At 50.3% G+C, this 42,430-nt stretch carries 33 protein-coding genes, 4 pseudogenes and 1 riboswitch; of the genes and pseudogenes, 13 read left to right on the top strand and 24 right to left on the bottom strand.

The genetic code is table 11. From position 1 onward, the window contains the following. Positions 1 to 423: pseudogene (locus JCM10914_RS25685) on the bottom strand (hypothetical protein); the annotation flags it as partial. A gap of 67 nt (positions 424 to 490) precedes the next feature. Next, positions 491 to 3,593: pseudogene (locus tag JCM10914_RS25680) on the bottom strand (DEAD/DEAH box helicase). A 299-nt stretch (positions 3,594 to 3,892) separates the two neighbouring features. On the opposite strand from JCM10914_RS25680, the gene JCM10914_RS25675 reads away from it, so the two are divergent. Then, a complete protein-coding gene (locus JCM10914_RS25675) occupies positions 3,893 to 4,105 on the top strand; it encodes a hypothetical protein (protein WP_023966481.1) in 213 nt (70 codons plus the stop codon). A 71-nt stretch (positions 4,106 to 4,176) separates the two neighbouring features. Here the strand turns inward: JCM10914_RS25675 and JCM10914_RS25670 are convergent, their stop codons facing one another. From JCM10914_RS25670 to JCM10914_RS25660, 3 genes are all read right to left on the bottom strand, one after another. Further along, positions 4,177 to 5,454: an ABC transporter substrate-binding protein gene (locus JCM10914_RS25670; protein WP_023966479.1), complete on the bottom strand. Its 1,278-nt coding sequence runs from the start codon at positions 5,452 to 5,454 to the stop codon at positions 4,177 to 4,179. Between the two features lie 154 nt (positions 5,455 to 5,608). Beyond that, positions 5,609 to 6,445, bottom strand: a complete 837-nt coding sequence (locus tag JCM10914_RS25665) for a carbohydrate ABC transporter permease (protein WP_023966477.1) — start codon at positions 6,443 to 6,445, stop codon at positions 5,609 to 5,611. Further along, positions 6,445 to 7,326: a carbohydrate ABC transporter permease gene (locus JCM10914_RS25660; RefSeq protein WP_023966475.1), complete on the bottom strand. Its 882-nt coding sequence runs from the start codon at positions 7,324 to 7,326 to the stop codon at positions 6,445 to 6,447. The genes JCM10914_RS25665 and JCM10914_RS25660 overlap by 1 nt, the downstream gene beginning before the upstream one ends. A 149-nt stretch (positions 7,327 to 7,475) precedes the next feature. Between JCM10914_RS25660 and JCM10914_RS25655 the strand changes: the two genes are divergently transcribed. From JCM10914_RS25655 to JCM10914_RS25645, 3 genes are all read left to right on the top strand, one after another. Beyond that, entirely contained in the window at positions 7,476 to 9,257 is a 1,782-nt protein-coding gene (locus JCM10914_RS25655; RefSeq protein WP_023966473.1) for a sensor histidine kinase, read from the top strand. Positions 9,258 to 9,263: 6 nt separating this feature from the next. After that, on the top strand, positions 9,264 to 10,883 hold the full coding sequence (locus JCM10914_RS25650; protein ID WP_023966471.1) for a response regulator: 1,620 nt from the start codon (positions 9,264 to 9,266) through the stop codon (positions 10,881 to 10,883). Positions 10,884 to 10,991: 108 nt separating this feature from the next. Further along, positions 10,992 to 11,756, top strand: coding sequence for a tryptophan-rich sensory protein (locus tag JCM10914_RS25645; RefSeq protein ID WP_023966469.1), 765 nt, complete (start codon positions 10,992 to 10,994; stop codon positions 11,754 to 11,756). Between the two features lie 292 nt (positions 11,757 to 12,048). On the opposite strand, the gene JCM10914_RS25640 is transcribed toward JCM10914_RS25645, so the two are convergent. The 8 genes from JCM10914_RS25640 to JCM10914_RS25605 all read right to left on the bottom strand — a co-directional run bounded on the left by JCM10914_RS25640 (position 12,049) and on the right by JCM10914_RS25605 (position 16,945). Beyond that, a complete protein-coding gene (locus JCM10914_RS25640) occupies positions 12,049 to 12,372 on the bottom strand; it encodes a hypothetical protein (RefSeq protein ID WP_023966467.1) in 324 nt (107 codons plus the stop codon). A 114-nt stretch (positions 12,373 to 12,486) separates the two neighbouring features. Next, positions 12,487 to 12,867 (bottom strand): RidA family protein, encoded by a 381-nt coding sequence (locus tag JCM10914_RS25635; protein ID WP_023966465.1) that lies wholly within the window; start codon positions 12,865 to 12,867, stop codon positions 12,487 to 12,489. A gap of 104 nt (positions 12,868 to 12,971) precedes the next feature. Beyond that, a complete protein-coding gene (locus tag JCM10914_RS25630; RefSeq protein ID WP_023966463.1) occupies positions 12,972 to 13,712 on the bottom strand; it encodes an oxidoreductase in 741 nt (246 codons plus the stop codon). 118 nt (positions 13,713 to 13,830) lie between these two features. Continuing rightward, on the bottom strand, positions 13,831 to 14,112 hold the full coding sequence (locus tag JCM10914_RS25625) for a hypothetical protein (protein WP_023966461.1): 282 nt from the start codon (positions 14,110 to 14,112) through the stop codon (positions 13,831 to 13,833). A gap of 29 nt (positions 14,113 to 14,141) precedes the next feature. Further along, the gene (locus tag JCM10914_RS25620) at positions 14,142 to 14,345 is read right to left on the bottom strand and encodes a CsbD family protein (RefSeq protein WP_023966459.1); all 204 of its coding nucleotides are present in this window, start codon (positions 14,343 to 14,345) and stop codon (positions 14,142 to 14,144) included. Between the two features lie 157 nt (positions 14,346 to 14,502). Further along, positions 14,503 to 14,712: a twin-arginine translocase TatA/TatE family subunit gene (locus tag JCM10914_RS25615; RefSeq protein WP_023966457.1), complete on the bottom strand. Its 210-nt coding sequence runs from the start codon at positions 14,710 to 14,712 to the stop codon at positions 14,503 to 14,505. 123 nt (positions 14,713 to 14,835) lie between these two features. Then, positions 14,836 to 15,303 carry a Rid family hydrolase gene (locus JCM10914_RS25610; RefSeq protein ID WP_023966455.1) on the bottom strand — a complete coding sequence of 156 codons (468 nt, stop codon included), beginning with the start codon at positions 15,301 to 15,303 and terminating at the stop codon, positions 14,836 to 14,838. A 37-nt stretch (positions 15,304 to 15,340) separates the two neighbouring features. Then, positions 15,341 to 16,945 carry a flavin monoamine oxidase family protein gene (locus tag JCM10914_RS25605; protein WP_023966453.1) on the bottom strand — a complete coding sequence of 535 codons (1,605 nt, stop codon included), beginning with the start codon at positions 16,943 to 16,945 and terminating at the stop codon, positions 15,341 to 15,343. A gap of 280 nt (positions 16,946 to 17,225) precedes the next feature. On the opposite strand from JCM10914_RS25605, the gene JCM10914_RS25600 reads away from it, so the two are divergent. Both JCM10914_RS25600 and tatC read left to right on the top strand, forming a co-directional pair. Further along, complete coding sequence (locus JCM10914_RS25600) at positions 17,226 to 17,477, top strand: MerR family transcriptional regulator (RefSeq protein ID WP_023966450.1); 252 nt, start codon at positions 17,226 to 17,228, stop codon at positions 17,475 to 17,477. Positions 17,478 to 17,496: 19 nt separating this feature from the next. Continuing rightward, positions 17,497 to 18,260 (top strand): annotated as a pseudogene (gene tatC / locus JCM10914_RS25595) (twin-arginine translocase subunit TatC). Positions 18,261 to 18,314: 54 nt separating this feature from the next. Here tatC and JCM10914_RS25590 read toward each other — a convergent pair. Beyond that, a pseudogene (locus JCM10914_RS25590) lies at positions 18,315 to 19,819 on the bottom strand (HD domain-containing phosphohydrolase). Between the two features lie 698 nt (positions 19,820 to 20,517). Here JCM10914_RS25590 and JCM10914_RS25585 point away from each other — a divergent pair. After that, a complete protein-coding gene (locus JCM10914_RS25585; protein WP_023966438.1) occupies positions 20,518 to 24,168 on the top strand; it encodes a WIAG-tail domain in 3,651 nt (1,216 codons plus the stop codon). A 62-nt stretch (positions 24,169 to 24,230) separates the two neighbouring features. Here the strand turns inward: JCM10914_RS25585 and JCM10914_RS25580 are convergent, their stop codons facing one another. Then, positions 24,231 to 25,451, bottom strand: a complete 1,221-nt coding sequence (locus JCM10914_RS25580; protein WP_023966435.1) for an MFS transporter — start codon at positions 25,449 to 25,451, stop codon at positions 24,231 to 24,233. 291 nt (positions 25,452 to 25,742) lie between these two features. Between JCM10914_RS25580 and JCM10914_RS25575 the strand changes: the two genes are divergently transcribed. Further along, positions 25,743 to 26,261, top strand: a complete 519-nt coding sequence (locus JCM10914_RS25575; RefSeq protein ID WP_023966433.1) for a sigma-70 family RNA polymerase sigma factor — start codon at positions 25,743 to 25,745, stop codon at positions 26,259 to 26,261. After that, on the top strand, positions 26,258 to 27,106 hold the full coding sequence (locus JCM10914_RS25570; protein ID WP_023966431.1) for a hypothetical protein: 849 nt from the start codon (positions 26,258 to 26,260) through the stop codon (positions 27,104 to 27,106). Before JCM10914_RS25575 ends, JCM10914_RS25570 begins: the two co-directional genes overlap by 4 nt. A 76-nt stretch (positions 27,107 to 27,182) precedes the next feature. Here the strand turns inward: JCM10914_RS25570 and JCM10914_RS25565 are convergent, their stop codons facing one another. The 4 genes from JCM10914_RS25565 to JCM10914_RS25550 all read right to left on the bottom strand — a co-directional run bounded on the left by JCM10914_RS25565 (position 27,183) and on the right by JCM10914_RS25550 (position 32,613). Continuing rightward, positions 27,183 to 27,686, bottom strand: coding sequence for a VOC family protein (locus JCM10914_RS25565; RefSeq protein WP_023966429.1), 504 nt, complete (start codon positions 27,684 to 27,686; stop codon positions 27,183 to 27,185). A gap of 17 nt (positions 27,687 to 27,703) precedes the next feature. Beyond that, a complete protein-coding gene (locus tag JCM10914_RS25560) occupies positions 27,704 to 29,056 on the bottom strand; it encodes a helix-turn-helix domain-containing protein (protein WP_023966427.1) in 1,353 nt (450 codons plus the stop codon). Between the two features lie 139 nt (positions 29,057 to 29,195). Next, positions 29,196 to 30,260: an NAD(P)-dependent alcohol dehydrogenase gene (locus JCM10914_RS25555; RefSeq protein WP_023966426.1), complete on the bottom strand. Its 1,065-nt coding sequence runs from the start codon at positions 30,258 to 30,260 to the stop codon at positions 29,196 to 29,198. 106 nt (positions 30,261 to 30,366) lie between these two features. Beyond that, positions 30,367 to 32,613, bottom strand: coding sequence for an excinuclease ABC subunit UvrA (locus JCM10914_RS25550; RefSeq protein ID WP_023966424.1), 2,247 nt, complete (start codon positions 32,611 to 32,613; stop codon positions 30,367 to 30,369). Positions 32,614 to 32,771: 158 nt separating this feature from the next. Here JCM10914_RS25550 and JCM10914_RS25545 point away from each other — a divergent pair, with 158 nt between their 5' ends. Both JCM10914_RS25545 and JCM10914_RS25540 read left to right on the top strand, forming a co-directional pair. Next, positions 32,772 to 33,371, top strand: coding sequence for a hypothetical protein (locus JCM10914_RS25545; RefSeq protein ID WP_023966422.1), 600 nt, complete (start codon positions 32,772 to 32,774; stop codon positions 33,369 to 33,371). Next, the gene (locus JCM10914_RS25540; protein WP_023966420.1) at positions 33,352 to 33,582 is read left to right on the top strand and encodes a hypothetical protein; all 231 of its coding nucleotides are present in this window, start codon (positions 33,352 to 33,354) and stop codon (positions 33,580 to 33,582) included. The genes JCM10914_RS25545 and JCM10914_RS25540 overlap by 20 nt, the downstream gene beginning before the upstream one ends. 50 nt (positions 33,583 to 33,632) lie before the next feature. On the opposite strand, the gene JCM10914_RS29430 is transcribed toward JCM10914_RS25540, so the two are convergent. The 4 genes from JCM10914_RS29430 to JCM10914_RS25525 all read right to left on the bottom strand — a co-directional run bounded on the left by JCM10914_RS29430 (position 33,633) and on the right by JCM10914_RS25525 (position 37,904). Then, positions 33,633 to 33,791 (bottom strand): hypothetical protein, encoded by a 159-nt coding sequence (locus tag JCM10914_RS29430; RefSeq protein WP_023966418.1) that lies wholly within the window; start codon positions 33,789 to 33,791, stop codon positions 33,633 to 33,635. Positions 33,792 to 33,858: 67 nt separating this feature from the next. Beyond that, the gene (locus tag JCM10914_RS25535) at positions 33,859 to 34,134 is read right to left on the bottom strand and encodes a phage holin family protein (RefSeq protein WP_023966416.1); all 276 of its coding nucleotides are present in this window, start codon (positions 34,132 to 34,134) and stop codon (positions 33,859 to 33,861) included. A gap of 216 nt (positions 34,135 to 34,350) precedes the next feature. Then, positions 34,351 to 36,162 carry an ABC transporter ATP-binding protein gene (locus JCM10914_RS25530; protein ID WP_023966414.1) on the bottom strand — a complete coding sequence of 604 codons (1,812 nt, stop codon included), beginning with the start codon at positions 36,160 to 36,162 and terminating at the stop codon, positions 34,351 to 34,353. Further along, positions 36,159 to 37,904 carry an ABC transporter ATP-binding protein gene (locus JCM10914_RS25525; protein WP_023966412.1) on the bottom strand — a complete coding sequence of 582 codons (1,746 nt, stop codon included), beginning with the start codon at positions 37,902 to 37,904 and terminating at the stop codon, positions 36,159 to 36,161. Before JCM10914_RS25525 ends, JCM10914_RS25530 begins: the two co-directional genes overlap by 4 nt. A 357-nt stretch (positions 37,905 to 38,261) precedes the next feature. Here JCM10914_RS25525 and JCM10914_RS25520 point away from each other — a divergent pair, with 357 nt between their 5' ends. Continuing rightward, complete coding sequence (locus JCM10914_RS25520; RefSeq protein ID WP_023966410.1) at positions 38,262 to 38,594, top strand: hypothetical protein; 333 nt, start codon at positions 38,262 to 38,264, stop codon at positions 38,592 to 38,594. A gap of 190 nt (positions 38,595 to 38,784) precedes the next feature. Here the strand turns inward: JCM10914_RS25520 and JCM10914_RS25515 are convergent, their stop codons facing one another. Further along, complete coding sequence (locus JCM10914_RS25515; protein WP_023966408.1) at positions 38,785 to 39,090, bottom strand: MTH1187 family thiamine-binding protein; 306 nt, start codon at positions 39,088 to 39,090, stop codon at positions 38,785 to 38,787. 360 nt (positions 39,091 to 39,450) lie between these two features. Next, positions 39,451 to 39,681: riboswitch (cobalamin riboswitch) on the top strand. A 195-nt stretch (positions 39,682 to 39,876) separates the two neighbouring features. On the opposite strand from JCM10914_RS25515, the gene JCM10914_RS25510 reads away from it, so the two are divergent. Continuing rightward, positions 39,877 to 42,210, top strand: coding sequence for a ribonucleoside-diphosphate reductase subunit alpha (locus JCM10914_RS25510; RefSeq protein ID WP_023966406.1), 2,334 nt, complete (start codon positions 39,877 to 39,879; stop codon positions 42,208 to 42,210). Positions 42,211 to 42,430 lie beyond the last annotated feature (220 nt).

The following is a 42,430-nucleotide window of genomic DNA, read 5'->3' as shown; positions in this document are numbered from 1 at the left end:
GGCGTCCAGGACGCCTGTGAGCAGCGCCTCGCGCGGCAGCCCCAGCAGCTTCAGCCGCTCCAGCGGCTCTGCGGCAAAGCGGAGCGTTGCCGCATCCAGCAAGGTGGCAGCATGAGCGCATGCTGTCCGCCCACATGTGCAATGCGCAGACTCTTCCTTGCCTCTCAGAGATACGGGGGCAAGCTCTTCCAGCCATGATGCATCACGGCCGACCAACAGACGATACAGCGCCTGCGGATCTTCTCGCAGATAAGCAATGATACGATCACGGGCTTCTTGTATCAGCAGCTCAACCTCAACGCTGACTTCATATTTGCCAGAGGCACTTTCAATTGCATCGACCGCGCCCTGTATTCGGCCCGGCGATATCTCCAGTACAATCCCTGTCCCGGATACTCGATCCTCTGGTTCAATGGGCTTCATCCTCCTGCACCTCCTAGCGCTGAGCGCCTTCTGATTCCACACGGCTCACAGCCCGAAGCCTTGCAGTTTACATCCAGTCTTGCTCCTGCAGCTCGATCAGTTGACGCAGCTCGCCGTCAGACATCTCGGTAAGCCATGTCTCTCCCGATCCCACAACCTGCTCGGACAACGCCTTCTTCTGTTCAATCAATTCGTCGATACGCTCCTCTAACGTCCCCTGGGAGATGAGCTTGTGCACCTGTACATTACGATGCTGACCTATCCGGAATACCCGGTCCGTCGCCTGATTCTCGACGGCGGGGTTCCACCAGCGGTCATAATGAAGCACATGATTCGCACGGGTTAGATTCAGGCCAACGCCACCGGCCTTCAGTGATAAGACAAAGAATTCGGTACCTTCACCTGCCTGAAATTCCCGCACCATCTCATCGCGTTCCCGCTTGGATACGCCGCCATGTAGAAAATGCGGCTTCTTGCCGTATTTCCGTCCAAGCACGTTCACCAACAGTTCGCCCATGCCCACATATTGGGTAAAGATCAGCGCCGACTCCCCGACATCGGAGATACTGTCCAATATTTCGAGCATGCGTTCCATCTTGCCTGAGGCATCAGCACGAACGCCGCGACCATCATGCCGCGAAGCAATTGGGGATGATCGCAGATCTGCTTCAGCTTCGTAAGCGAGGACAACACAAGCCCTTTTCGCGCCATGCCGGCCTTACTCTCGATCTGATTCAGCATTTCATCCACCACGGACTGATACATCGCACCTTGTACTTCGGTAAGCGGACAGTACGATTTGACCTCCAGCTTCTCCGGCAGATCCTTACGAATATCCGGATCACTCTTGAGCCTGCGCAGCATGAACGGCGAGACGAGCTGATGCAGCTCACGAAACCTCTCCTGCTGTCCTTCACCGGCAACATAACGCTGACGGAACATATGGAATGATCCGAGGTAACCCGGATTGAGAAAATGAAAAATGGACCACAGTTCGGCCAGACGGTTCTCGACCGGGGTACCTGTCATCGCGATCCGGTGCAGGGCCGACAGCTTCATGACGCTCTGCGCCTGCTTCGTGCGATAGTTCTTAATATACTGGGCTTCATCCAGCACGACGCTTAACCATTGAATCGCTGAGAGATCACTGCCGTCCCTGCCCGCCAAATGATAGGTCGTCAGCACGACATCATGACTGGCAGCTTCCGCAAGAAACTCCTCGCCGCGCAATCGACGGACCCCATGGTGAACATGCAATGACAGATCCGGCGCAAAGCGCTGCAGCTCCCGCTGCCAATTGCCGAGTAACGAGGTTGGGCAAATAATTAAGACCGGTCTTCCGTTCCCATCACCCGATTGCCGTTTATCCAGCAGACAAGTGATGACCTGAATCGTTTTGCCAAGTCCCATGTCGTCTGCCAGACATACACCGAAGCCCAAATCGCGCATCGCGCTTAGCCACTGAAAACCACGTTCCTGGTAAGGCCTGAGCTCCCCATGAAGCTCGGAAGGAACCGGACGCGCCGGCAATTTCCGATCCGCATCACCTTCCAACAGGGAGGAAAGGATACCCGCAGTTTCAATCTCTTCAATAAACAAACCTTTCCATAGGCGTTCCCCATCTATATCCGCAGAGAGATGCATCCATTCCGACAGCTCCATCTCTCCTTGCTCATGGCGTCGCATGAACCGAAGAACTTGATGAATCTCCTTCAGATCAACCTCAACCCATTCGCCGCGGAATTGGACATAGGGCAAATTCTGCTCAGCCAGCTGCTTCAGTTCTTCGCGCGTCAGCGACTGGCCTCCCATAGCAGCCGATATTTGAAAATTAACCAAGTGCTCCATGCCAAGTACAGGCAATGCCTGCCCTTCGCCCGGCAACCGGTTATCCTGCATCATCTTAAGTGACAAGCCGACCCGGCGCCGGCCTTCACGACTCCAGCGCGACGGCATTTGCACCGTCATTCCGCTGGCCGTTAGTTGCGGCACTGACTCCTTCATAAAGGAAGCTAATTGCTCAAGGGGCAACCTGACATTCTCCGGTGCCGGACCGATTCCCTCTCCCCCAAGCTCTGGGGCAAGCTCCATCGCTTCACCCAGTTTCATCAGTAGCTGCAACTGCGCCGATTCATACACCTTCCCGCGGATGATCAAATCCCGTTCTGTGCTGCTCCATATGCTGCGTACGGGCAGCAACAGTCCCTCATCCTCTTGGCTTCTCGCCCAGAACGATATAACCCAATCCTTACGGATCTCATCTAGCGGCGGTTCTAATCTCAGACCAAGGCTGAGATGTCCATGTTCTGGAGGTAAGTCAGCATCACCGGCATAGGGAAGGAAGGTGTCGCCTGCCTTCTCCACTTCCAGCACCAACTCGTTAATCTCCTCAGCGGTACCCTGAATCGGAAGCTCACGGCTTACCGTGAGCAAACTGTTCCACCAGAGCTCGGCCAGCGGAGACTGTCCTCTCCGATAATTCACGAGATAGGAACGCAGCTTAGACTCCGATTCCTTAACGGCAAGTCTGGCTTGGCTGTCAATCATGCTGCACAAGAATGAATACAGCACGATAGCGCCTGCTTCTTCTCGAGAATTCGGGTCCTCCCCTGCCAGGGCTGCCGGTGCTCCAATTCCGATCGGCGGAATATTAGCGGCAAGTAGATGGAACCGGTCAACATCTTCTCCGGTCAACTGCGGCTTCCAGACAGCACGGATCGTCTGCATCGTGGTACGGCGCCTGCCTACGGCAGGCACTTCGGCTGTACCAGGTGCGAACTTCCCGCGCAAGAGCAAGTCCAGGGCAAATCGGCTTGCCTGCACCCAATACTCCATCTCCTCGCCCGGTTCCAGTCCTTGTTCGCGGTAATACTCCAAATCCAGTGAGAGCAGCATAACAAATGCATCATTCGGTGTTAAAGCCAGCCCCTCCATCGTGCGTCCGCCTAGGATTTTGCGCTCCGGGCGCCGCGTGCTTTTGGCCCCGAGTGTCTGGGCCGGGTACCTGAGCTCGGCAAGTCTTAGGGAAGCATTAGCGAAAGGGCGGGTTCCATCGGATCGGCGAAAGGTTCGAACCACACGGCTCCATGCATCCACCCTGGCTCAGAAACCTCGCCGGAAAAACAAAAGAATACGTCGCCTAACCATACGCCATAGAGCGGTTGATTCATCGTTGTCTCCCGTCTTTTTCCTGCTTTATAGATATTCTTTCTATCATATACGATAGCCAAAACATTTCAAAACCATAAATAACATCAACCCATATCATACCATGTAATTGCCTTTCATTTCATGCCGATGTACAGCATCATCATCAACAAACCGTCATTCTCTGGAAATAAGTCTCTATTCTATAGATTAAGAGTTATTCATCGATCTTATACGTTATCATGCAGGAAGCCTAACTTGATGCGACCTTTCTCTACAATGCAGCGTATGTAAATTATTCGGAATTACAGGGGGTTATTATATGAGTTATAGTTTAGTGCTCGGCCCGATAACTGTGCTACTACTCTTTTCCCTCGTGCTGCATATCGCCATCTGTGTGTGGGGCTACAACGATGCTCGAAGAAAGGGGAGAAGCCCCGAATTCGCGTTATTGGTCGTGCTTGGCTTACTGTTCTTCCCAGTGGCCGGCTTCATTGTGTACCTTTTGATCCGCAACTATGATCAATCTTCATAATCTAAAAAGGACTTCCTGTGGTCCGTATGACCAATCAGGAAGTCCTTGCTATTCAAACTCATAACTACATCTTATTTCGCTTTCAAGCTTTCCCACGATTTCTGAATACCTTCGAACAGGCCGTTCTTGTCGACGTTGCCTGCTACATAACCTTGCATTTGGCTGCCGAATTCATTCATGCCGCCATCCGGGAATTTATTGAACTCCCAGCTAAGAGTCTTGTTCTCCTGGCTGTATTTCACGATATCATTCCCTAGATCGCCAAGTGTCTCACTCTTAGATTCAATGCTCTTGAATGCCGGAATAAACTTGAACTCATCCGTGATATAGCGTTTACCGGTCTCCGATGTAACAAGCCAGTTCAAGAATTCCTTCGCTTCCGGTTTTACATTGGATTTGTTGTTAACCACCCAGTTATTAGGTACGCCGACCGGCAGTTTATCGTTCTCTTCCGCATTATCGTTGATTGGCATTGGCAGCAGACCGATGTTCAGGTCCGGATTGATGCCGTCAATCTGAACCTGCGTCCAGTTCCCGTTCTGGGTCATGGCAGCCTCACCGCTGGCAAACGTTGTGATTTCGGTATTGTAATCGGTTGTGAGCGGGTTCTTCTGACCGTATTGAATCGTCAGATCGAACAAGCGCATCCAATCATCGAACTTCGCATTGCCTGCGAGCTTCTCCGTGCCTTCATTCATCCCGTTAACAAAGGCATCCGGATCTGCCTGATGGGCAAACGGAATGTTCAGCAAATGGTTAGCCAAAATCCAGGTTTCCTGATATCCGTTAGCGAACGGTGTAATCCCTGCATCCTGGAGTTTCTTCGCCGCAGTTTCCAGTTCGGTGATGGTCTTCGGAAGCTCCGTAATCCCCGCTTGCTCGAATAAGTCTTTGTTATAAATAAATCCGTAACCTTCAAGGCCGAATGGTTGTCCATATAACTTGCCGTCTTTGGTCATCGGCTCTTTGGCAACGTCCAGCACATCCTCTACCCACGGCTGATCGGACAAGTCCTCAATGTTCTCAGACCACGTGTTCAGGTCGCGGTATCCGCCAACATTGAAGATGTCGGGCTCATCGCCTGATGCGAACTTCGCCTTCAGCGCAGCGCCATAATCCGAGCCTCCACCCACGGTTTGGATATCAAGCTTGATACCCGGGTGCTCTGCCTCATATTCCGCTTTCATCTTATTCATCGCTTCAGCAATTTCTACTTTGAATTGAAAAATCTTAATGGTCTTGGTTCCGCCTTCAGCGCCTTGCCCGCCTTCGCTATTGCCGCCGCAAGCAGCAAGCAGCGTGGAGAAAGCCAGCATCAAACCCAAGAGCAGCTTACCATATTTTTTCATTAATGAATCCTCCCTTTTTATCTTCTCTAAATCAGCATTCGAATCTTTTTTGATAGCGTTTACTTTATCAGTATAAACAACCTATTTTCGTAAAATCAGGTATGATATTGATCTTTCAGGGGGACAGAATTGACCGATCTTGTGAAACGCCCTTCTAACCTTTTACTGCCCCTTGGGTGATTCCTTCAATAATGTACTTCTGCATCACAAGGAAAAAGATAATGACCGGCATGATACCAAGTACTAACGCCGGAAGCGCTAAATCCCACTGCTTCGTATATTGTCCAAAAAAAGCAAAGGTAGCAATCGGAATCGTCCGCAATTCGGCAGATTGCAGAATCAGCGACGGCAGCAGGTAATCGTTCCATATCCATAGGGTGTTCAAGATAATGACCGTTACGAACATCGGCTTCATGAGCGGGAATACCACCCGGAAGAATACGCCGTATCCACTCGATCCATCCACCGTCGCCGCCTCTTCGATTTCCATCGGAACGGATTTTACGAATCCATGGAACAAGAATACGCTCAAGGGTACCCCGAAGCCAAGATAACAAATGATTAATCCGTATAAGCTGTTATTAATTCCGAGCGTTGCCGTCACCTTCACCAAGGGAATCATGATGGACTGGAACGGAATGACCATGGCAGCAACGAACAAGGCAAACAACATCTGGTTAAACCGCGTATTGCGCCGCACCATCTGGTATGCCGTCATCGCGCTAAGCATCGCCAGCAGCAGATTACTTACAACCGTTACCACAAGCGAGTTCCAGAAAGCGGATGGGAAATTGGTGATGTTCCATGCCCGCGTATAGTTGCTCCACTCGAATGCCGTCGGCAGGCCAGCCGAGTCTGTCAGCAATTCACCGAAAGTCTTAACGGAGTTCACGAACAAGAAGTAGAACGGGACCAGGAAGATCAGCGCCACAATCACCATGATGATCTCCGTGGCCAGGGTGTTGATGCGATATTTTTTCAACGACTCCATTAGGCTTCAACCTCCTTGCTCTTCGTGAACCGCACTTGCAGACTCGTGATGATGGCGACGACGATGAAGAAAACGACCGCTTTCGCCGTACCTAATCCTAGCCGGTTGTTTGTGTAAGCTTCGTTGTAGATGTTCATGGCCACCGACTCCGTCGAGCCGAAAGGTCCACCCTTCGTGAGCGAGAGGTTTAGATCAAACATCTTGAACGACCATGAGATCGCCAGGAACAAACAGACGGTAACCGCCGGCATAACGAGCGGGATGATGATCGATCGCAGCACCTGACCGCGGCTCGCTCCGTCAATCTCGGCAGCCTCAATAATATCACGCGGTACATTGTTCAAAGATGAAATATAAATGACCATCAGATAGCCGGCCGTCTGCCAGACAAAGACAATAACAATCGCCCAGAAGGCCGTTCCAGCCGTACCCAGCCAAGGGAGGTTAAAGAAACCGATATTTGTTGCATCTCCCAGCGCAGCAAACCCTCGCACGAAGATAAACTGCCAGATAAAGCCCAGCAGCAGTCCACCAATGACGTTTGGCATGAAAAAGATCGTGCGCAGCACGTTGCGTGTCTTCAATGGTTTGGTTAAAAAATAAGCAAGCATGAAACCGACGATATTCGTCAGAACGATGCCAAGTACGGTAAACCTGGTCGTAAACCAGAACGCATCGCGGAATTTATCGTCGTTGGTAAAGATCGTGACAAAGTTATCGAAGCCAACAAAATCAATCTGGCTTGAAACGCCATTCCAATTCGTGAAGGAATAATACAATCCCAGGAGAAATGGAATGATCATGATCAGGATGAAGAAAATAGTGGAAGGTCCCACGAATAAAAACTGCTGAAGCAGGGCCGAGGATTTTTTTCGATTCATTCCTTGATCTCCCCTTTTCGTTGAAGTTGTAGTATGATGTACAGCCATTATGAGGTAACCTGTAAACAATAAACACGGAGAATCATGAACCGTTAGGTGTAATATATTGACCTTTATTGTCACTATTTTGATCCATGCGAGGTGCCTTGATGAAATTCCGCAGCATTCAGACCCGGCTGATTCAGTTCATGCTTGCCGTCACCACTATTCCGCTTCTACTCTCTCTGTTGATTACCTTTACATATACGCGCGAGTCCGTGAAAGAGCAGACGGTGAATGAGAATGTACGGTTGATCTACCAAGGAGCCACCAACTTAAAGAACTATCTGCAGGGCATTGACCGGGCATCACTATCGGTTTATTTCGACCCTCATTTCTTGCGCAATCTGGCGCTTGATCCGGACAATTATCGGGTGGTGGCGGAGCTTTACACGACCTTGCAAGCCATTCAGACCGGGACGCAGGATGTTCATCAGATTTATCTGCATAACGATCTGACCGGTCAATCGACCCAAGTCTCCAGCAACCTTCCGCGCCGGGAATTCCGCGAAGAACCTTTTCGCCGAATCGAGCAATTCGGGGAAGGCAGAACCGCCATAGAGCCTGTCCATGCTGTGCACAGCTACGGATTTCCACCCAGGCCTGCCGACATCTCGAATTTCGAAGTGATTACATTCTACCGTTCCATCACCAATGTACCTTCGCCGGAGCAGTATGCTCTGCTTGCGATCGATGTGAGACTCGATAGCATTCTTGCTATTTGCGATCAGCTCTATGCTGCAGGTGAAGAGCAGTTGTATTTAATTGACGAGAGCGGAATCATGATCTACAGTCCGAATCCGGAAGAACGAGGGCAGATGATGGAGGATCCGAATCTCCTGCAGGCGATTGCGGATAAGGACCATGGTTATTACGATGGCAATGAGGCCGTCATCGTATACGAGAAGCTGGACTTGACCTATGCACCCTGGACGCTTGTAAAGCAAATCCCTCATCAAACGCTCTATAAGAACGCGGCCGTACTGACCGGCATTAATGCAACGATCGCCATCCTCGCTTTATTGATCGTCATTTTCGGAACATTATGGATATCGATTCGGATTACGAGACCGATCAAACAGTTGACAAGCTATATGAATCAAGTTCAGAACGGCCGGCTCGACGTTCATATTGATGTGACGAGCCCGGATGAAATCGGTATTCTGTCCAGGCGCTTCCGCCATATGATGGATACGATCAACAATCTGATTTTACGTGAGTACCGGTTGGAACTCGCTAACAAGACCAATCAGCTCAAAGCGTTGCAAGCCCAGATTGACCCGCATTTTTTGTACAATTCACTGCAATCGATTGGCACGCTCGCTTTGCAGCATAAGGTTCCGCGCATCTATTCCCTGCTCTCCTCGCTGGCGAACATGATGCGTTACAACATGCGAAACAGCGAGGCGAAGGTCACCTTGCACGATGAAATCACTCATGTTCGTTTATATCTGGAACTACAGAAGCAAAGGTTCAGGGACCAGTTGGAGATTACGTGGGAACTTGATCCGGACAGCCTGGCGATTCCCGTTCCGAAGATGATCCTGCAGCCGATCGTTGAGAATTATTTCAAACACGGGATGAATAAGCACACCGAGCCCGGACGTCTGTCTATTTCGTCACACATATCGGAATTTGGATCACTCATCGTAACGATAGAGAACAACGGTACCTCGATCGAGGAGGATGATCTGGAAGCTCTCCACAGCCGATTGGCTGAGGTTGCTGCCGGACCATGGCAGCAGGATACCGCGGATGAGTCGATCGGCCTCCTCAACGTGCTGATGAGACTGAATCTGTACTCCAACAACAACGCCGAACTAACGATTAATAATATCCAGCCCCACGGTGTCAGAGTGACGATCTATATCAATGAATGGGAGAGTGAGTAGGTTATCATGATCAAAGTTCTAATCGTGGATGACGAGATACATGTTCGAGAAGCTATCGATTTATTGGCCGACTGGGAGGACCATGGCATAACCGAAATTTATCAGGCCGCTGACGGTGAGGAAGCTGAGCAGTTGATCGAGGAGCGTAAGCCCCAGATTGTCATAACGGACATGCGTATGCCGCGCAGAAACGGCATGGAACTGCTCACTTGGCTTCACACACATAAACCGGAGATCAAAGTACTCGTCATTAGCGGATACGATGATTTTGAGTATGTTCGCCATACCATCCGCTCGGGCGGGATCGATTATATATTGAAGCCCGTAGACCCCGTGACGCTGAATGAGGCGCTGGACAAGGCCGTTCATGCATGGAGGCAGGAAGAAGAGAAGCGGCAGCGGCTTACGAATCAAAATATTGTGATGAATCAGATGACGCCGTATTATATGGATCGACTTCTCTCCGACCTTGTCAACGGTTATGGAACGAGCGAGCATGTAATGAATCAATTGCAGAGTCGCATTACGTTACCGGAGCGAGGGGCACCGTGTCACGTCGCCGTCCTGCACGACGCCCAGTTCGACCAAGGAATGCTGACCAAATTTCGCAATCGGCGCCAGCTCCTATCGTTTACGCTGATCAATATTTGCAACGAACTGCTGAAAGACCAAGGGGTTGCATTCCGGAACATGGATAAGCCCGGGGAGATGATCATGCTATATTGGAATTCCCAAATGCCACTCGATGATGTCCTGGCCCGAATCAATGATGGTTTCTACTTGACGGTTCGACGCCATGCACATTTCGGTGCAGCCAACGCTCCTGTATTTCCGCAAGATTTACCTAAAGCGTATACGAATGCGGCCCAAGCCCTGTGGAGTCGGAATTTGCTGACAGGACCGTGCTGCGTCCATCGTGAACGGGCTGTAGAGAGCGAGGGATCACGCAACCTGCGCTTGTCTTCTTACGAAGAGAAATTCCGCGTGGCCGCGCTTAGCGGGAGCAAGGAACGGATGAATGAGGCTACCTCCGATTGGCTTCATGATGTGCAGGAGCGAGATTTGGTATCGCCGGAGCATCTCAACCGCTGGAATTCGGAGTGGGACTGGATTCAATACCATTGGACGGAGAATGAGGTGAAGAGCACGCAAGAGCCGGTGGAGGATATTGAGATTTCACAAGATCTGCCTTCCGCGCTTCCATTAAACGAAGAGGGAATGATGTGCTGGGGACAGTGGCGAGAGCAGATAAACGGCCGGTTGCACTCGGCTTCAAGGTTGCTGACGCAAATCCACTCCAGGGACAACCATATCATTCACGATATCGCTCAATTTCTGGACCGTCATTACCATGAAGAAATCTCGCTGCAGCAGATTGCAGGCCAATTCTTCCTCAGCAGAGAATATATCTCGCGAAAATTCAAACAGGAATTCGGAGTCACTTTATCCGACTACCTCGGTCGGATACGCATCACCAAAGCCAAGGCACTTCTGCTCAATCCACAGCTGCGGATCGCCCAAATCGCCGAGATGGTCGGCTACCAGGATGAGAAGTATTTCAGCAAGGTGTTCAAGAAGCTGGAGCAGCGAACGCCTAATGAATATCGCAAGGAACACTTGGCTTAATTGTATGCATTGACTTCATTTACCATCCTCTTCTTGGTCAAAGCTGGCTCGTTTGGTTCAGTTTTGGGTAAATTTATATAGTCCAGACTCTGTTCAGGAGGAGATAACATGTTTCGAACCAATACCTACCGGTGGTGGAATTTACTGTTCTTTGCCGGTGTCATTGCAATGAATGCGCTAGCTACCAGCTTGCCGCTCGGAGGTAGAACGCCTGACGAGATATCGGATATGTACTACACTCCGATTACGCCTGCTGGCTATGCCTTTGCGATATGGTCTGTCGTCTATATTACCTTATTGGGATTTATCATCTATCAATTACTGCGTGGTACTTCTACACGAGATTCTGTGCTATCGATCGGACCGTGGTTTATCATTAGTTGTGTCTTGAATATGGCGTGGCTGGCCTTATGGCACTCGCTGCTTATCGAATGGTCAGTGGTCGTTATGCTGCTACTACTGTTGAGTTTATGGGTATTATACCGCCGTACTCAACGCATCGATTACCCGACAAATGGCGAGCGCGTGTTCCTCAAGCTCCCGTTCGCCCTTTATATCGGATGGGTAAGTCCGGCGTTCCTCGTGAATATCAGTGTCGTGATGAATAAGATCGACCTCTTTCCGCTCGGTCTAAGTGAGGTGGTATGGGGCATCATCCTGCTCATAGCCGGCATCGTGCTCGCACTGTTCATCAGCTATCCGTACAGGAATAGCATCGTGCCCCTCGTATTCACTTGGGCTTACGTTGCGGTAGCGGTAGAGCATAGAGACACGGACAGCGTGTTCATCACGGCGTTCATACTCGCCGTAGTTCTGTTTCTCTACGCGGTATGGCTCTTCTTCACTCGCAATCGCAGGTGGTCTCGTTATTAGGTTGGGATAACTGATCGCCTAGACCTTAAGGGGACTTGTAAGCGCGGGAGCTAGCCATTCTCGTGCCACAGATCCCTTTCAGGGACTTGTGCGCTCTGTGATCTACTCTTTCTCGTGCCACAAATCCCTCTCAGGGACTTGTGCGCTCCGTATCCACTATTTCTCGTGCCACAAATTCCTCTCAGGGATTTGTGCGCTCTGTATCCCCACGCGCCTAATCTCCAGCACAAACAGGCTGCGCAACCGGGTTAATTCAGTCGCGCAGCCTTCCCATTCATATCATATTAAACACTCATCTGACCGGTGCATCTGCCCAATCTGACGCAAGATCCCTGCCGAACTTTCTGACCGACTCCACATCCGATACCAACTGGAAATCTTGATCCGATCCAAAAAAGCGCAGCTTGTACATTCCGCTGTCAGTCTCAACCTCCGCCCACTCCAGTTGATACAAGTGCTTCTCGAAAGAGACATACAATCCCTCCAGTTCAATTCGTTCAAGCCGATCCAGAGGGAAATTCGAGGTCACATTGATATAGCTGGTCAATGTTATATTCGTCCAGCCAAAATCCAAATCATAAAGGAGCTGATCTGCCTTGAAATAGCGGAAGTTCATCTGGCACCCTTCATAATAGCCGGGAATGTGATATATGAAACTGAACTCAACACGAGTCCCTGCTTCCGCGCAGTGTTTGAGTATCGCCATAGATCTCCTTGAAAACTATTGGCCTTACGGCTTAACAGCAATAACTTCAATCTCCACCAATCCGTCCTTCGGCAGGCGAGCGACCTCAACCGCACTACGAGCAGGATAGGGTTCAGAGAAGAAGCTGCCGTAAATCTCGTTCACCGCAACGAAATCGTTCATATCCTTCAAGAACACCGTCGTCTTGATAACATGATCCAGGCTTGTCCCGGCGGCCTCCAGAATCGCTTGTACGTTGCTCAGCGACAATCGGGTCTGCTCCTGTACGCCTTCGCCGAACTGGCCAGTCTCGGCATTAAGCCCCAATTGCCCTGAGGTGTACACCATACCGTTAATCTCAACGGCCTGACTGTAAGGTCCGATTGCTCCCGGTGCTTTGCTGGTCGAAATGATTTTTTTACTCATGGATATTAATCCCCTCTCTATGTATGAACTTGATAGAATGAACTAAAGTTCTTATAGCATTTACGGTTAGTCTCTTTAGTTCAATCTATGTAGATAGTTACATTTTAAGCCGTCGCAGCGCTCGTCACAAGCTTTCCGATAAAATCATTCCTGTACCAGCCTTCGGTTGAGGTTGCCTCAGCTTCACCAAGCACCTGAATGATCTCATTGGTATAAACATGATGTCCAGGCAAATTCGTCATGCCGATATGAACCATTGCCCTCGCCACATTTCTTGCAGGTATCGCGCGATAAGGGGCCAGTTTCGGTGAACGAAAAGCAAAATCCAGCGAGGTCATCAGCACCGAAGCCGCCCACTCACCAAACCGTCGATCCGGTCGATCGCCGAGCAGCAAGGAAGGTCTGAACAGATGTACCCCTTTAAACCTCATACCAGCAAGCCGCTCCTCCATTTCGCCTTTGGTCCTAAGATAGAAATTGCGCACCTTCGGATTCGCCCCGACGGAGCTGACCGCGACGAATTGTTGCACGCCTGCTTGCTTGGCAAGCTCCGCCGCTTTCAGCACATACTCAACATCTACCTTGCGGAACGCCTGCTGAGAACCGGCTTTTTTAATCGTGGTTCCAAGGCAGTTGTACACCATGTGGACCCCGAAAAACGCCTCGCGGTAGGACTCCAGCCGATCCCAGTCCACTATAATAGCCTTCAAGCGGGGATGCGTTACTTCTGGCTGCCTGCGAACGAGTATCCGTACTTCATCCAGTTCGTCCCGCTTTAACAGCTCCTCAACCACGAGATTGCCCACAAGCCCGGTAGCCCCTACTACTAATGCCACCACTCCCATCGCCAAGCCCCTCCTTCAATAGTATTGATGAACTCATTCTACACGGCATGATTTCACTGTTCAACCCGAGAAAAGCGGAGGCATCGCATCGCCACTTCCGCACAAAAAAAGAGTGCAATCAGGCACGATTCGCACTCTTCTTCCTTGAGATTATGAATTCGACGAGCGGCTTCCAGTCCTTGCGCTGCCAGCCGGAGGAATGATCCACTATGTCTTCCTCAGCTTGGTCTGCGGTTGACATGTGTGCCAGCAAACTGTCTTCCACTTCAACCGGGAGGTCTTCATTCATCAAGTTGTAGTAGCGGAGATTATATGAACTGATCATATCTCCTTGTTGGGTGACTACTTTGCCGTCACGAATATCGATCACTTTGCCGGTTACGATCCGTGAATGGTACATAGTACTTGACCTCCCTTATTCATGTAAGACTAGTCGCGATATCTGGAGCTCCACTCGCTGTACTCACGCTCAGCATCATCCTTGGAACGGCCGTAACGCTCCTGAATTTTGCCTACCAACTTATCCTTCTCGCCTGCAATGACATCCAGGTCATCGTCCGTCAATTTCCCCCATTGCTTTCTGGCTTCACCCTTCATCTGCTTCCATTTGCCCTTAAATATGTTGTTATCCATACATATCAGCTCCTTAGCGATATTGGTAGTATCATCGGAATTGCTTGTAATTGTGTTTACCCGCCAGAAGCTGATCTGAATCCTGTGCACCCTTAAGCCCCATAGACAAAGACTGCCTCTTTCGACCTTAGCAGATCCAAGAGACAGTCTCCGATGATTAGACCTTCAACTTTATAACCGAGGCATCCCGCTCCCGATCTTTGTCCTCCTCCTTGTCATCGCCCACAAGCTCTCTTGCCGACGATTTGAACTCGGATAACGTACGCCCAACCGCACGGCCAAGTTCTGGCAGCTTGGAGGGTCCGAACAGTATCAATACCACTACCAGAATCATCATTAAGCCCACAAATCCAACATTCTGAAACATGTGAATTCAGCTCCCTTTTATAAGTTATAAGCTCGTGTACATACTACTTGTTCACCTTGGCCGGATATACGGCCACTGCTTCAATCTCGATCAACCAGTCCGGACTAACCAGACTAGCTACACCTACCGTCGACCGAGCTGCTTCACCGGATTCGCCTTCGTATTGAAGAACTGGGCATATGCATCAAACCAGCCGGTATAGTCAAACGTAACGTTCTTGGCCGCATCCGGCGTGATATAGACCCGCAAGTAAACGACATCCTTCATCGTCAACCCCTGTTCCTTCAACTGCTTCTCAATCTCCTTCAGAATGCCGATGCCCTGTGTCTTGGTGTCTCCGTATCGTTCATAGACGGTCTTTCCATCCTTGTTCAACAACGGCGGCACGGTTCCGCTCGTATACAGGTAAGAGGAGCCTTCCGGAACGACAACCCCGCTGGAGATGGATGAGCTCGGACTGCCATAGAATTTAGGCGCAGGTATCGCCTGCGTCGGCGGTTTCTTATGTGCCGAGGCATTGTCGGCATAAGCCGTTACACTGAATATACTGAACAGCAACGTCAATAACAGAATCGATTTCCCTTTTTTCATATAATTAAACACACTCCTTCGATAGTTAGGCTCTATTCTAGGCCTTCATCACACGCTGATGAATATCCGTGACCACCTCGCGGGCAGATTCAATCGCACCCGCCTGCCATGCTGTAATGTAACTGATATGTTCACCTGCTAAATAGATACGATTATCGGGTTTACATAGCGTTGGGTAGTAAGTCTTGCGGTCATCGGCGGAATACGATACCCAGCCACCCTCTTGATACTTCGTCTTCTTCCAATCAATCGAATAAGAGGCCTCGAATTCCTTCGGATATTGGGGATGAATCTTCGCGCCTTGGGCCAGCGCATGCCGCTCCCGCTCGGCGTAGGTCATACTAGCGAACTTATCGGCGTTACTCCCGTAAGTGTAGTAGCCCAGCAGAATTCCTTTTTTGCCAAAATAATCGGTCGGTGGGTAATAGATCTGAGTAATATCCATATTCGTCAGACTGTTTCCTCCGTAGAGATGCTCATCCTCTTCCCAGAAGCGTCGCTTGAACTGCAGGCCAATCTTGCCCGCGGACGCATAACCGACACTGCTGATCGCTTTCTTCATCTCCGGCGAGAAATCGGCCGGAATCTTCTTAAGTACCGATAACGGGATCGTACAGATGCAGTAATCACCGCGAATTTCCTGCTCCTTCCCAGAATCCGCCTGGGTATAGACAATCCGAACATCCGCAGCCGACTGACGTATCTCCTTCACTTCGGCCCGGTATTTGATTCGATTCCCTAACCGCTTCTCAAAAGCTTTTATGATAGCATCCATACCGCCGACCGGATGAAACATCATCATCTGTTGGTCATAACCGTATTCGTTGCTGAAGTACCTGCCGAACCCCGAGTTAATGATCGACTTCAAGTCGAACGGATCCCTGAGTATACCTGCATCCAAACGACTGCCCGGTTCATCCTTGTAACCGCCCCGCTCAGAGCCTCTGTAGAACAGATCCGGATTGAGATCCCCCTCAGCCTTTAGATAATCCACCAGCTTCATCTTCTCTTCGGCCGTAAGCGGAAGGTCCAAGGCGTTCTGGTTCACGGCTTTGGCCAGCATCTCGGCCACGTATCCACGAACATCAGCCTTCGCGGCGCGCTTTTGTACCCGTTGGCCGGATAATGCACCTACGTTCTCGTTATAGTAATAACCGCTCTCGTTCACATTGTTGAACGGCTCAATCGGAACGCCGAACTTGCGGCAGTAATCAAGCGTGACATGGAATTGCGGTATCCGCATCGGACCGGCGTTGAAGTACAGTCCTTGATCAAAGCGAGCGGTCTGACGACTCGATCCGATCTCGGCGATGGAGGTCCCTTTCCGAACGGTCCAGCATCGACCACCCGCAAACCCCTTGGCTTCCAGGATCGTGCAATCATATCCTGCCAATCCCAACTCGTAAGCCGCCGTTAATCCGGCAATGCCAGCGCCGAGAATGATGACCTTCTTACCTCCGCGCCCACTCAGGTTCAAGTCGTTCTTGCCTGGAGGCGTATATTCCGCTGCCTTTAACGTTTCCGGTGTAAATAAGCCCATCGTTCCCATTAAACTGAAGACGGCGACCGATCCCCCCACTTTGCCAACGGTCGTCAAAAATTGTCTCCGGGTCATCTCCTTCGGCTGTTCCTTCGTAGTCACCCTCATTCACTCCTTCGCCATTGAGTTTTTTTGATTTGATGAGCCGATCTTAGCAGAGAAATGTGGATTTGACTTATTTTCTGTCAGGAATCCTTACATAGTTTTTTTATTTTTGAAAAAGGATTGCATTTTTCATTCCTTTTTCATAAAATCATGTCATAAATCCTTCCATTCTGAATGCAATTGACCATTTCTTACCGTTTTATCTTCTTCTGGTTGTCATCCATAGCTGGCTGTTGATAGCTCTGGGTTCATCATACTAACACAGGAGGTAAAGGTCATGGAGAGTAAGGTGATGAGTATTGGAGTTGTGTGTGAGCTGACTGGCTTAAGCGAACGGCAGATTCGTTATTATGAGGAACGGAAATTAATCTTTCCGGAACGTACCAAAGGAGGTAACCGCCGATATTCTTTCGAAGATGTAACGACCATTCAGGAGATTCATCAAAAAATGCAGGAGGGATTTAATACTTACGAACTAAAGCAATTAAAACAGTCCAAAAAGCAGCGCTGCTCGCCCATCTTCCGCTAATCGATAAGGAGTGAAGGTTATGAAGTACAACGATACGATGACCGTACTTGAGCACATTGCCGAGCTTAGAAAACGGATTCTCCTGGTCGCGGCAGTCTTTATTCTAAGTATGATTGCCGGGTTGATTGCAGCACCGTATGTGCTGACCTTGTTGAAGCTCCACTCTCCCGCCTTTCAGGTTACCTGGAACGTCTTCTCTCCGTGGGACGGGCTGCGGATCTACATGAGCATCGGTATCGTGCTGTCGCTGCTGCCGACGTTGCCCTTCGCCTTGTACCAGACATGGTTATTCGTCAATCAAGGCCTGAGTGGCCGTGAGCAGAAAGCGGCACTTCGTTTCGTCCCATTCTCCGCCATCTGCTTCATCATCGGAGTCGCATTTGCCTATTTCGTTGTGTTCCCGATGAGCCTTGCCTTTACGACAGGTATTAACAGCCAAATGAATTTGGTCGAAACCTACGGTGTATCCCAATATTTTGGTTCATGTTCAGTATCATCATCCCGTTATCCCTCGCCTTCGAGTTGCCGGTTGTTGTGTTATTCCTGACCCGGATCGGCATACTCAGTCCGTCCATCCTTCATTCGATGAGACGATATGCCTATGTTCTGCTCGTTATCATTGCTGCTCTTATCTCTCCGCCGGATCTCGTCTCTCACCTCATGGTAGCGATACCCCTTATCGCACTCTACGAGATCAGCACATGGCTAGCGAGCTGGATGTATCGCAAGCGGGAGTTGGAAGTCGAGCATGCGGACACGGATGGCGTTCAGTTGTCACTGTAATGTCAAAAGACAGCCCCTCTGGCTCGAAAGTGCCAGCGGTAGGCTGTCTTCTATTTATCGAATCGCTATCATTTTCTTCTCTTTCCGCATATACTTCACGAACATGCCGGCGAAATCGGGGTCCCATTGTGTTCCCCGGCCAGCTTCCAGGATGTTGAGTGCATCCACGGATTTCATCCCGCTGCGGTAAGGACGATCCGATGTCATGGCATCGTATGCGTCAGCAACGGCGATAATCCGCCCGAACAGCGGAATCTCCTGTCCCTTCAGTCCGTCAGGATAACCAGCGCCGTCATATCGTTCATGATGGGAGCGTACCCCTTCCAAATATGGAGCCATCGCATCTGGTGGCTCGATCTGAAGCAGAATATTCTCCCCTTGCGCCGGATGCGCTTTAACCTGATCGAATTCCTCTGCCGTCAGTTTCCCTTCCTTCAGCAGTACATTATCGCGAACACCGATCTTGCCGATATCGTGCAACAGCGCCGTCTTATACAGCAGATCGATATCCTCTTGACGCAGCCCAGCCAAATGTCCGATGACCACCGAATATTCAGCCACCCGGAGCGAGTGGCCTGCCGTATAGGGGTCCCTTGCATCCAGTGCGGCTGCAAGTGCTGCAAAATAACTGTCCAGCAGTTTACGATTACGATCTTCCCGTCCCTGAAGCTCGCGTACCATCATATTAAAGCCTGCGATAAGCGTTGAGAATTCATCTGAATATAGATTAGAGGTTTGAATCAGCCGTCCTTCTTTAATCTCGTTCATCGCCCGATACAATTGGCGGATAGGACGCTGTAAATCCTGTGTTAGTAGCCACGCCCCTACGTAGCAAACCCTACGCCCAACAACAGAATAAATCCCGCCCAGCCCCAATATTGCTGTGCAATGATCTGACTAAGTCCTTCCAAGCGTATCTGGACGGCTAGACTGAACAGAAACAAAGGAAAAGTCCCGATCAGCATCGTGCTGAGCAAAAATTTCGTGCGGATCGCCATAAACACATGACCTTCCAGCGAGAAATCCACGCCGTAACGGGATAACGCCTGCCGGCGGATCTCCTTGATCAAGGGACGTATCGCCGCAATCGTCAGGAAGAACTCAATCATGGCATGGCAGCTTGCCAGTAGTATCGCTCCAAGTGAAGCCAGCCAGATATAAAAAGGCGGAAAGCTCAATTTGCCCTGTTCCAGCATCCATACCGTCAGCAGCACCGCCGGTATGGATAAACCCAGTAGGTGAGGTCCGAAGATACGGTAAACCGATAATCTCGGCATGCGATGAACGCTCAAGTAGGCTGTTTCCAAAGTGTCCAAATCCGGTGTTTCTTCCGTAAACCCAGCACGAATCGGTCTCAGGTTCTTAAGAAACACCAGAAGCTCCGACGCAATCATGATCATGAAAGAAATGGCCAGTATGATCATTAAGCGGGCACCCTCCTCAAAGGATACCTCCAGAGTCGTTACCATTAATACGCCGCCCACAACAAACACAGCCGCTATCGATCCGATCATGTAGTTTCGGATTAGCTGTTTAAGAAAAGACTTATACAGTTGCATGGTACGCCTACTTTCATCAGCAAAAATAGTAACATTGTAAATTCAGCAGTCGGACAGGACAAAAGAACCCGGATATTCCATACGCAGGTTCGACACGAAATGGCAACGAGCATTATGTAAACGCGAATCCTGCAAGAAATAACTGTTAATATGAATATCGTTGGATTCAGGCAAAAAATCAAGCGCTTTTTCACAATGGTCTCCTAAAATATCACAAACCAGTTGCCGATTGTTAAAAAACGTGGTATACTCATAGAATCGTTGCACAAAGTTTAACCCCGTAAGTTCCTCGAATAATCGTATAACAACTCAGATGAAGTGAAAATTCCTATTTGAATGACCCAAAGAGTAAGAGTTTTACGGAATGGTTTTCTGATTCACACTGGAGCGGTCATCGGAGCCGCAAGGACGAAAGAGAGGCAGGGCTTTTGTTGTTTTGGAAGTAATGATTCTTAGACGAAACTTCAATCAAACGGAACCGACTGTACGGCCAGATGGCGGTATCAGGGGTTAAATTTTATATGCGCATTTCGCGCCCCATTCGGGACTCGGCCTCTGGCCGGGTCCTTTGCTGTTTCGACAGATCGCAGCGTCCCACCACCGGACTATGCTATATGCCAACAGTATATAGTGACAGCCGCCCACCCCGCTGCATATGATACCGGAGATAAATTTGTCTTCGGAAGGAGCGCGCGGTTATGAAAAAAAAGAAAAAGAACGCACCATCTGCCTTTACCCAACAGTACAGAATAGATCCCAATATGAGGGAACTCGAGATGGTAGAACGCGATATCGGTAAAGAAAACAATCCGATAAGAGGCAAAAACGCCCACATCCTCTCAAGAGGAGTGTTTGCCGAATTGGGGGAAGATCTAACCGATATGGTGGATCTGGAATCTGAATCGAGTCCCATCGACATTCAAACTACAGAGGAATCGGATTCAGAAGAATCGGAAGTTATGGAATTTGAGACGTACTCGGTATCTACTGAGTTGAACACTCTTCCTGAACAGGAGACCGAGCAGTTGCAATTCATCGCTGAGAAAGAAATGCCTAATCTTAAGAGTGCCTTCATATACACCGAGGATATCGGTGAGTATGCCATTACAGAGAATCGCATCGCTTCCAGGGCCATTACGGAATCGAAAATAGGGCGCGGCGCCGTTGGAGCTGAGGCACTTCAGGACTACAGCGTCACAAGTCTTCATCTCGCCAACGAAGCCGTCACATCCGACAAGATTGCTCCGCTAACGGTTACTGGTGATCACCTGACGGACGGAGCATTATCGACGCGCAAACTTAGGGACGGGGCTGTGAACGCAAGCAAAATCAAGGATGGAAGCATCACACCTCAGAAGCTCGCCGATCATGCCGTTGAAGGGAACAAAATTGCGGACGGTGCCATCACGGCGCGACATCTGCAGCAGTTAATCGTTACATCCGAATTATTAGAGGATCAGGCAGTACATGGCGGGAAACTGGCCTCCAGCGCTGTGGAGACTCGGCACTTAACAAACGAGGCGGTCCATAACTCTAAACTGGCCGATCTGGCCGTCACAACCTCAAAGTTACGTGATGGTGCCGTAACCGGTGCAAAAATTGCGAATAACGCGATTGACAGTTCCCACATTCAGCAGCAATCCATAGAACACGACCACCTGGCATTAGGTGTAGTTACAGCACAGCATATCGCTCAAGGCACGATTGGACCGGAACAAATTGCGAGCGGAGCTATCGGCGCCGACCATATCCAGTCGGGTTCCCTCGATGCTTCTCATTTAGTTGAAAGATCCATAGGGACAGAACAGATTCAACTTGGAGCGATTGGGCAGGGTCAGATCGCTCAGAATGCCATCACCACGGTTCATCTGAGCGAGAACAGCGTCACAAGTACCAAACTCGCCGACCAATCGGTTCATACTGCTCAATTGGTTGAGCAGGCGGTGACTGCATCCAAAATCGCCGATCAAAGCATACTGCCTCAGAAAATCGCTAATCAGGCCGTACAAACACGTCATCTCGCTAAGGGGGCCGTGGAATCCGAGCAGGTTGCGCCGGAGTCCATTCAATCCGAGCATCTGGCAACAGACTCGGTAAAAACCATCCATATTGCGGACGGTACTATATTGGCCCAGCATTTTGCGCCAGAGAGCGTAACCGGGGCCTCCATCCGTTCGCAAGCGATCGGTCCTTCCCATCTGAACAATGCCTCGGTTGGGAAACAACATTTGCAGACGAATTCTGTTGGAGAAACGCAACTGGCACCAGAAAGCGTGACCAGCAGTAAACTTGCCTTAGGTTCGGTGGGCGGCGCTGTTATCGCATTGAACGGTGTAACCTCAGGGAATATTGCGAGTCGTGCCATTACACAGCAACATATGGCGAGGAATAGCATTGGAGCGGATGCCATACAGGATGGAACGATTCAAACCGCGCATTTGTCGGATGGTTCGATCGCAAGCCGTCACCTGCAAGTGGCTAGCGTTGAGACAGAAGCACTTGCTCCTGGAGCAGTGACTTCTGGTAAGATTGCGAGTGGCAGCGTAACCGAATCCTCCATCGGAGATGGGGCCATTATGCCTCGGCATTTGGGCGATCACGCGGTCACTTCGCTTAAGCTGTCACCGGAGAGTGTGTCTACCGACAAGCTGACGGACCTAGCCGTTACCTCATCCAAGCTTGCGGACGGCAGCGTAACCGCCGGGAAACTCGCGCGGCTGTCTGTCCAATCAACTCATCTATCACCGAATTCCGTTACGTCCGAGGTCATTCAGCGCCAAGCGATCACTTCAGAGAAACTGGTGCCGCAATCAGTTGACGGAACACACCTTGGGCTTGAATCCGTCTCAGGCAAACACATCGTTCAGGAAGCTATTCACGGCTATCACCTGAAGAAGAAGTCCATCACGTTAAACCACTTGGCGGATGAAAGTCGAACTGCAGAGTTGCTGTTTGCCGATGGTAGCGTTCCGGGCGCCAAACTTGAAGCACAATCGATTGTAGAATCACATCTCACGCCATCGGCCGTCTCGAATGCCATCCTTCAGGCAGGTGCCGTGACCGGGGATAAGATTAAGCCGCTCTCCATCTCGGCTGTGCATCTGCAAGAAGCCAGTGTTCGCTCGGATCATCTGGATGCCGAGATTGTATTAGCACAGCATATCAGCGAGAGTTCCGTGACCGATCGACACCTGGCCTCAGGCTCTGTCCTTGCTGAGCATATTCAACATAACAATATTCAATCTGCACATATCGCTGATGGCGCTATTCTTTCCCAGCATATTGCAGAAGAAAGTATACAGAGTACGCATCTGACCGAAAAAGCCGTTGGCTCTAAACATGTGGAGCCATTCTCCATCGATAGTCATCATCTGGCGCCTTACTCGATTAATTCCGCCCATCTGGCCGATTCCGTTGTTGGCAACATCCATCTGCAACCAGACAGTGTCGGTGTAGACCAATTACAATCCGGTGCGGTTAAATCCCGCCAATTGGCCGAAGGCTCTGTTCTTCCTCACCATATACAGGAGCATAGTGTTGGCACCCATCATATCGAAGCGAGTGCGATTACAACCGAGCTGCTGCAGGATGGAAGTATTGTCGGAAGTAAAATTGCGAAGGGCGAGATTACGGCTTCACATATCAATGAAGGCACTCTGACTGGAAGGCATATCGCGGACGGTTCAATCGACAGCCGCCATCTTGGACCAGATGCATTCCGTCAGTTTACACTCGCTGAAGGCTGCATCAACAGCACCAAGCTGGGCAGTGGTGTCGTTTCGAGTGAACATCTGAGCCAAGGCGCTGTTACGACAGAGCATCTACGTGAAGGCGCCGTTTCGGGCCAGCATCTTAGCCAAGGTGCCATTTCGAGCGAGCATCTTAGCCAAGGCGCTGTTACGGCAGAGCATTTAAGTCAAGGAGCTGTTACGAGTCAGCATCTTAGCCAAGGCACCATTACGGCAGAGCATTTAAGTCAAGGTGCCATTACGACCGAGCATTTAAGCCAAGGCGCCGTTACGGGCCAGCAGCTGGCAGAAGCAACCGTCACGCCACAGCATATGAACTTCACACCAGTACGAGGTACGGCAGGTGAAGCCAAATTGCAGCAATTCGGAATGGCTCCATTTGCATTCGATACGGAAGATTTGACTGAGATTACGGTACAATTCGACGAGTCTTTCCTCGGAATTAATTATGTCATTGTCGGAATGAGCAACAATCCTGCATTCCTGATTTCCCTAAAATCCCAGCGTGAGGATACAGCGGTGCTCGAAGTCAGCCGCCAGCCTAACTGTGATTTAGCCTACGGCTTCCTATCCTGGATTGCCATCGGACCTACTGAGTAACATCAATAAAAGGCTCTCCCGCTACTATGCGTGGAGAGCCTTATCACATGAATTGGCTTTGTCTATTCTAGTCTCGCTTCCGGCAACCTTCCTCGTATCCGTACGGCGTAGCATCCGGAGATGAACAACACCGTCGCCGCGATGAAATACGTAGCCCTTACACCGAACTGATCCGTAATCAATCCAAACAACAGTGTAGATACGCCGAATACAAGCGAGATCAATGCGCTTTGAGCCGCATAAACCTTCGGCAGCAGTTGAACCGACACACTGCGCTGTAAGGTACTCTGTAGGGACACAGCTTTCACCTGCTCGAATATACCGAATCCTGCCGAGAATAAGAGCGCCTGCCAAGGCACTGAAGTCATCCCGAAGCCGAATGTCATGAGACTGATGCCAAAGGAAGAATACATGACAAATTTAGGAACATTGCGGTCAATCCGTCCCGCGCCTCTAAGCGCGAACCAGCCACCTAGCAAAAGTCCGAGGAAAAAACTGGCGTTAATGTATCCCCACCACGCCTCTTCCTTGTGCAGCACTTCGGCCACGTAAACATAGATAGTCGCGGCAATCCAGATGACGCCCGCTATCGTCTCCAGTACATATATCACATGGATCGCTCGAAGCGATGGCTGCTTCCAAATCAGCACCCACCCCTCCCGGATCGAGCTCCCATACGGTTCACTCGGTTTGGCCGGGCTCCTCACCGGCTCATACTGATCCTCAATCAGCTTCATGAAAACAGCAGCTGCCGTCGCAAGAAGCAGCGTTAACCAGACTACGTTACTACCGCCTAGGCTGACGACCAACAGTCCGCCTACAGCCCAGCCACCAAGCTGTATCATCTGATCAACGAGCGCCACGAAGCTGTTAGCCTTCGTTAACTCACCGGGATCGACCAGGCGTGGCAGCATCGCGTGGCTAGCTGGTGCCGCCCAGCCATCGAGCAGCGAAATGAGGAATACGAATCCGAGTATGGCGTAGACCGTCACCTCCCGCTCCCCCAACACGTAGTAACTCAGTAATAATAGAAACAACACGGCCGTTTTTCCGATCTGGGAGGACGTGAGCAGCAACTTGAGGCTGTATCGATCCATCAATACGGGCGCCAGGCTACCGCTGATAAAACGCGCCATCGTCGTTGCAAAGGGAATCATCGCCATAAACAAGGCTGACCCCGTTATCCCGTGGACAATCGCCATCAGGCCGACAATGTAAAATAAATCACCGCAATTGGCGAGACCCTGACCGATCCAGAGATAGCGGAATGATCTGCTTTTCATTTTTCTACCCCATTCTGTATTTAATTGTGTTGATATGGGTAGAAAAACCTACATGTTCTGACCTCCGTACGTGCATTTTATATTCCTCATATCGTAACATCGTTAAAAGCTTGTGTTAAGACCATGGAATATTTTTCAACTTCTTATTTTTTGCGCAAACTTAAAACTATTTCACCGGCTCCGAGGTCTAATGATCAGTCAAGCGCACTCAAGTACTTGAGCATGATCCAATCTTAAATGAATAGATCAAACGAATTCGTGCAATGACCATACTAGTGCTAGTAGTTAGGGGTGAGTGAACTGAGAGCGGAAGAATCAAGACAAGCACAGTTCAGCAAGAATATAGAGAAATGCAGAAACAAGTTATACCGGGTAGCCTATTGTTATGTCAAAAACGAGCAAGAGGCACTGGACATCGTATCGGAGGCGACCTATAAGGGATATCTAGCGTACGAGCGAATGATCACGCCGCAGTATTTTGATTCTTGGATGACCCGGATCGTCATTAACGCGGCCATCGACCACCTCGGTCGCAGGAAACGCGTCACGTATATGGAAGACCAAACGCAGGACTACGCGGCTGCAGAGCATGTCGTGCCGTTGGAAGAAAAGCTGGATTTATATGATGCGCTGGACAGACTGCACCCTGAAGAGAAGACCTATATTATTTTGAAGTTTTTTGAGGATTTGCGGTTTCGCGACATGGCGGATGTGCTGTCACTATCCGAAAACACCGTCAAGACCAGGTTCTATCGCATTATCGGCAAATTGAAATCATATCTAAACGAGGGTGAGGTCGATCATCTATGACAGGAAAAGAACGTTATGAGCAGATTGAAATTCCGACGCGGCTGGCGAGCGTAATCGATGCGGCACAGCGGAAGGCCGCCGTACGGAAACGTACCCAGCGTGTACTGCGGTACTCATCCGTGATTGCCGCAGGCATTGCCTTTCTCTTCGTCGTTAACATTCCGAGTGTTGCGAATGCCTTGTCCAAAGTCCCCGTGGTAGGCAACATCGTTCAAGTTCTGCAATTCGGCGGCGGCGGCGAACGAACGGACGGCGTTACGGTGGGAACGGAAGCTGGGGAAGATGTATTCAAAATTCAGTTTAACCAAACAGGCGAGCCCGTCTCCAGCGTTCCTGCATATACGGTAGATCACCGGGACGCACCGAACCGTCTGATCTTTACTTTCAACGGGGTACGAAACTTCGATTATGACACGCTCAAGCAGCAGTTGCTGGACTTACCGCTCGTGAAGGATGTGTATGAGAATGTGATTCTCGATGACTCAGCTATGCGCTTTGTGATTGAGCTGGAGGATGGCGTGAAGCATACTATCTCCGAATTTCGCGATCCCGGATATCTTGAGTTGAAGCTCACCTCGACCGGCGAGGCTGTAACACCGCGCGAAGTCTTCTACGTCCGCAGCGAAGCGATGCCGCAAGGGGAAGCGCTCGCTATTCTGGAAGAGATCTACCTCGAAGACGACGTTACCTTCATCAAGACCGCGAGCGATCATTTTATTGCTGTCATCGGCGGGTATGAATCCCGCGAAGAAGCGGAGATGAAGCTGCGAGAAATCTCGGCACGTGGCAGCTATAGCGATGACCTGCACATTGACAGCTGGATGAGCGATAAACATCCGGATTAATCGGAGGCGGCGCGACTACAGCGATGCCAAAGACCTGTGGCTACTTATGCCACAGGTCTTTTTGCCATTCCATCCATTACTCGCGACAGATCATCAATTTGTTGCCGTCAGGATCCTTCACAACAAACCAATGATCATGTTCAATCTCCGTTACGATCTCGACGCCGAGTTGCTTCATATATTGCAGTGATCCTTCCAGATCATCTGTCATCAGCATAAACGCGGGAGTATCAATCGAGGGCGCACCTCCCGGCTGATCTCCGCCCCATAGAGGCATCGTGTCCAGAATTACGCCTGTTCCTTCCATTGGCAGCGGGCATAGGTGACCATTCATAATCTCGCAGGCAGTCTCCGGCAAGCCAAGCACCCGGCAATACCAGCTTCGTGACTTCGCAATATCCGATACCGGAACGAAAATACTCCCCACCTTGTTCTTAATCGGGCTTGTTTCTGCTTCATGAACGGGATTCCTCAATTCATCCATCGTCGTCTTGCCTCCATAGATCATTCTCAACACACGCGGTGCTGTAAAAGGTCGATATCCTTCGGGCAGTTCTTGTTCCATAGGCGATTGGCTCATCCTAACCCCTCCATCTATCATCTCGATCTCACTTTCTTAACGGGCACATAACAGATGACCTTCAGTCCCTGCTCAGCGGCAGCATCGACATCTTCATCTGGTATATAGCTGGCGAACCAAGAACGATCTGCATCTGACTCATATGTAGCGGTTGTATCAAGCCAACGGTACATCGTCTCAAGGACACCGATCATTGAGCCATAAGCACCGGTAGCGAGGCAGGCATAAATGCCGCCGCCCAGCTTGCGTTCCATGACTTGCTCATCTCTGGCAGGGTGGTAATCCGCAGGCGGCGTAATCATGACCTCATACACCGTGCGATCCTCGCACCATCCATCATCGTAGCTCATATACACTTGAAGATCACCAGCATTTACAAACCCATGACGAGATATCCAGGCGATGGACGCTTCGTCGGCCTCTTCCACAGCATTCACACCCACAGCCCGAAAAGAAACGACTCGAACGAATGGCAATTCCACGACTTCGATCTGCTGCAACGACTTGCTCCGCTTCACAGGTAGATACAGCTTCATCCGCGCAATCTGTTCCTTCTGTAGAACGTACTCTTCGATAAAACGCACTCCATCCATCTCAAACACACTTCGAGGCAGCCATTCGGAGAACAGCCGGTTCCAAGTGGATGTAATACACAACTCCGTCACCGCCTGGACACGCGTCACGGCATAGAGGCCGCCGGACCATTCGATGGGTACTATACTCGGATGGTCCGGTTCCCAGTCTGTCTTCCGGGAATCCACTGCCATTAGCTGATAGCCGAAGGGCTTATCCCCTTCGTCCAGATCTACATGCCATCCGTACAGCTTCAGCTCACTCAGTTCTTTGTCCTGAAGTGCAAGCAGGCTCTGGAAATGATCGATGGCAGCCCGCTCCAGCCCCTGTTCCTGCTCAGCAACATGGAGATACCCCCAGCCCTGGTGCAGTCCTAGACGGATAACCCTTACTTCCGGAAATCTCTCCGTGATTTCCCGCTCCTCTAGATAAGCGACTCGCTGCGCAAGGTTCAGCCGTTCAAAGCTATACACGATCTCGGATTTTCGGTATGCTCCTGGAGTCAGACCGGTGAGTCGCTTAAACGTACTAATAAACGCAGGATAGGAATCAAAACCATGCATAAACCCGATGTCGATCGTGGGTAAGGCGGTCTGTCGCAAGCTCACTGCTGCCTCGCTGATTCTGCGTTTGCGTATATATTCTTTTATGGGATGCCCTGTCATGCTGTGAAACCATCGATACAAGTTAGGCACCGACATCACTGCCACATCAGCTATCTGCGCAAGCGTCAGCGGCTGGGCCAGATGGTCTTCCATATAATCGATCACGCGTTGAATCGTTTCACTCGGGAGCATCTTTCATTCCTTTCTTCACGAACATCGTGCGGATGGGTTATGCAGTCATCATACCAAACTCATTCTTATGAGAAATGCACTTTTTTATCAAATTATACAAAAAAACAAGGCTCCTTTCGAAGCCCTGCGTTCCACTTTCCTATGGCTTTGCGGAATGAGGATAGATCATAACCTTCACACTCGTATCCTTCTGCGTTCTAGCTAGCTCAACGGCTTCCTCGATCTGATCCAAGGCAAACTTGTGAGTAATGATATCCCGAATCCGGCTACCCTTATTCTGTAGCATCTGAATGGCCGCCGGGTATGTGTTCGCGTAACGGAATACGCCGAATACATCGAGTTCCGCATCCACCAGCGCTCCGATATCCACCGGAATCGCATCGCGCGTCGGCAACCCGACAAATACGATTCGGCCGCCGCGATTGACATAGCCGATCGAATCAGCAATGGCACCGGCGTTACCGGATGTCTCGATAATAAGATCGATGCCTTCTCCGCCAGTGAACTCATGCAAGCGCTCAGGAACAATCTCATCCAGCGGGTTGATAACGCCCGTCGCCCCCATCTGCAAGGCCAAATTACGCCGATATTCCACCACATCGCTGCCATAGACCTGAGAGGCTCCTGACATTTTGGCTGCCTCGATTGCCAACAGACCGATCGGTCCGAGACCGAGCACGAGCACCCGGTCCTCCGGCCGGATTCGACCACGCCGTACGGCGTGCAGACCTACGGATAACGGCTCCAGCAACGCACCTTCCTCAAAGGACATTTCATCTGGCAAGCCGAACAGAAAGTCGCTGCGGACGGCTACATATTCTGCCCAAGCCCCATCAACCGGAGGGGTCGCCATGAATACGACATCAGGGCACAAATTGTAACGACCGCTTTTGCAATAAGCGCAGCGCCCGCACGTAACCCCCGGCTCCACGGCCACGCGGTCACCTACAGAGACATTCGTCACCTTCTCCCCGGTTTTCACGACGACGCCGGCAAGTTCATGTCCGAGAATCAACGGTTCTTTCACCTCGTATCGGCCAATTCGTCCATGCTCGTAATAATGAACATCCGAACCGCAAATACCGATACAATATACCTGAATCAAAGCCTCGTCCGGCTTCAGCTCCGGTATAGGAACCTGCTTCACCCCAATGGACAGCGGGCGATCAAGAACGGCTGCGGACATCATATTGGATTGTGACAAACTGATCCACCTCTCATCTCAAGTAATCGCTTACGAACTTAGTTTACATGATAAACGAAGTTCGAATAAAGAGCTATCATTATTGAGAAGCAAGTCGTCATCGCTCTTAAATGTAACTGCCTGTCAGCGATCCTTCGGCCCTGGCCAGTTGAGCAGGCGTTCCCTCGAACACGATCTGACCTCCGCGGCTGCCCCCTTCGGGTCCCAGATCAATAATCCAATCCGCCTGGCGGATCACATCCAAGTTGTGCTCAATGACGATCACGGAACTTCCGTTGTCCACCAATCGGTTCATCATATCCAGCAAATGCCCGACATCCGACATATGCAGCCCCGTGGTCGGCTCGTCCATCACATAGATCTTCCCTTGCTTGTGCAGCTCGCTGGCGAGCTTAATTCGCTGGCTTTCTCCGCCAGACAGCGTGCTCAGCGGCTGTCCCAGTGTCAGATAATGCAGACCCACATCGTGCAAGGCCTCCAGCCGTCGCTGAATCTCGCTTTTCTCGAAAAAATCAAGCGCCTGCTGCACTGTCATGTCCAGCACATCCGTAATCATCTTTCCATCAAGCTTGTATGAAAGCACCTTATCCTTGAAGCGTCTGCCATCACACGTATCGCATGGGGACTTGACGCCCTCCATAAATGCCAGATCCGTGTAGATGAATCCGAGTCCGCGGCAATCGGGACAAGCCCCTTTAGAGTTAAAGCTGAACAGAGAAGGGCTCTGGCTGTTTGCCTTGGCAAACAGTCCACGGATATCGTCCATAATGCCCGTAAACGTCGCTGGATTGGATCGAATCGATGTACTGACCGCAGATTGGTCGATGACAACGGCATCCGGATACTGCGATAAGAAGGCGTGATGGATAAGCGAACTTTTACCTGATCCGGCTACACCAGTCACCACGGTCAACACCCCTTCAGGCACATCTACCGTGACATTCTGTAAATTATGGTGGTTCGCATTCGTAATACGCATCCGGCCGGCTGGAGTCCGGACCTGTGGTTTGATCGGCAAGCAACGTTTCATATATCGCCCGGTTAACGTAGCTTCTTGACTGTTCAACTGCTCAACCGTGCCCTCGAAGACGATCTCCCCTCCCCGAGAACCTGCATTCGGCCCCACATCCACCACATGGTCGGCAATCTCGATCACGTCACGGTCATGCTCCACGATTAGCACGGTATTCCCCTTGTCGCGAAGCTTCAGCAGCATGCCATTCAAACGATGGACGTCCCGTGGATGTAAGCCGACACTCGGCTCATCGAATACATACATCATATCCGTCAGGCTGCTGCCCAAGTGTCTGACCATCTTCACCCTCTGCGATTCGCCACCCGACAACGTAGTGGTCTCCCGGCTTAGCGTCAAATAGTCCAGCCCCATATCAATCAGATGCCCAAGCCGCTCCGTTAAGCTTGTCACCATGCTGGCAGCCATCGGTTCCTTGATCTCCAAGATAAACTTTCTCAGTTCCCCGATCTCCAATGCGGCAAGCTCGGCAATATTGTATCCAAGGATTTTGCAGCTTAGGGCTTCTTGGCTCAGCCTTGTACCCTTGCATAAAGAACATGGACCATGGGTTATGAAGGCTTTTACGTGATTCAGCGTTCTTTCGGATAGCTCGCTGCTGTCCCGCTGAATATAGAGCCGATTGAATTTCAGCACCAAACCTTCAAAATCGGACTCCACCGGTCCCCCTTTGGACGGATACTTCACCTTCCCCTCCCTGCCATACAACAAAAGCTCCCATTCTGCTTCCGTATAATCCTCAAGCTTCTTATCGTTATCAAAGAAACCAGACATCGTAAAGTTCTTCAAATACCAGCTGTCCACCGAAAATATTGGAAATAAAACCGCTCCTTCATTCAAGGATTTGGTCGTGTCGAGCAACTTCTTCAGATCCAGTTCAACCTTCTTGCCAATCCCCTGACATTCCGGGCACATCCCTTGCGGGTCGTTAAATGAAAAAACATTGGAATAACCCACGAACGGCTGTCCTACCCTGGAAAACAGCAAGCGGAGCACCGCATACAGATCGGTAATTGTCCCAAGCGTGGACCGTGAATTGCCCCCTAGACGCTTCTGATCAATGACGATCGCCGTCGACAAGTTCTCTAGCATATCAACGTCAGGCTGACGATGTCTTGGAAGACGGTTACGGACAAATGCGGTAAACGTCTCATTCAGCAATCGCTGCGCCTCGGAACTGATCGTATCGAACACGATGGATGATTTACCCGAACCGGATACACCGGTAAAGACGGTAATTTTCCGTTTTGGAATTTGCAGCGACACATTCTTCAAGTTATTCTCCCTGGCTCCGCGAATCTTGATATATTCTTGTGGCATACGTTCTCCTCCCACTCCTGTCGTGTTCTAAGTATAAATGGGAATCATGACATCTACTGTCATAATGAAGGAAGGAAAAATATAAAGCAGGTTGCTAAGTGGACTTAATGTTATACTGATATCATACGATTTCTTCATTACAGGAGAGTAATAGCGATATGAGTAAAAAAATTGTTGCCATTGATATGGATGATACGATGTGTCATCTGATGCCAAGAGCCATACACTATCATAATTTACAATATGCCGACCCGCAGCTGACGCTGGATCAGATCACGGATTATAATCTGAACCAGATATGGCATCCCGAATGCTCTGAGGAATTTTTCTTCGGCAAGCCCGGCCTGTATGAGGAGCTTGAAATATTCGACGAGTATACCATTAAAGAAGTGGAACGGATGGCCCGTGACTATGATGTTATTGTAGTAACGGCAGCCCGTCCCTCCTCTGTCCCTGAAAAATGGAGATGGCTGCAGCGACATATGCCTTTTATTCCATTCGATAATTTCTTCGTGGCTAAACGCAAGGATCTCGTGGACTTCGATCTGCTGATTGATGACGGTCCCCACAATGCCCTGGCTGCGAGGGACGCCGGCAAACCCACCATCTTAATTCCGCGGCCATGGAACGCTCGCATCCAGCATGAATTTATCCTCAAGGATTCCTGGAAGGGCATGAACGAGTTGGTTGACGACATTCTCTCCGGCCGTATTAAGCCGGGCAGCAAGGAGCAGCGCAATGAACACAGACCGCAATAACCGTTACCTCTCGCAGGACATGCAATTCTTCGCGGCCGCCTTATCCGAGGCACTAGTGTCCGTATGGGAAGAGGACCCTGCCAGTGTGTATGTAGAGATTGAACGAGGATATATCGAAGGCTATACCCCTGATGTCGTTCGGATACGCAATGAGCATTCCGGCGTCCTGACCCACTATAGCCGCGACACCGCTATGTTTCAGCGGGTGTAACCATACAGATAGGCCGCCTCCGTAGGGAAGCGGCCTTTTTCCGTTATCTTTCATCTTCTTCCGGCAATAACGACGACACAGAAGGTTGCAATCGGCCCTAGCAGGAGGGACAGTAGAAAGCAGTTGAGTCCCGATCTGTTCTTCCCTTGAGCCAAACCTGCATTGATTAACGCAAGCGTTCCCCATCCTACGTAAAATTCGCTATTCATCGAATCCCCCTCCAGCGTTGATCTTATGTGAATATATCCGTATGATCAGATCAAACGTTGCGGGATGTTATTTCTTCCGGGATGCAATAGCCTCGAGCGTCTGCTTCACGGTCTGGTGACCAAATACGGCAAACGCCCCTGCGAGTATCCCCTGTATGATATTTTCCACGCTCCATCCGATCAGACCGGCCGTGAACAAGATAGACACCACGATCACCACATATACAATGCTCCAATTCGGAACCTTTGGCGTTTGCTTCAGCACATACCCAATCACCCAGCAGGCAACAACGACCATAAACAGCCGCGGATCGATCAATTGAACAATGACGCTCCATTCCATCGTAAACCCACCCTTCCAACGCTCTCCTACATTCTATGCTTGTTGTCTATCGATCGGCTTGTATTACTATCCTTATTCCGGTTAGCAATATAATAGAATTGGCAGGACGCGATATGGAATTGCCGTTTCTGTTGCTGACAAAAAAACGCGGCTCCCGTGCGAGAGCCGCGCCATCCCTATTATTGTTCAATTCCCCAATTCCAAAAGAACAATCGATTACACCTTGCTGACCTCAGGATCTTGCACTACAGTTGCCTTGGATTCATCATGCACCGCAGACTGCTCTCCTTGCCACAGCAGGCGCATCTCTGCGCTCGTCGCCAGTAGCTCGGACAAGCTGCCTTCCGCCTCGATACGGCCATCCTTCATCACGATGATGTGATCAGCCCTCGATAGCGCTGCCCTGCGATGAGACACCGCGATGCACGTCACGTCCTGCTCCTGAAACAGCCCTTCCCACACCTGCTGCTCGGTCTCTACGTCGAGCGCACTGGAAAGATCATCGAAGATGTAGAGGTCCGCGCCGGTCATCAGCATCCGGGCCGTAGCCGCGCGCTGAATCTGGCCGCCGGACAACATTACGCCTCTTGGTCCGACAAACGTCTCCAGGCCTTGATCCAGATTCTCGATATCTTTATCCATCACAGATAGGCGAATCGCGCGCTCTAAGGATTCCTCCACCTGCTCTTGCTTCCCTTGCACGAGGTTCTCTCGCAACGGGTCACTGAACAACCGCGGCACCTGCGGCGTATAAGCCGCTCTCGGCGGCATGAGGAAGGTCGCCGGGTCAACCGCTCCCCCGTTCCAGAGAATCGTGCCTTGCTGCTTAGGCAGCAGGCCGAGAAGCGTCCTCACGAGTGTCGATTTACCTGCACCGATCCGTCCGGTTACCACCAGGAATTTGCCGCGCTCAAGCCGCAGATTAATATCGTGTATGCCATTCTCCGAGTTCGGATATTGATAAGACAGGTTATTAACCTCAATTTCTCTCAGCTTCTCTTCAGGCTTCCTTAGTGGAACGACAGGTCTCGGCGGGTCTTCATTCAGATAAGTCTCCCTTGCGTCAATAATCCGGTCTTCCTCACCCGGCCGAAACAGCATTCGCATCCGATCGAAGGAAACCTTCAACCGCTTATGTTGGAACACCATATAGCCAAAGAGAGAAATACTGAAGCCGATATTAGCCAAGTATGTCGTAAACAGTGCGAAGTTTCCTACACTAAAACGCCCCGCCTGCATTTCCGCAGCACACATCAGCAAGATAAGTCCCGTACAGATGCTCAGTACATGCTGGTTCAATGAACGCATCCACTGCTTGAACAGATTATCCTTCAGAGCCGCTTGACGACGGTCTTCACTCAGCTTCGTGAATCTTTCATGCACATGATCCTCGGCTTGGCCGAGCTTCAAAGCTTGCACGGCACCGAACGTCTCCGCTATGAAACTCGTAATCCGCCCCGTCGCTTCACGGTTCTTCTGACCATAACGACGGGCCCGGTTACCGGAAAGATTGTTCAGCAACGTCACAACCACTAACGGCAGAACAGCTACCAGCATGATCTTCCAATTGATACTGGCCATGACGGCAACGGAGACGAGTGCGAACACGAGTCGCCCCCAGAAATCCACCCAAGATTCCACGTACTCTACAACCTCATCCACGTCATCGCGGAAGCGGCTCATCGCCTCTCCCGGCGACGCCGGGAGATTTCGACCTGGCCAACGCATGATGCCTGCCAGCATATTGGTTCGCAGAATTGCCTGAATATGATAGATATAAGTGACCCAGGCGTAAAAGGCCGCAAAGAAAGTGCCCACCCTCGCGAAGCGGACGACAGCGATGAAAATCAGCGGCACCGCCAGCCATAAGTAATCCGTAGACTGTGCGGTCGCACGATCAAAGAACCACTGCATGCCAAGTCCAATCAGCAAAGGCAGCGAATGAAAGATACACCACAGAATTCCGTTCACGATAAATAAAGAAGGCTTGTAGCGGAACAAACGCCCGATAAATCCAGTAATCGTCATGCAAGCTCCTCCTCTCTGCCTGTAATCAGAAGTCTGGCATAATGAGAGGCTGGATCTTGGGCCAGTGCTTCTCTTGCCCCGAACTCTAGAATCCGGCCATCGCCCAGCACCATAATCTTATCCACTTGCTCCAACGTAGCCAGACGGTGCGCAATAATGACGCCCGTGCAGCTGAGCATCAGTTGATCCACGGCTGCTTGGAGCATCGTCTCCGTTGCCGCGTCGAGGCGTGAAGACGGCTCATCGAGAATAACCAGGCTAGGTTGGGTCAAGAAGACCCGAGTCAATGCAAACAGCTGCGCCTCTCCGGCTGATAACGACGCTCCTCCTGTCGAGAGATGCGTATCCAATCCTTGCGGCTGGGCGTCGATCCATTGACGCAGGCCCAGACGCTCGGTCGTCTCCATAATGAACGCATCGGAGACGCTGTGATTAAACAAAGTGAGGTTGTCGCGAAGAGAACCGTCGAACAGCTGCACATCCTGCGTTACCATACCAACCCGGCGATAAAGCGCCGGCAGCTTCAACTTCGTAATATCCGTGCCGCCTACGCGGATAACCCCGCTGTCGATGTTGTACAGACGAAGCAGCACTCGGCTGAGACTCGACTTCCCGCTGCCAGTACGCCCGATGATGCCAAGACGTTCACCCGGCTTTACAGTAAAATTAATATCCTTAAGTACCGGCTTATCCTCATTGTAGCTAAAGTTCACGCCTTCGAATTCCAAACCAAGCGCACCGTCCGGAAGCCGCTCCTCTGCCCCGTCTGCAATCTCGCTGCGATTCGATAGCAGCTCCCTGGAACGAAGCATGCCGGATTTTGCTTTTTGAAACTCCTGCACTTGGTCGCCCAGCATCTCAATCGGGTCATTGAGCATCTGCGTATATTGATAGATCAGGAACAACGTTCCCAGAGTGATCTCTCCAATTAGATAATATCGGACGCCCAATAACAGAACTGCCGTAACTGCCAGCGCAAACAGAACAACGGTCGTGTTCCACGGAATGACCCGCATCATCCACGCCTTGCGGCCTTTCAGAAACACGCTGCGCATCATCCGGTGGAACCGACTCATGACATACGGCACATTCCCGTTGGCCTGCACGTCTTCGATCCCGGCAATGCGCTCCTCAATTAATCCGAACAGGGACGCACTGGCAGCGCGTTCATCCTTCGATGACTTGACCCCCATATTCCGAATGAATACCATGAACAGAATCGATAATACGGTGAAGACCGTCATGACAAGCGCAATGGGCAAGTTTACGGTAAACATAAAACCGAGAATACCGGCAAGCAGTACAAAGCTTCCGATGACCTGTACGATGAACATCGCAAAAAAGTTCGATATACTCGTCACGTCACCATCCACGCGTTCAATCATTTCACCCGGTGTCTTCACATTATGAAACCTCATGTCGAGCCGGAGACAATGCCTTAACAGATCTCCACGGAGCCGGTTCGTCGCCCGCCAAGAGACATCATTGCCAAGATAGCTGACGGCAACGGTTATCAATTGGTTCACAACAGCGACAACGAGAAAGATGCCCGCGAGCTGAATCAGGCTGGACAGCAACCCCCCGTCTGCTGCGGTGTCAATAAAACGCTTTACAATTTGCGGATTCAGCAGCTGCAAGCCTGTTGACACCAGCAGCATGATCAAGAGTATGCTTAAGCGTCCCTTGACCGGTTTTAAATATCTTAACAGCCATGTCATCGATATTTTTTCTTTTTTGGGCACGATTGCCCACCCCCATATACAAGCAAATAATCACGGATAGCTCCCCTGTCATTTTTGACCCCGGTCAATAGCCATAAGCAGCAAATCATAATATAGTTTAACTGAATTCCCATGGTTTTCCTAGGTAGAGAATAATTATAATTCTCCGCTGTTAGAGTTAGCTTCTATATAATTAAGACCATAAAGAATTAACCTCGTGAATCTCCTTCTTCTGATTCATTCGTGGTTGGTTTATCACCATAAATGTAGTTCTTTGTAACTATTTCGGTGTAAATGTCAAAAAATAAGAACCCCATAATTTAGCATTTTCGTATATGTATATAGAGTAACGTGCAACTATTTGGAGGTGGCATAATCATGAGTACTGAAATGAGTGGACTTGCCGGATTGAATGAAGAAAGACTTAGCGAAATTCGAGAGAACGTCTCTAGACTCTCAGAAATGAAACAAGAGGTTCCTGTAGAGGAGCTGTTCTCCGAGCCGTTTGTTCAAAGACATACCCCGTTCCTCACGATAGATGAACTTCTCGAAACCGCCGGCTACCAAGGAGACACGGACGAGGATTTTGACCAATTCATACAAAACGACAAGATTGATCCCTTTATTGCCGGCCACACCTCATTTGAGAATTGGCAAGCCTTCCAGGAGAAGGCGGTAGCATCCTACATCGCAAAGTGGATCGGTCTATAATATATCTGAGATATGTGCGCAAAGAAGCCTCCCTGATCCCGACATCAGGGAGGCTTCTGTTTATATAAATTTAAGGGGTGTCTTTATCTTACGCCCGAAATCTTAAGAAGAGCTTAAAATTCGATTAACTGTGTATTAAACTTGAACCTTTGGTGCATCCATTAATTGGAGGAATCCGTCAAATCGGGCGTTATCCTCCTAGCTTATCCTGTACCGATTGAATCTTGAGTTTGCTTGAGGAGATTTGATCTCGACGATCATCGATCTTGACCGATGTTGATACGCGCTTGGCGCCGGATAAGAATGGAGTTTCATGCAAAGCCTCTATCGCACGCCATACCCATGTAAGCTCTCCTTCAATAATGGTGCTCATCGACGTCAACTCGTAGGTGATACCATCCTGCTTCTCCAAAACCCGCTGCATCTCCGCTACGTAAGCACTAAGACTCGTTGTTCCTGTTCCGATCGGAATCACCGTCACTTCGGCAATCGCCATGTTACCTGCCTCCTCATTCGTAATCTTACTACCAGAGATAGGGACTACGTTTTTTCCAATTATCGTCATCATATCAATTTCACACCTTTATATCAAAAAAACAAACGTCATGAACCACCATATATCGTATGGTCCTACGCCCATTTTCATACGGCTGCTTTATCATTTGTCAATGTGATAAGATACGTGGAATCCGGGTAGAAATGGTCGCATTCTGTCACAATCCCGTAAATCTCACCTCCTTTTGACCGTTTATGAACTGGCAAGAAGGTCTCTCTTTTGCTATAATTCTTTTTGCATCAAATTTTAAGATAATGGTTTACAGATACAATATATTGGGTTAAATTAGATTAACAACAACCAAATATAGTGTATACAGGTGTCAGCACTGCCTATAAGACAGTCTGGCTTAATAGGGAAGCATGGTGCAAATCCATCACGGTCCCGCCACTGTAAGGCTTTCCGGTTTCATACGATTAGGTAGCCGGCCACATGAGGACAAATTGCCACTGAAGTACCACAAAAATCTTCGGGAAGGCGTCCATGTGCGAGAACCAAGTCAGGAGACCTGCCTGTTGCAAGAGACACACCGACCTACGGAGCATAGGTATGTGTTCGTTTATTGCGTCTGTACATAACCAATTGCAAAGCCCTCGGGCTATTCATCCATGTTATTCTCAGTATCACAGCGCACGGACATTTTCAAACCTGACCGATAGGTTTCTCGAAAATGTTTTTTTGATGCCTTTTTTCCTAATTTCCCCCTAAGAAAGCGAGGAATTATGTATGCCCCAGCTCGTCGTTAAACCGAACAATCGTCAACTTGCCTTTGATCAAATCCGTCTCTCCGTGTATGCCGACCGGAACTTGAAGGGGTTGGACATGCTTGATAAGGAGCGCTTGCTCCGTGGCGTCAACGCCAAGCTTCGCGGTGAACAAGTTACTGGCGAAGAGATCAGCAACGCCTTCACCATGTCTGCTCTGGAGCTCGTAACCAAAGAAGAACCGAACTGGAAGTTTGCCGCAGCGCGTTCATTCCTGACTTCATTATATAAAAAAGCAGCCACCAACCGCCGATACAAAGCTTATCCGGAAGAGCCATACGGTGCTTTCTACCCGCTCATTACAGAGCTTGTTCAGAAAGGCATATACCGTGAGGATTTGCTTACTAGCTATACCAAGGAACAGATCGAGGAACTTGGTGAATACATCGATCCGGACCGTGACCTATTGTTCGATTATATTGGGCTGCTCACACTCGCTGAACGTTATCTGGCCAATGATTTTGATGGCCGCGTGATGGAGTTGCCACAAGAACGTTACATGGTCATCGCGATGTTCCTCATGCATAACGAACCTGCCGACAAACGTCTCGACCTTGTAAAAGAAGCTTACTGGGCGATGAGTAACCTGTACATGACCGCCGCTACACCGACGATGTCCAATGCGGGTAAAAAAGTGGCCGGTCAGCTCTCCAGTTGTTTCATCGATACTGTAGACGACTCCCTTGAAGGGATCTTCGATTCGAATACGGACATCGCTCGTCTCAGCAAAATGGGCGGCGGTATCGGAGTCTACCTCGGTAAGGTCCGTGCCCGCGGCTCGGATATTCGCGGCCACAAGAACACCAGCTCCGGCGTCATCCCTTGGATTCGCCAATTAAACAACACCGCCGTTAGCGTTGACCAGTTGGGAACGCGCAAAGGCGCCATCGCCGTATATCTGGATGTATTCCACAAAGATATCCTGTCCTTCCTGGACTTGAAGTTGAACAACGGTGACGAGCGCATGAGAGCACATGACGTGTTTCATGGCATATGTCTGCCCGATCTGTTCATGGAAGCCGTTGAATCCCGTGAAGAGTGGAGCCTGTTCTGCCCGCACGAAGTGAAGAAGATCATGGGCTGGAAAGACGAGAACGGCCGTCCACAGGGTCTCGAAGACTTCTATGACCAAGGCAAAGGCGAAGGTGAATTCCGTCTAAAGTATGCCGAAGCCGTAGCGAACCCGCTGCTGCCTCGCATCACCGTGCAAGCGATCGACATCATGAAGCGCGTGATGAAATCGCAGCTTGAGACAGGTACGCCTTACATGTTCTACCGTGACACGGTGAACCGTGCGAACCCGAACTCTGCACACGGCATGATCTACTCATCCAACCTGTGTACTGAGATCATGCAGAACCAATCAGCAACGGTAGTTGAACAGGAAGAGCTCGTGACGAAGGATGGCCAAACCCGAATCGTCATTTCCAAAATCCCTGGCGACTTCGTTGTCTGCAACCTGAACTCCATCCACTTGGCACGTGCGGTACCTGCCGGTGTCCTGGAGCGTCTCGTGCCGATCCAGGTACGTATGCTGGATAACGTAATCGACATTAATAACATTGAAGTTCTGCAAGCCCAGTACACGAATAGTCAGTACCGCGCAGTCGGCCTTGGTACCTTCGGTCTGCACCACTTGCTGGCGCTCGAAGGCATCCGTTGGGAGTCCGATGAAGCCGTTGCCTATAACGACAACCTGTATGAACATATTAACTACCTGCTCGTGAAATCCAGCATGGAGCTGGCCAAGGAAAAAGGCCACTATCCGAAATTCAAGGGCTCCGATTGGGAGAGCGGCGAATACTTCACGTTCCGCGGTTACACCGATGGCGAGCATGAAGGCAAATTCGTCACAACTGAACAATGGCGCGAACTGCAGCAAGAAGTTCATTCGAACGGTGTCCGTAACGCATGGCTGTTTGCCATCGCACCGAACGGTTCCACTTCGATTATTGCAGGCTCCACGGCAAGTATCGATCCATTGTACGAACTTCTTTCTTATGAAGAAAAAACCACTTATAAAGTGGCCAACCCGGCTCCGGATCTGTCCGAGAAAACGATCTGGTACTATAAAACGGCTTTCCTGATCGACCAGAATTGGTCCATCAAGATGGCTGCCGCTCGTCAGCGACACGTTGACCAAGCGCAAAGCTTTAACCTGTATGTTCGCCCTGATATCCGGGCTTCGGAATTCTTGGAGCTGCACCTGCATGCATGGAAAGCCGGCATTAAGTCCACGTATTATGTACGCAGCCGTGCGCTGACTATTGAAGAGTGCGAGTCGTGCGCAAGTTAATCTTTTTCGAACCCACCCAAACCCTCCCTTCCAAGGGAGGGCCCCAAGGCTCTGCCCTCTGGACACCCGAAAGGTGGGCAATGAGTGAATGAGGCGCTTCTACGTTACTTTGGTGGTAGGAGCGCTTTCTCCCTTCGGGAACGCTGGAATTATAGTGCAGAAGACCGTTGAGTTACTTCGGGCGCTTGTTGAGCTACTTCCTGCTAAGAGCGCTGTCCCT

Source organism: Paenibacillus sp. JCM 10914, assembly GCF_001315105.1.
Taxonomy (GTDB): Bacteria; Bacillota; Bacilli; order Paenibacillales; family Paenibacillaceae; genus Paenibacillus_AQ.
Note: the sequence above shows the minus strand (reverse complement) of the source record. Positions and strands in the feature narration are given on the sequence as shown.

Coding starts and splice junctions, on each gene's coding strand:
- JCM10914_RS25675 (WP_023966481.1), top strand. CDS start 3,893: ATGAGTTATAGTTTAGTGCTCGGCCCGATAACTGTGCTACTACTCTTT.
- JCM10914_RS25670 (WP_023966479.1), bottom strand. CDS start 5,454: ATGAAAAAATATGGTAAGCTGCTCTTGGGTTTGATGCTGGCTTTCTCC.
- JCM10914_RS25665 (WP_023966477.1), bottom strand. CDS start 6,445: ATGGAGTCGTTGAAAAAATATCGCATCAACACCCTGGCCACGGAGATC.
- JCM10914_RS25660 (WP_023966475.1), bottom strand. CDS start 7,326: ATGAATCGAAAAAAATCCTCGGCCCTGCTTCAGCAGTTTTTATTCGTG.
- JCM10914_RS25655 (WP_023966473.1), top strand. CDS start 7,476: ATGAAATTCCGCAGCATTCAGACCCGGCTGATTCAGTTCATGCTTGCC.
- JCM10914_RS25650 (WP_023966471.1), top strand. CDS start 9,264: ATGATCAAAGTTCTAATCGTGGATGACGAGATACATGTTCGAGAAGCT.
- JCM10914_RS25645 (WP_023966469.1), top strand. CDS start 10,992: ATGTTTCGAACCAATACCTACCGGTGGTGGAATTTACTGTTCTTTGCC.
- JCM10914_RS25640 (WP_023966467.1), bottom strand. CDS start 12,372: ATGAACTTCCGCTATTTCAAGGCAGATCAGCTCCTTTATGATTTGGAT.
- JCM10914_RS25635 (WP_023966465.1), bottom strand. CDS start 12,867: ATGAGTAAAAAAATCATTTCGACCAGCAAAGCACCGGGAGCAATCGGA.
- JCM10914_RS25630 (WP_023966463.1), bottom strand. CDS start 13,712: ATGGGAGTGGTGGCATTAGTAGTAGGGGCTACCGGGCTTGTGGGCAAT.
- JCM10914_RS25625 (WP_023966461.1), bottom strand. CDS start 14,112: ATGTACCATTCACGGATCGTAACCGGCAAAGTGATCGATATTCGTGAC.
- JCM10914_RS25620 (WP_023966459.1), bottom strand. CDS start 14,345: ATGGATAACAACATATTTAAGGGCAAATGGAAGCAGATGAAGGGTGAA.
- JCM10914_RS25615 (WP_023966457.1), bottom strand. CDS start 14,712: ATGTTTCAGAATGTTGGATTTGTGGGCTTAATGATGATTCTGGTAGTG.
- JCM10914_RS25610 (WP_023966455.1), bottom strand. CDS start 15,303: ATGAAAAAAGGGAAATCGATTCTGTTATTGACGTTGCTGTTCAGTATA.
- JCM10914_RS25600 (WP_023966450.1), top strand. CDS start 17,226: ATGGAGAGTAAGGTGATGAGTATTGGAGTTGTGTGTGAGCTGACTGGC.
- JCM10914_RS25585 (WP_023966438.1), top strand. CDS start 20,518: ATGAAAAAAAAGAAAAAGAACGCACCATCTGCCTTTACCCAACAGTAC.
- JCM10914_RS25580 (WP_023966435.1), bottom strand. CDS start 25,451: ATGAAAAGCAGATCATTCCGCTATCTCTGGATCGGTCAGGGTCTCGCC.
- JCM10914_RS25570 (WP_023966431.1), top strand. CDS start 26,258: ATGACAGGAAAAGAACGTTATGAGCAGATTGAAATTCCGACGCGGCTG.
- JCM10914_RS25565 (WP_023966429.1), bottom strand. CDS start 27,686: ATGAGCCAATCGCCTATGGAACAAGAACTGCCCGAAGGATATCGACCT.
- JCM10914_RS25560 (WP_023966427.1), bottom strand. CDS start 29,056: ATGCTCCCGAGTGAAACGATTCAACGCGTGATCGATTATATGGAAGAC.
- JCM10914_RS25550 (WP_023966424.1), bottom strand. CDS start 32,613: ATGCCACAAGAATATATCAAGATTCGCGGAGCCAGGGAGAATAACTTG.
- JCM10914_RS25545 (WP_023966422.1), top strand. CDS start 32,772: ATGAGTAAAAAAATTGTTGCCATTGATATGGATGATACGATGTGTCAT.
- JCM10914_RS25540 (WP_023966420.1), top strand. CDS start 33,352: ATGAACACAGACCGCAATAACCGTTACCTCTCGCAGGACATGCAATTC.
- JCM10914_RS29430 (WP_023966418.1), bottom strand. CDS start 33,791: ATGAATAGCGAATTTTACGTAGGATGGGGAACGCTTGCGTTAATCAAT.
- JCM10914_RS25535 (WP_023966416.1), bottom strand. CDS start 34,134: ATGGAATGGAGCGTCATTGTTCAATTGATCGATCCGCGGCTGTTTATG.
- JCM10914_RS25530 (WP_023966414.1), bottom strand. CDS start 36,162: ATGACGATTACTGGATTTATCGGGCGTTTGTTCCGCTACAAGCCTTCT.
- JCM10914_RS25520 (WP_023966410.1), top strand. CDS start 38,262: ATGAGTACTGAAATGAGTGGACTTGCCGGATTGAATGAAGAAAGACTT.
- JCM10914_RS25515 (WP_023966408.1), bottom strand. CDS start 39,090: ATGGCGATTGCCGAAGTGACGGTGATTCCGATCGGAACAGGAACAACG.
- JCM10914_RS25510 (WP_023966406.1), top strand. CDS start 39,877: ATGCCCCAGCTCGTCGTTAAACCGAACAATCGTCAACTTGCCTTTGAT.